Source organism: Mucilaginibacter sp. CAU 1740 (assembly GCF_039839285.1).
In the GTDB taxonomy this organism is placed as follows: Bacteria; Bacteroidota; Bacteroidia; order Sphingobacteriales; family Sphingobacteriaceae; genus Mucilaginibacter.
In genome coordinates this window covers 1-56,863 of the sequence record NZ_JBDOQS010000018.1, presented here as the reverse complement: position 1 = coordinate 56,863, position 56,863 = coordinate 1, and the positions used below count along the sequence as shown (strand labels likewise).

At 41.8% G+C, this 56,863-nt stretch carries 61 protein-coding genes (1 of these 61 cut by a window edge); 39 read left to right on the top strand and 22 right to left on the bottom strand.

All coding sequences use genetic code 11. From position 1 onward, the window contains the following. The 3 genes from AAFN85_RS29200 to AAFN85_RS29190 form a co-directional block, all read right to left on the bottom strand. Window positions 1-2,139, bottom strand: partial view of a tetratricopeptide repeat protein gene (locus AAFN85_RS29200; protein WP_347531508.1) — the 5' portion only. 96 nt of this gene lie to the left of the window's left edge; only the first 2,139 of its 2,235 coding nucleotides appear in the window; its start codon is at window positions 2,137-2,139; the stop codon falls past the left edge of the window. A 206-nt stretch (window positions 2,140-2,345) separates the two neighbouring features. Next, complete coding sequence (locus AAFN85_RS29195) at window positions 2,346-2,576, bottom strand: hypothetical protein (protein ID WP_347531507.1); 231 nt, start codon at window positions 2,574-2,576, stop codon at window positions 2,346-2,348. Between the two features lie 274 nt (window positions 2,577-2,850). Continuing rightward, window positions 2,851-3,183, bottom strand: coding sequence for a YnfA family protein (locus AAFN85_RS29190; protein ID WP_347531506.1), 333 nt, complete (start codon window positions 3,181-3,183; stop codon window positions 2,851-2,853). Between the two features lie 102 nt (window positions 3,184-3,285). Between AAFN85_RS29190 and AAFN85_RS29185 the strand changes: the two genes are divergently transcribed. The 7 genes from AAFN85_RS29185 (at window position 3,286) to AAFN85_RS29155 (ending at window position 7,422) form a co-directional block, all read left to right on the top strand. Beyond that, a complete protein-coding gene (locus AAFN85_RS29185) occupies window positions 3,286-4,008 on the top strand; it encodes a hypothetical protein (protein WP_347531505.1) in 723 nt (240 codons plus the stop codon). 79 nt (window positions 4,009-4,087) lie between these two features. Then, the gene (locus AAFN85_RS29180) at window positions 4,088-4,678 is read left to right on the top strand and encodes a TetR/AcrR family transcriptional regulator (protein ID WP_347531504.1); all 591 of its coding nucleotides are present in this window, start codon (window positions 4,088-4,090) and stop codon (window positions 4,676-4,678) included. 3 nt (window positions 4,679-4,681) lie between these two features. Continuing rightward, window positions 4,682-5,071 carry a VOC family protein gene (locus tag AAFN85_RS29175; RefSeq protein WP_347531503.1) on the top strand — a complete coding sequence of 130 codons (390 nt, stop codon included), beginning with the start codon at window positions 4,682-4,684 and terminating at the stop codon, window positions 5,069-5,071. Window positions 5,072-5,100: 29 nt separating this feature from the next. Next, complete coding sequence (locus tag AAFN85_RS29170) at window positions 5,101-5,382, top strand: YciI family protein (protein WP_347531502.1); 282 nt, start codon at window positions 5,101-5,103, stop codon at window positions 5,380-5,382. 94 nt (window positions 5,383-5,476) lie between these two features. Further along, a complete protein-coding gene (locus AAFN85_RS29165; protein WP_347531501.1) occupies window positions 5,477-5,692 on the top strand; it encodes a hypothetical protein in 216 nt (71 codons plus the stop codon). Between the two features lie 627 nt (window positions 5,693-6,319). Further along, a complete protein-coding gene (locus AAFN85_RS29160) occupies window positions 6,320-6,967 on the top strand; it encodes a hypothetical protein (protein WP_347531500.1) in 648 nt (215 codons plus the stop codon). A gap of 83 nt (window positions 6,968-7,050) precedes the next feature. Continuing rightward, window positions 7,051-7,422 (top strand): DMT family protein, encoded by a 372-nt coding sequence (locus tag AAFN85_RS29155; protein WP_347531499.1) that lies wholly within the window; start codon window positions 7,051-7,053, stop codon window positions 7,420-7,422. Window positions 7,423-7,463: 41 nt separating this feature from the next. On the opposite strand, the gene AAFN85_RS29150 is transcribed toward AAFN85_RS29155, so the two are convergent. After that, window positions 7,464-8,570, bottom strand: coding sequence for a Gfo/Idh/MocA family oxidoreductase (locus tag AAFN85_RS29150; protein WP_347531498.1), 1,107 nt, complete (start codon window positions 8,568-8,570; stop codon window positions 7,464-7,466). A 187-nt stretch (window positions 8,571-8,757) separates the two neighbouring features. Between AAFN85_RS29150 and AAFN85_RS29145 the strand changes: the two genes are divergently transcribed. Further along, window positions 8,758-9,156 (top strand): GNAT family N-acetyltransferase, encoded by a 399-nt coding sequence (locus AAFN85_RS29145; protein WP_347531497.1) that lies wholly within the window; start codon window positions 8,758-8,760, stop codon window positions 9,154-9,156. A 43-nt stretch (window positions 9,157-9,199) separates the two neighbouring features. Here the strand turns inward: AAFN85_RS29145 and AAFN85_RS29140 are convergent, their stop codons facing one another. Together AAFN85_RS29140 and AAFN85_RS29135 are read right to left on the bottom strand one after the other, a co-directional pair. Further along, the gene (locus tag AAFN85_RS29140) at window positions 9,200-9,865 is read right to left on the bottom strand and encodes a hypothetical protein (RefSeq protein WP_347531496.1); all 666 of its coding nucleotides are present in this window, start codon (window positions 9,863-9,865) and stop codon (window positions 9,200-9,202) included. A gap of 283 nt (window positions 9,866-10,148) precedes the next feature. Further along, a complete protein-coding gene (locus AAFN85_RS29135) occupies window positions 10,149-10,967 on the bottom strand; it encodes an N-acetylmuramoyl-L-alanine amidase (protein ID WP_347531495.1) in 819 nt (272 codons plus the stop codon). A 220-nt stretch (window positions 10,968-11,187) separates the two neighbouring features. Between AAFN85_RS29135 and AAFN85_RS29130 the strand changes: the two genes are divergently transcribed. Together AAFN85_RS29130 and AAFN85_RS29125 are read left to right on the top strand one after the other, a co-directional pair. Next, entirely contained in the window at window positions 11,188-12,009 is an 822-nt protein-coding gene (locus tag AAFN85_RS29130; RefSeq protein ID WP_347531494.1) for an alpha/beta hydrolase, read from the top strand. 563 nt (window positions 12,010-12,572) lie between these two features. Beyond that, a complete protein-coding gene (locus AAFN85_RS29125; protein ID WP_347531493.1) occupies window positions 12,573-13,148 on the top strand; it encodes a YceI family protein in 576 nt (191 codons plus the stop codon). A gap of 90 nt (window positions 13,149-13,238) precedes the next feature. Here AAFN85_RS29125 and AAFN85_RS29120 read toward each other — a convergent pair whose 3' ends face one another. Together AAFN85_RS29120 and AAFN85_RS29115 are read right to left on the bottom strand one after the other, a co-directional pair. Then, window positions 13,239-13,448 carry a hypothetical protein gene (locus tag AAFN85_RS29120; RefSeq protein WP_347531492.1) on the bottom strand — a complete coding sequence of 70 codons (210 nt, stop codon included), beginning with the start codon at window positions 13,446-13,448 and terminating at the stop codon, window positions 13,239-13,241. A gap of 166 nt (window positions 13,449-13,614) precedes the next feature. Further along, window positions 13,615-14,007, bottom strand: coding sequence for a hypothetical protein (locus tag AAFN85_RS29115; RefSeq protein WP_347531491.1), 393 nt, complete (start codon window positions 14,005-14,007; stop codon window positions 13,615-13,617). 155 nt (window positions 14,008-14,162) lie between these two features. On the opposite strand from AAFN85_RS29115, the gene AAFN85_RS29110 reads away from it, so the two are divergent. Then, window positions 14,163-15,413 (top strand): DUF2130 domain-containing protein, encoded by a 1,251-nt coding sequence (locus AAFN85_RS29110; RefSeq protein WP_347531490.1) that lies wholly within the window; start codon window positions 14,163-14,165, stop codon window positions 15,411-15,413. A gap of 112 nt (window positions 15,414-15,525) precedes the next feature. On the opposite strand, the gene AAFN85_RS29105 is transcribed toward AAFN85_RS29110, so the two are convergent. Further along, window positions 15,526-17,085, bottom strand: a complete 1,560-nt coding sequence (locus AAFN85_RS29105) for a PAS domain-containing protein (RefSeq protein WP_347531489.1) — start codon at window positions 17,083-17,085, stop codon at window positions 15,526-15,528. A gap of 294 nt (window positions 17,086-17,379) precedes the next feature. On the opposite strand from AAFN85_RS29105, the gene AAFN85_RS29100 reads away from it, so the two are divergent. After that, complete coding sequence (locus tag AAFN85_RS29100; RefSeq protein WP_347531488.1) at window positions 17,380-18,297, top strand: ChbG/HpnK family deacetylase; 918 nt, start codon at window positions 17,380-17,382, stop codon at window positions 18,295-18,297. Window positions 18,298-18,302: 5 nt separating this feature from the next. On the opposite strand, the gene AAFN85_RS29095 is transcribed toward AAFN85_RS29100, so the two are convergent. Further along, window positions 18,303-18,512: a hypothetical protein gene (locus AAFN85_RS29095; RefSeq protein ID WP_347531487.1), complete on the bottom strand. Its 210-nt coding sequence runs from the start codon at window positions 18,510-18,512 to the stop codon at window positions 18,303-18,305. A gap of 176 nt (window positions 18,513-18,688) precedes the next feature. Here AAFN85_RS29095 and AAFN85_RS29090 point away from each other — a divergent pair, with 176 nt between their 5' ends. Further along, a complete protein-coding gene (locus AAFN85_RS29090) occupies window positions 18,689-19,696 on the top strand; it encodes an ABC transporter ATP-binding protein (protein ID WP_347531486.1) in 1,008 nt (335 codons plus the stop codon). A gap of 369 nt (window positions 19,697-20,065) precedes the next feature. Here the strand turns inward: AAFN85_RS29090 and AAFN85_RS29085 are convergent, their stop codons facing one another. After that, a complete protein-coding gene (locus tag AAFN85_RS29085; protein ID WP_347531485.1) occupies window positions 20,066-21,028 on the bottom strand; it encodes an EamA family transporter in 963 nt (320 codons plus the stop codon). Window positions 21,029-21,035: 7 nt separating this feature from the next. Continuing rightward, window positions 21,036-21,515 (bottom strand): Lrp/AsnC family transcriptional regulator, encoded by a 480-nt coding sequence (locus tag AAFN85_RS29080; protein ID WP_347531484.1) that lies wholly within the window; start codon window positions 21,513-21,515, stop codon window positions 21,036-21,038. A 251-nt stretch (window positions 21,516-21,766) separates the two neighbouring features. Here AAFN85_RS29080 and AAFN85_RS29075 point away from each other — a divergent pair, with 251 nt between their 5' ends. The 3 genes from AAFN85_RS29075 to AAFN85_RS29065 all read left to right on the top strand — a co-directional run bounded on the left by AAFN85_RS29075 (window position 21,767) and on the right by AAFN85_RS29065 (window position 23,037). Then, window positions 21,767-22,327 carry an RNA polymerase sigma factor gene (locus AAFN85_RS29075; protein WP_347531483.1) on the top strand — a complete coding sequence of 187 codons (561 nt, stop codon included), beginning with the start codon at window positions 21,767-21,769 and terminating at the stop codon, window positions 22,325-22,327. Between the two features lie 21 nt (window positions 22,328-22,348). Further along, complete coding sequence (locus tag AAFN85_RS29070; protein ID WP_347531482.1) at window positions 22,349-22,759, top strand: hypothetical protein; 411 nt, start codon at window positions 22,349-22,351, stop codon at window positions 22,757-22,759. Window positions 22,760-22,821: 62 nt separating this feature from the next. Further along, complete coding sequence (locus AAFN85_RS29065) at window positions 22,822-23,037, top strand: hypothetical protein (protein WP_347531481.1); 216 nt, start codon at window positions 22,822-22,824, stop codon at window positions 23,035-23,037. Window positions 23,038-23,454: 417 nt separating this feature from the next. Here AAFN85_RS29065 and AAFN85_RS29060 read toward each other — a convergent pair whose 3' ends face one another. Beyond that, the gene (locus tag AAFN85_RS29060) at window positions 23,455-23,913 is read right to left on the bottom strand and encodes a VOC family protein (RefSeq protein WP_347531480.1); all 459 of its coding nucleotides are present in this window, start codon (window positions 23,911-23,913) and stop codon (window positions 23,455-23,457) included. A 442-nt stretch (window positions 23,914-24,355) separates the two neighbouring features. Here AAFN85_RS29060 and AAFN85_RS29055 point away from each other — a divergent pair, with 442 nt between their 5' ends. Both AAFN85_RS29055 and AAFN85_RS29050 read left to right on the top strand, forming a co-directional pair. Next, complete coding sequence (locus AAFN85_RS29055; protein ID WP_347531479.1) at window positions 24,356-25,015, top strand: Pr6Pr family membrane protein; 660 nt, start codon at window positions 24,356-24,358, stop codon at window positions 25,013-25,015. Window positions 25,016-25,155: 140 nt separating this feature from the next. Then, entirely contained in the window at window positions 25,156-25,302 is a 147-nt protein-coding gene (locus tag AAFN85_RS29050; RefSeq protein ID WP_347531478.1) for a hypothetical protein, read from the top strand. Between the two features lie 90 nt (window positions 25,303-25,392). Here the strand turns inward: AAFN85_RS29050 and AAFN85_RS29045 are convergent, their stop codons facing one another. Further along, a complete protein-coding gene (locus tag AAFN85_RS29045) occupies window positions 25,393-25,593 on the bottom strand; it encodes a hypothetical protein (RefSeq protein ID WP_347531477.1) in 201 nt (66 codons plus the stop codon). Between the two features lie 110 nt (window positions 25,594-25,703). Further along, window positions 25,704-26,564, bottom strand: a complete 861-nt coding sequence (locus AAFN85_RS29040; RefSeq protein ID WP_347531476.1) for a glycoside hydrolase family 16 protein — start codon at window positions 26,562-26,564, stop codon at window positions 25,704-25,706. A gap of 338 nt (window positions 26,565-26,902) precedes the next feature. Between AAFN85_RS29040 and AAFN85_RS29035 the strand changes: the two genes are divergently transcribed. The 3 genes from AAFN85_RS29035 to AAFN85_RS29025 all read left to right on the top strand — a co-directional run bounded on the left by AAFN85_RS29035 (window position 26,903) and on the right by AAFN85_RS29025 (window position 32,297). Then, window positions 26,903-28,174: a metallophosphoesterase gene (locus AAFN85_RS29035; RefSeq protein ID WP_347531475.1), complete on the top strand. Its 1,272-nt coding sequence runs from the start codon at window positions 26,903-26,905 to the stop codon at window positions 28,172-28,174. 48 nt (window positions 28,175-28,222) lie between these two features. Then, window positions 28,223-28,444 carry a hypothetical protein gene (locus AAFN85_RS29030; RefSeq protein ID WP_347531474.1) on the top strand — a complete coding sequence of 74 codons (222 nt, stop codon included), beginning with the start codon at window positions 28,223-28,225 and terminating at the stop codon, window positions 28,442-28,444. A gap of 1,006 nt (window positions 28,445-29,450) precedes the next feature. Further along, on the top strand, window positions 29,451-32,297 hold the full coding sequence (locus AAFN85_RS29025) for a hypothetical protein (protein WP_347531473.1): 2,847 nt from the start codon (window positions 29,451-29,453) through the stop codon (window positions 32,295-32,297). On the opposite strand, the gene AAFN85_RS29020 is transcribed toward AAFN85_RS29025, so the two are convergent. From AAFN85_RS29020 to AAFN85_RS29005, 4 genes are all read right to left on the bottom strand, one after another. Then, on the bottom strand, window positions 32,294-33,094 hold the full coding sequence (locus tag AAFN85_RS29020; RefSeq protein WP_347531472.1) for a hypothetical protein: 801 nt from the start codon (window positions 33,092-33,094) through the stop codon (window positions 32,294-32,296). The genes AAFN85_RS29025 and AAFN85_RS29020 overlap by 4 nt on opposite strands. Before the next feature lie 2 nt (window positions 33,095-33,096). After that, the gene (locus AAFN85_RS29015) at window positions 33,097-33,867 is read right to left on the bottom strand and encodes a copper homeostasis protein CutC (RefSeq protein ID WP_347531471.1); all 771 of its coding nucleotides are present in this window, start codon (window positions 33,865-33,867) and stop codon (window positions 33,097-33,099) included. Window positions 33,868-33,949: 82 nt separating this feature from the next. Then, window positions 33,950-34,963 (bottom strand): N(4)-(beta-N-acetylglucosaminyl)-L-asparaginase, encoded by a 1,014-nt coding sequence (locus tag AAFN85_RS29010; RefSeq protein ID WP_347531470.1) that lies wholly within the window; start codon window positions 34,961-34,963, stop codon window positions 33,950-33,952. Between the two features lie 106 nt (window positions 34,964-35,069). Next, entirely contained in the window at window positions 35,070-35,510 is a 441-nt protein-coding gene (locus AAFN85_RS29005) for a DUF2007 domain-containing protein (RefSeq protein ID WP_347531469.1), read from the bottom strand. A gap of 54 nt (window positions 35,511-35,564) precedes the next feature. Here AAFN85_RS29005 and AAFN85_RS29000 point away from each other — a divergent pair, with 54 nt between their 5' ends. The 4 genes from AAFN85_RS29000 (at window position 35,565) to AAFN85_RS28985 (ending at window position 38,053) form a co-directional block, all read left to right on the top strand. Then, window positions 35,565-36,512: a YafY family protein gene (locus tag AAFN85_RS29000; RefSeq protein WP_347531468.1), complete on the top strand. Its 948-nt coding sequence runs from the start codon at window positions 35,565-35,567 to the stop codon at window positions 36,510-36,512. 125 nt (window positions 36,513-36,637) lie between these two features. Then, complete coding sequence (locus AAFN85_RS28995) at window positions 36,638-37,093, top strand: EVE domain-containing protein (protein ID WP_347531467.1); 456 nt, start codon at window positions 36,638-36,640, stop codon at window positions 37,091-37,093. Beyond that, a complete protein-coding gene (locus AAFN85_RS28990; RefSeq protein WP_347531466.1) occupies window positions 37,081-37,503 on the top strand; it encodes an SRPBCC family protein in 423 nt (140 codons plus the stop codon). The genes AAFN85_RS28995 and AAFN85_RS28990 overlap by 13 nt, the downstream gene beginning before the upstream one ends. A gap of 94 nt (window positions 37,504-37,597) precedes the next feature. Further along, window positions 37,598-38,053 carry a GyrI-like domain-containing protein gene (locus AAFN85_RS28985; protein WP_347531465.1) on the top strand — a complete coding sequence of 152 codons (456 nt, stop codon included), beginning with the start codon at window positions 37,598-37,600 and terminating at the stop codon, window positions 38,051-38,053. 110 nt (window positions 38,054-38,163) lie between these two features. Here the strand turns inward: AAFN85_RS28985 and AAFN85_RS28980 are convergent, their stop codons facing one another. Together AAFN85_RS28980 and AAFN85_RS28975 are read right to left on the bottom strand one after the other, a co-directional pair. Beyond that, window positions 38,164-39,498, bottom strand: coding sequence for a dihydroorotase (locus AAFN85_RS28980; RefSeq protein ID WP_347531464.1), 1,335 nt, complete (start codon window positions 39,496-39,498; stop codon window positions 38,164-38,166). Window positions 39,499-39,602: 104 nt separating this feature from the next. Next, a complete protein-coding gene (locus AAFN85_RS28975; protein WP_347531463.1) occupies window positions 39,603-40,019 on the bottom strand; it encodes a helix-turn-helix domain-containing protein in 417 nt (138 codons plus the stop codon). Window positions 40,020-40,100: 81 nt separating this feature from the next. On the opposite strand from AAFN85_RS28975, the gene AAFN85_RS28970 reads away from it, so the two are divergent. From AAFN85_RS28970 to AAFN85_RS28930, 9 genes are all read left to right on the top strand, one after another. Beyond that, window positions 40,101-40,985 carry an NAD(P)H-binding protein gene (locus AAFN85_RS28970; protein ID WP_347531462.1) on the top strand — a complete coding sequence of 295 codons (885 nt, stop codon included), beginning with the start codon at window positions 40,101-40,103 and terminating at the stop codon, window positions 40,983-40,985. Between the two features lie 241 nt (window positions 40,986-41,226). Continuing rightward, complete coding sequence (locus tag AAFN85_RS28965) at window positions 41,227-42,582, top strand: DEAD/DEAH box helicase (RefSeq protein ID WP_347531461.1); 1,356 nt, start codon at window positions 41,227-41,229, stop codon at window positions 42,580-42,582. Window positions 42,583-42,590: 8 nt separating this feature from the next. Next, a complete protein-coding gene (locus tag AAFN85_RS28960) occupies window positions 42,591-42,857 on the top strand; it encodes a hypothetical protein (protein WP_347531460.1) in 267 nt (88 codons plus the stop codon). 8 nt (window positions 42,858-42,865) lie between these two features. Beyond that, window positions 42,866-43,198 (top strand): gliding motility protein GldC, encoded by a 333-nt coding sequence (gene gldC, locus AAFN85_RS28955; protein WP_347531459.1) that lies wholly within the window; start codon window positions 42,866-42,868, stop codon window positions 43,196-43,198. A 9-nt stretch (window positions 43,199-43,207) separates the two neighbouring features. After that, entirely contained in the window at window positions 43,208-43,645 is a 438-nt protein-coding gene (locus tag AAFN85_RS28950; RefSeq protein WP_347531458.1) for a hypothetical protein, read from the top strand. An 87-nt stretch (window positions 43,646-43,732) separates the two neighbouring features. Then, a complete protein-coding gene (locus AAFN85_RS28945; RefSeq protein WP_347531457.1) occupies window positions 43,733-47,188 on the top strand; it encodes a response regulator in 3,456 nt (1,151 codons plus the stop codon). Window positions 47,189-47,190: 2 nt separating this feature from the next. After that, entirely contained in the window at window positions 47,191-48,021 is an 831-nt protein-coding gene (locus AAFN85_RS28940) for a protein-glutamate O-methyltransferase CheR (RefSeq protein WP_347531456.1), read from the top strand. Then, window positions 48,011-48,598: a chemotaxis protein CheB gene (locus AAFN85_RS28935; protein ID WP_347531455.1), complete on the top strand. Its 588-nt coding sequence runs from the start codon at window positions 48,011-48,013 to the stop codon at window positions 48,596-48,598. The genes AAFN85_RS28940 and AAFN85_RS28935 overlap by 11 nt, the downstream gene beginning before the upstream one ends. Before the next feature lie 24 nt (window positions 48,599-48,622). Then, window positions 48,623-50,551: a response regulator gene (locus tag AAFN85_RS28930; protein ID WP_347531454.1), complete on the top strand. Its 1,929-nt coding sequence runs from the start codon at window positions 48,623-48,625 to the stop codon at window positions 50,549-50,551. Window positions 50,552-50,888: 337 nt separating this feature from the next. Here the strand turns inward: AAFN85_RS28930 and AAFN85_RS28925 are convergent, their stop codons facing one another. Further along, entirely contained in the window at window positions 50,889-51,374 is a 486-nt protein-coding gene (locus AAFN85_RS28925) for a methylated-DNA--[protein]-cysteine S-methyltransferase (RefSeq protein WP_347531453.1), read from the bottom strand. Between the two features lie 96 nt (window positions 51,375-51,470). Between AAFN85_RS28925 and AAFN85_RS28920 the strand changes: the two genes are divergently transcribed. The 5 genes from AAFN85_RS28920 (at window position 51,471) to AAFN85_RS28900 (ending at window position 56,553) form a co-directional block, all read left to right on the top strand. Further along, window positions 51,471-52,154, top strand: a complete 684-nt coding sequence (locus AAFN85_RS28920) for a heme exporter protein CcmB (protein ID WP_347531452.1) — start codon at window positions 51,471-51,473, stop codon at window positions 52,152-52,154. A gap of 258 nt (window positions 52,155-52,412) precedes the next feature. After that, window positions 52,413-53,654, top strand: a complete 1,242-nt coding sequence (locus AAFN85_RS28915; protein ID WP_347531451.1) for a hypothetical protein — start codon at window positions 52,413-52,415, stop codon at window positions 53,652-53,654. 11 nt (window positions 53,655-53,665) lie between these two features. After that, window positions 53,666-54,091 (top strand): Rieske (2Fe-2S) protein, encoded by a 426-nt coding sequence (locus tag AAFN85_RS28910; protein ID WP_347531450.1) that lies wholly within the window; start codon window positions 53,666-53,668, stop codon window positions 54,089-54,091. Between the two features lie 9 nt (window positions 54,092-54,100). Continuing rightward, entirely contained in the window at window positions 54,101-55,171 is a 1,071-nt protein-coding gene (locus tag AAFN85_RS28905) for an imelysin family protein (protein ID WP_347531449.1), read from the top strand. Between the two features lie 8 nt (window positions 55,172-55,179). Further along, a complete protein-coding gene (locus AAFN85_RS28900) occupies window positions 55,180-56,553 on the top strand; it encodes a di-heme oxidoredictase family protein (protein ID WP_347531448.1) in 1,374 nt (457 codons plus the stop codon). Window positions 56,554-56,863: the final 310 nt, after the last annotated feature.

Sequence of the window (56,863 nt, the reverse complement as noted above, 5' to 3'; positions counted from 1 at the left end):
AATAGCTTTCGCTATTCCTCGCTGTAAATAAGCCCTGCTGTTTTTTAAATCAATACTAATAGCGGTATTGCAGTCGATAATAGCGCCGTTAGGATCTTTAAGGTTGATTTTTGCTACGGCCCGGTCAACTAATATATCGGCATTATTCGGCTCGAGTTTTAGCGCTGCTGCAAAATCATCTTTTACGCCCTGGGCATCATTAAGATTGCCTTTTGCAATGCCGCTGTGTGCGTATGCTTTTACATTTTTATCATTCATGTAAGTGGCATTATGATAATCGTCGGCCGCGCCGGCGTAATCTTTTGTGGCCAGCTTAACGTCTCCTCTTATTAAAAATGTTTCATCGGTTGAGTAAATGGAAACCGCGTGGTCAAGATCAGTAAGCGCTCCTTTGTAATCCTTAAGCTTCGCTTTTACAAAACCCCTGGTTTGCCAAACTACGGCTGTAGAATCTGAAAGGGAATCAAGTTTAAGCGCTGTGGTCAGGTCCAGTATTGCTCCATTATTATCATCGATAGTAGTTTTCGCAATGGCGCGTTTTAAAAGTATAGTAATGTTTTTAGGATCTTTAGTGGCTCCAGTGTTGTAATCAACCAACGCGCCCTTTGTATCTCCTGCTGCTGCGCGCGCTTCGCCACGGTGAAGGTAAAAGTTGGCATTGGCCGGATTTAAGGCTATAGCAGTTGTAAATAACTGAACGCCATTATTGGTGTATTTATAAAAGTTATTGATCTTCCCTAAGCGTAAATATCCTGTTTGTTGCTGAGGGGAGAGGCTTATTAGTTTCTCAAGGTCTTTCACTGCACCGACGTAATCGCCCATTTTATTTTTTTCGATAGCGCGGTTCAGAAAGGCATAAGTATAAGCAGGATTAATAGCGATAGCTTTGCTGTAATCATTCATAGCTGCGGTTGGCACGCCAAGGTCGCGGTAGGCATCGCCACGGGCCAGGTAAGCCTCGTCGCTTTTACTGTTTAGAGAAATGGCTTTGGTCAGATCGGCAATTACACCGGCGGTATCTTTCATTGCCATTTTTGCCTTGCTGAGGCTGATATATGCGCTTATGCTGTTTGGGTTTAGTTGGATAGCTGTATCGGCATCAAGTTTGGCGCCCATATTATCGCCTAAAACCAGTTTCGAAAATGAGCGACTTTGGTAGGTATCTCCGTTTTTATCTCCAAGCGCTATAGCTTTATTAAAATCATCAAGTGCTCCCTGGTTATCTTTTTGGTCGCTTTTTATAATGCCCCGGTAAACGTACAGGTTGGCGTTGTTAGGGAACTGACCAATGGTTTTGTTAAAATAATCCAGCGCCCCTTTACTATCGCCCATGCTGTTTTGCGCGTTGGCCATATACAGTAAAAGGTTTTTAATATTGGGGTTAATTGCTGCGGCTTTTTTATAATCTTCAACGGCCCCTTTATAATCATTTAGTTTGGCCTTTATGTTCGCCTTGTAAAAATAAGCCTCAGCATTATTAGGGTTAAGGGCAACTGAAGCATTGTAATCGGCAATAGCGCCGTTGTAATCATTTATGTTGGCCTTGGTGCCTGCCATGTACTGATAAATTTCGGCGCTGCGGGGGCTTAATTTTATAGCTGCATTATAATCGGCAATGGCCTCTTTAAAATCGCCTTTATTGTTTTTTGCAAGCCCGCGGTATTTATATAGGTCGGCATCATTGGGGGTAAATTGCAGAGCGGTAGTAAAGTCGGCTATGGCACCGGCGTAATCGTTCATATTGCTTTTTGCATTGCCCCTGTAATGGTACATATCGGCTGTTTTTGGGCCGATGGCAATAGCGTGGTCAAAATCTTTAATTGCTGTTTGAAAATCTTGTACAGCGGCTTCGGCATTTGCTTTATAAAGGTAAGCGTTCGCCAGATCGGGTTTAAGGGCTAATGCCCGGTTGTAATCGGCAATGGCAGCTTTGTAATCTTTGATATTGCCATAGGCATTTGCCCGGTAATAAAACGCCTCGGCATTTTTATTATTTAACTCAATGGCCTGGCTAAAATCTTGTATGGCGCCTTTATAGTCGCGGGCATTAGCTTTCGCGTTGCCATTTTGAATATAGCTGCCTGCCGTTTGGGCAAAGGAATACAGCGGTAAGAAAAGTAAAAGCAGAATTTTTTTCATGAACCCAATAGTGGTTTACCAAATATCAACAAAAAAACCAATATTGATATAGCAAACAACGTACCGCGGTAAAAGCTACTTAAACAGATAAGGAATACCTGGAAAGATGGGGATAGTTGGGGTGTAGAAGCCACAGAAAAGGCAAGTATATTTAGCGTTATCAATTATTGGAGCTAAATATGCTTGTCTTAAAAATCAAATAACGATCACGAAAATGATGCTTCGTTGGTGCCATCGCTTGCACTTTGATTGCGCCTTTTATTATAGAAAATAGCGGCAGTGCAAAACGAGATACAAACTATTAAAACCAGCTCAATTATCATGTGACTTACAGGTACACGCCCGGCATTATTTGATAATAATACACCTGCATCCGGAAGGATGAGCCCAAAAAGTGGGAAGCAAAAGAACATTCTCAATATTATTAATTTTTCCATAATTATTAACATTTAGTATGATAATACTAAGATACTGTTTATTTCTTTATAATTTAAATAAAATTTAAAACTAAATGCACAACACCGAAATTTACAATAGGTTTTAGGTTATTCCCGCAGTGTTTAAAGTTTTAGTTAAAGCAAAGCCTGAACAAAGGGTTGGAAAAATTGTTTGTTCGAAAAAAAATTTTTTATAATATGGATTAAGAAGATGTAGAATTGATGCAAATTATATTACTGACAGGAATAGTAATTAAGACGGAAGAAGATTGCGCTATTTGCCTCTGGGGGTAAAAATAATGATGCACGCACCTATCATTGCTATAATAGCACCTATAACATCGTACTTGTCGGGTTTAAAACCGTCAACTTTCCAGGCCCAAACCAAAGCCATAAATATGAAAATGCCGCCGTAGGCGGCGTAAACCCGGCCAAAACCCGCGCTTTGCCAGGTAGCAACAACGCCATACAGTGTCAGTATAATGCCTCCGGCTATGCTATACCATAACGGTTTATCTGATTTTAGCCAAAGCCAGATCAAATACCCGCCGCCAATTTCGCAAAGCCCCGCCAGGATAAAAACTGCAAATGATTTAATAATGTTCATGTGGTTAAAATAGCTGTTTATTACCAATAATTGTTTTAGCTGTTCACATAGATTTTTAGTTATTTTGGTCGACAGAAAAACCTCAGATCTTATACAACATCAATGGAGTCATTACAATTTAAACTCGACATTCTTCAATACCCTGCATTACAAAAAAAAGCAATTATTAGGTCGACATCTTTAGTAGCCGTTTTGTTAATAGTGATTTCGTTTTATATGTTACAGGATATCACCAAAAGCGATTTGATGATCTGGAGCATATATATAGTTTTTATGATAGCGCTGTTTGCATTTTCAATATTCAGAGGATTAAAAAAACGGAAAAAGTTGTACGAGAGTTACATGATTATCATAAGCGAACAGGGTATTAAGAGGATACAGGATAAGTTAAATGATCTGTATATTTCTGCGGATCAAATTACCTCCATCGAAAAGAAAACCAACGGCAATTTTATAATTAAAGGGATCAGTAATAATCCCTTCGAAAAAATAAGTATCCCAAAACAAATTGAAAACTATCAAAAAGTAGAGGAGCTTTTAACTGTAATAAAACCTATCACATTAAACGTAAAGACCAGCTTGTATGAAAAATATGGTCTCCTTGTTTCAATTGCTATAGCAATGCCGTTATTAGGCGTTTATGTACTTGATAATAAAATAGCTGTAAGCGTGTGTGCCGCTGTTTCTGTAACCGGCCTTATTTATAGCTTTTTCAGTATCCTTAAGTATCGTACTGCTGTGAAAGGATCAAACCGCGGCGTGTGGACATTGCTCATCGTTTTGATCAGCGTAATAATTGCTACCTATTTCAAACTCATAGCCTGATTTTTTTGACCGTAAATTGATAAAGCAAATCAATTTGTGTTTTTAAATAAACGAACGCTCACTTATATTTGTTGCCAATATGCGACCACGCGACGAATATAAAGAACAACAGATCCGCCAAAAGGGGATAGAGATGATAGTAAAGGAAGGCCTGGATGGCTTTGGCATTAATAAATTGGCCAAAGCTGCCGGTGTATCACCTGCTACCATTTATATCTATTACAAGGATAAGGAGGAGCTGATCACCCGGCTTTGTATTGATGTGGCAGATAAAATGATGGGTTTTAGCCTTCAAAACTTTTCGCCCCAAATGGATTTTGCCGAGGGCCTTAAAGTGCAATGGGATAACCGGCTCAACTACTTTCTGCAGCACCCGCTCGATATGGAATTTATTGAGATAATGCGCTACACCAATTTTTATGAAAAGGTAAGCCAGATGCTCACTAATAATTTCGGTGCCATACTTGGGCAATTTATGCGCAATGCCGAAGAAAAAGGCCAGCTTGTTCCCTTGCCTTTTGAAGTTTACTGGTCGGTTGCTTATGCCCCTTTGTATCAGCTTATAAAATTCCATATGCAGGGCAACAGCTATATAAACAGCAGCTTTACGTTGGATGATAAGCTGATGGATAAAACATTGAAATTGGTATTAAAAGCCTTAAAGCCATAAATTATGTCTACCACAACCGTAAAACTTAACCATATTAATTTAACCGTTACCGATGTAGGTGCGAGCGCTGCTTTTTTTGAGCTTTACTTCAATTTTAAAACCATTGATGTTAAAGGCAATAATATGATGGCCATACTGGAAGGGGCAGATGGCTTTATTTTGGTATTGATGGCCGACACTTTTAATCGTGATGGAAATAATGTTTACCCCGGCGCGTTTCACATCGGCTTTTTGGTTGATACGCATAACGCGGTAACCGAGGTTTACGAACGCCTTAATGCCGGTGGTTTTGCAGCCGGGCAGGCTCCCGGTAGCTTACGCGGCGGCTTCGGTTTTTATTTTACCGCACCTGGTAATATCCTTACGGAGGTTACCTGTTTATCTAAAAATTAAATTTAACTATAAAAACAAACATAAAACCTATGGTACACGCATCAGCTTATAAAGATCCGCATCATGTGATGCTGTTTTTTGAAGAAAATAGCAATACCGTGCAGTCGCACCAATGTTTATCGCAAAGGGCCAATTATTATGAAAACCTTAAAAATAATGGTAAAGTAGTAATGAGCGGCAGCTTCTGGAACCAGGATAAAAATTTCATAATAGTTTATGTATCAAACGATGTTGAGCTGGAACAGATCATTGAAAACGACCCGGCCATACAACAAAACGTGCTTGAACTGGTAAGGGCAATGCCTTTTTAACAGCGTATTTCTACGCAATTTAATGGGTTAAAATACGGGTTAAATTACGCTTGCACATCTGTGTTATACATGATAGTTTTGTGTAAACAGCGTTATGGAACCTTTTGTACTGCAAGTTGACAAACGATCATATAAAGTTATCCCCTCGGTTAACCAAAGTACATTTAGTGTAATTAACTATGCATCGTTTTATACCATTACCCGATTAACTAAAGGTTATTGGGAAATAGTTGAACATCGTTTCGGCGATCATCTTATTCCGCTCCAGGAGATAGGCCGTTCTATCGAAGAATATTGTAAGCTTTCGTAATTATCCGGTTAGCAGGATAAGGCTTCACTGCAAGCTGTTTTCAAACATAATTATTAACTTTTTTGATAGTTTTTATTGCTTTATAAATAAAATCTATCTTTTTATTCCTGAAAGTTGTATATTGCGGTGCCTAACCGCTAATAGTATGGAGAAATTAATAGTTTTCAGAATATTTGCCGCTTTTCCTTTGTTTGGATTGTTACTTCCGGATGTTTCTACCGCTTTAATAGGGTCATATCATGTAATACCCACAGTTCATATTTATATTGAATGCTTTTTACTTGTTTGCATAGCGGCTTGCACTTTGCGCATAGCTTATCTCAATAAATTAAATAACACATCTGGCATTTAACTATTACCACTCGTTTATTTTAAAACCCGGATATTACTTATAAACCTATATAATAGTTTAGTACCCCGTAACCTACTGCCCGGTTAAGAGCCGGGTTTTTTGTTGCTGCTATTGGAAACGGAAATTACTTTACACACTTGCTTGTGTTGTTTTTTTTATATTTTTACGGGTAAATGAACCCTAATCACAATTACTTAAACTATAAAGGCAAGGTGTATCCCTATATCTTTAAAAAATCCAAACTTTTTCGCGCTCTTCTTTTAATAATTATTGTAATGTGCTGTTTTGATACGGCTATAGCGCAGCACAGATCAAACAGGGCTTTAACTTATGGCGGTGGCGGTAGTGGCGCTGTTAACTTTACCGATGGTTGGGCTATAGGCGTTGGCGCGGCGTATGATGTGCCCCGTGGTAGCATTCAGGATTTTTACAAAGCTGCCCCAAACTTTAATCTCAGTGTTTATCATTTTATGGATAACTGGACAACATCTGTTAGTTTGGGCTATCATGCCTATCAACCTAAAGATGCTTTGATAGCGATAACTGACGATGACGATAACCTATTAGGCTCATACAGGCTTTCCAAGTTTTCGGTTTATTCCCTTTATGCCAGCGAGGTTTACAATTTTGATGTTTCTGATAATTTCAGGGTGTTTGCAGGTGCTAATGCAGGTGCTTATTACATTCATCAGAACGCGTGGGCTTATGATGCTGATGGGAACGAAGCAGGGGGAAGCAGTGCAAGCGTACAAACACTTTACCTTGCACCTAAAGTTGGTATAATATTTCCGTTAAGTAGCAGCGTAGGGCTGAGCCTTGAGGGTAAGTATAATTTCTTCACGCCGAGCGGTTATCATGATGTTAATGATGTAACGGTTTATAAATCGTATTCGTTGGGGGCGCAGTTTGTATTTAAGTTTTAATTGCTCCACATCCGAACAAAATAAGGGCGACTGCGTTTTTTATCGTGATTTGCTGATTTTGGCAAATAGCAATAACGCTTTTAATGAGAGGTTTACGCACTATCGGTTTCCTGTTTATATCCAATACCTTCATGACTTTTGCATGGTATGGCCATCTTAAGTTTAAAGAATATGATTGGGGGCGCAACCTTAGCCTCATAGCTATTATACTCATTAGCTGGGGACTGGCATTTTTTGAATACCTGTTCCAGGTGCCGGCCAACGAGGGCGGCTTTAAAGAAAACGGCGGCCCATTCTCGCTTGTTGAGCTTAAAACTATTCAGGAAGCTATTACGCTAACCGTTTTTATGATATTTACCACCGTACTTTTTAAAAACGAAAAGCTGGGCTGGAACCACCTGGTAGGTTTTGGTTTGATAGTACTGGCGGTGTTTGTGATATTTAAAAAATGGTAATCAAAAAGCTGCTTGTATAAGCGGCTTTTTGATTGAACCTATCAGCCTATCTTTTCCCATTTACCGCTGTCAAGGCTACGATAAATGGCATCAACAACAAGCATATCTTTTAAGCCCTCCTCACCGGGTACGCGGCTTTGTTTGTTTTGTATAACGCATAAAGCAAAATCATCCATTTGCGCGGCTTGCTGGGTTATTTGCGGAAATTGCATGGGTGTGCCATTTACTTTCCCATCAATACCTCCATATCCAAAGGCCGGGCCAAGTTCAAAGTTTCCTTTTTCTGCTTCGGCTTTAAGATAGCTCCAATCGTGGTTATAGCTTGATTTGCCTGTTACTTTTTGTCGTCCGGGAAATTGTAGTTCCCAAAAAACAGTTTCATCAACTTCTTTGAACAACTCGGGTTTGGTTTTTTCCTGGGTGGCTTTAACGGCTATTGGTTCTTGCCCCAGCGTATATCTCGATCCCTGGATGGAGTAGATCCCCATATCCATCAATCCGCCGCCACCAGCCAGTGCTTTTTTTAATCGCCAGGCGTTAGGGTCGCCGCCGTAGGTAAAGCCATTACCGGTATCAATGCTTTTTACCTTGCCGTAAACTTGCTTTTGACCAAGGCGCATCAATTCGATGGTATGCGGTTCGAAATGCAGCCGGTAACCTATAGATAATAACCGGTTGGCCTTTTTGCAGGCAGCTATCATGGCCTTGCAGTCCTCAGCATTTAAAGCCATCGGTTTTTCGCATATCACATGTTTGCCGGCTTGTGCTGCCCTTATGGTGTATTCTTTATGCATGCTCACAGGCAGTACCACGTACACAATATCGATATCCGGATTTTTAGCTATCTCATCAAAATTTTGATAGTTATAGATGTTTTTTTCGGGGATGTTATATTTTTTAGCCCAATCTGCGGCTTTTGCAGGTGTGCCGGTTACAATACCTGCCAGGTAGCAATTTTTAGTTTGCTGCAAAGCCGGCGCAAGCTGCCCGCCAGAATAGTACCCCAGGCCAACTAACGCTATGCCCAATTTTTTGGCCGGTTTTGCCGCTGCCAGTTGCGCGAGCGCGGGGCTTAGCGCCAGCGCCCCAATACCTAATGATGCATTACGGATAAAATCTCTGCGCGATGTTTTTTGTACAGGTGCCATAGTTGGGATGGTAAAATGTTTGATTATGATTGGTTTACTTATAAAGGTACAAGTTTATAAATAGGATTGTTTGTAAAAGATGCGTACTTTAAATTGCAGAGCCTTTGGACTATCCACTTTTTTAATTCTGGAGCATATCAAAAATATCGCCCTAAACTATTTTTGACGATAGATCAATCAACACAACATGAATATAACTTACCAAACCGGCACCATACCATCGGCACAACAAATTATTGAACTATATGATTCGGCCGGTTTAAAACGGCCAACGCATGATGCGGAACGCATTGCTAAAATGTATCAAAATTCAAACCTGGTAGTAACCGCCTGGGACGGCGAAAAACTGGTAGGCGTATCCCGCGCCCTTACTGATTATTGCTACAGCTGCTACCTTTCGGATCTGGCTGTTACTAAAGATTATCAAAAAGAGGGGGTAGGCAAAAAATTGGTTCAGTTAACCAAAGATGCTATAGGCGATGAAACCATGCTACTACTACTTTCGGCACCTGCAGCAATGGAATATTATCCTAAAATAGGGATGGAAACGGTGCATAACGGTTTTATCATACACCGGGTTAAATAAATAATTAAGGCAGAAGATTGCTTCTGCCTTAATTTAATGCTATTTACTTACCTCCAAATACATAGAAAACAGAAATCGCTAAACCGTTGTTAACGAAACTTGCGTTGAAATTATCTCCATCACCTGATTTTGTCGAACCATCTTTTTGTACAGAGTGTTGATAATTAACATTAGCAAGTGAAGCAGAGAAACCAAGTTTTTTGGTAGGGTAAAAAACAAGATCGGCATTGGCTCCTGCTAAATAATTATTTGAGTTGGCTGGGCCACTTGGCTGAATTCCCTCATTTATTATTTGATTATGATAGCGGAAATAGCCTAAATAAGGTCCGGCGCGCAGGCCCAGTTTATCGGCAAACATAAAATACTTTCTTAAAAAAATATTTGCACCATATTGTTTCATAATCTGGTTATTGCCAGTAAGCTCTGGAGTTGTGTACTTGGTGTCAAATTTGTTATAGGCAAAATATGGGCTTATTCCAATGTCCAGCTTATCTGCAATAAAATAACTGTACACAGGGCCAAAGGAATAATTGGTTGATTTCGTATTAATGTCATACGAACTAAGCCCTGGCGCCGCACCGGCTGTTGTTGATTGCTGATGCGAAAATTGAAGATTGAGGCCCAACGTTTGAGAGCCTTTTTCGGTTTGGGCTTTTGAAATTTGATAAGCCAATAAAAATGCAGGGATTAAAACAAGGATTTTTTTCATTTGTGTTTTGGTTTTGTTGAGCCCTTGAAACGGCAAAACACAAAGCATATTTTGTCAAAATCTGTTTTAAATGATAAATAAAAAATAAATTTTTATTCGATGGAAATCAGGTAATATGAACGATAGTTTGACGTTATTGAAGTTTTATTTAAGCCTTTTATAAAATAAATAACACAATAAGTACAATTTAATAAATAGGCTGTCGTTCAATCTTTTGCTTGATTAATACCTTTTTTAATAGCTATAATAATACGAGATATTAAAAGCCCGACCCAACCGCGGATTAATTGCCCTCCAAATTGTTTTTGTATTGCTTAAGCGCGTTAATAATTGATCGTACAATTTCATTTTGACCGCTGGCCGAGTTTAGGTACTCTTCATCGGCCGGGTTGTTGATAAAACCCGTTTCAACCAAAACAGCGGGCATGCCGCTTTGGGCAAGTACAAGCACACCCTGTTCTTTCACGCCAAGGCTATGGCGGCCGTTAGCTTTACGAAACTGGTAGTCAACCAGATCGCCAAACTGGATACTTTGCTTGCGGTATTTTTGCTGAAAGGCGTTTAGTACTATAGTGTTCAGGGCTGCATCATCGCCATAGCCGTTATATTTTTCCTTGTAGTCCTTTTCAATAAATATCGAAGCGTTTTCGCGCAAAGCCTCGCGCTGCTCCTGGCTGCGGTGAAAACCGTACACTAAAAGTAACGTTCCGCGCGATGTACCTTTATGTTGAGGTGATGAGTTACAGTGAATGGAGATAAACAGGTTGCCATGGTTATCATTAGCAATATCGGCGCGTTTATGTAATTCAACAAAAACATCTGTGCTGCGGGTCATCACTACCTTAACATTGCCCAGCTCATCGTTTATAGCATCGCGCAGCCTTTTGGCAATGCTGAGGGATACATTTTTTTCTTTAGAATACGCCCCATGCGATCCCGGATCTTTACCACCATGCCCGGCATCAATGATCACGGTTTTAAACCTGAAATGGTTTGAAGTTGAACTATTTTGTTGCGCAAAACAATACGCGTTGGTAAGCAGGCAGATAGAAAAACAAAGTAGTAAGGGTATCTTATTGTTTTTAAGGTGGGTAGCAGGCATCGAATAATTTTGTATGCGGTTTTATAAACAATTCATTCTATAATAGTTATAGTTATGATATTGTTTTACGCAGATAGTTTAAAAGTGTTTTTATTTAAGCGCGCAAATATACTACATGTTTGATTTACAGTGATGTTTAAAAATGAATGTATAAACAGGGGAGTTTTACGGTGTTCACATTATCTGTGTATATTTAAAAAACTTAAAATCCAAGCCAATTATGATGCTGAAAAGAATGTTTTTATTGATGCTGATATGCCAGGCATTAGTAGCCTGCAGCCAACAAAAAGGGATAATTTATGGTGATAACCCCGCGGCAGGTAAATATTATAATGTGCGCGGCGTAAAACTTTATACCGAGGTATATGGCACAGGTAAGCCCCTTTTAATGATTCACGGAAATGGGGGGAGTATCAATGCCTTCGAAAAAAATATCCCATACTTTGCCAAAAAATATAAAGTGATTGCTGTTGATAGCCGCGCGCATGGCAAATCAACAGATGGGCGAGATTCACTTACATTCGAGATGATGGCAGATGATTTTGCGGCGTTGCTTGATGTTATGCATATCGATTCGGCTTATGTAATTGGCTGGAGCGATGGTGGCATTAATGCCCTGGTTATGGCCATGCGCCATCCCGAAAAAGTAAAAGCGCTGGCATCAACGGGAGCTAACCTCTGGCCTGATTCTACCGCGCTGATTCCTTCGTTATGGAAAGATATGGAGAAGGAGTATGCTGATAAGAAGGATAGTAAATTCGTGACTGATAAAGAGAAAAACGACCGCAAGGTTTTTATGCTTGATTATAAAGAGCCCAATATTAAGCTTTCGGCTTTAAGCTCAATAAAATGCCCCTCGCTCATCATTGCGGGCGATCATGATCTGATTGTTACTACGCATACCGTTCAAATAGCCGAGAATATCAGAGGTGCTTATCTCTGGATCCTGCCCGATTCTGGCCACGGTACCCTGGTTGAACACGCCGACGAGTTTAATAAAAAGGTTGATGACTTTTTTTCGGGGCAATTTCATAAAAGATGAGGTAATCCGAAAAACAGATAGCCGGGCATTAAACCCGGCTATCTCACATAATTACTTCGATTTAAAAAATCTCAATTATAATAAAATAACACGCGTGTTTGTTTTAGGTTTTAAAAAAATAACATCCGGCTCTTTTTTATTACTTCAGATAATAATCATCAAAACCTCTCGTTTTTAAAACATACTAACTCATTAGCTTACCTGCGGCTTTACTGTTTTAAACAATAGTAATATGAAACCCGAAAACCAAAAGTTGCTGGTAGATATTCTTTTAACTATCTCGTTTGTATTAATAATAGCGCTTGCTGTGATCATGGTTTTTCAACCGGATATTTCTATGAACTAATATCATATCAGGCTAACTCTTTTCATATCAAGTGCAACCCTTGCTCAAATTAGGGTTGAAATTTTTGATGACTTAAAAATTCCCAGTAAAATAGTAGTATATTGTCATCCGATTTTAATAAAGTAGATGTTTAAACATTTATTTTTTTGAAGTATCGATCATTTATCTACTTTTGAGCCATAAATCAAAAACAAAAAAGAAATAAAAAATTAAAACAATGAAAAAGATTCTTATCCTGTTAGCCGCAGCATTTACTTACACAGCAGCATCAGCACAAACTACCTGGACTGTAGACAAAGCACACTCAAACGTTAAATTTACCGTAACCCACTTATTGGTATCTGACGTTGACGGTATCTTCAAAAACTACGATGCAACCATCACTGCTGCAAAACCTGATTTTAGCGATGCTAAATTCCAGATCAGCATTCAAACTGCTTCTGTAAGCACTGATAACGATAACCGCGACAAACACCTTTCAAGCCCTGATTTTTTTGATGTAGCTGCTTTCCCAACCATTACTTTTACAAGCACTGGTATCACTAAAACATCAGATAAACACTACAAACTTACCGGTAACTTAACTTTACACGGTGTTACTAAACCAGCTTCGTTTGATTTATGGTACCGTGGTACTATCCAAAACCCAATGAGCAAAGCTGATGATGCTGGTTTCCAGTTAACCGGTGTTATCAAACGTTCTGATTTTAACTTTGGTTCAAAATTCGGTAACGCTGTAGTAAGCGACGAAGTAGCCATCAAAGCTAACGGCGAATTTGGCAAAGCCAAATAATTAAGGAAATATATATAAGCATAAAGCGGCCCGGATAACCCGGACCGCTTTTGTTTTTATAGTGAAAGGGTGTAGGGAATGGTCTTTTATTTATGAATGCTGGTATTGCACCTGCTGTTTTTTTAAGTAACGGATAATCAAAGTGCAGGTAATGATCATGGCGATAAGCGCTGCACCTGTTATGATGTGGAAAAAAGGCAATTTAAAATCGCGATTGATCATTGCTTCGGTAACATCGGGTATGATGATGGCAATTAAAGGCAAGCACGAAAACAACCTTAGTAAGCTAAGCTTTTTCATAATAATGATAAGTGGTGGGAGCAGTAATTTGCTACATCCAAATATGCAGCGTTATTTTGTAGCCTGAAATACCCGGTATAAGGTATTTTTACCCTGTGCAGGAATAAGTAAATGAGGAAGTTAAAAGAAGATTGCCTGGAAATAGGCCTCGAAAAGAGTGGTGAATTTATCTTGATAGCAACTGTTTAAGTACATTAAACCATAACTGGTTTTTGGCACCAAACAGGGTGTGGTCAATAATTAAGTAAAGCGTTATAAGGTCATCTTTAATGCGGTAGCGCAACCTTAGCGGCTGCCAAAACATACCGGCGTTGCGTACCATGCTACGTTTATAAAACTCATCAAAGCCCAAATATATTTGTTCTAAGCTATCTAGGGGGATATGCTCGTAGCTATCGCCATCAAGCACAATGCTTTTAGGGGTGAGGATGATCTCGCCGTTATAATGATGTGTAGGCGGTGTAAAAGCGAACAGGGCACCGGCCTCGTTAGCCAATCCAAGCGTAGCCAGATCATAATCATGGCTCCACATTACCTTACCTATCCTCAATATCTGCATTTTATAAACTTCGGTATTTAAAACGGCATTTGCAATAAATTGTTATCATCATAGTTTCATTTTGTTACAATAATGTTAACCTGTATCAGAGTGAAGCCCTAAACCCGAAAATTCCTATCTTTGATAAGCCGGATTTTTTCGGTTTTTAATAATATATGGCTACAGAAGTTAAGTGCCCAAGTTGTGGTTATGGTTTTCCGATAGAAGAGGTAATGGCCGAGGAGTATAAAAAAGAACTCCGGGTTAAAATGATGGAGTACACCCGCCAAAAGGAAGAGGAATACAAGAAAAAAGATGAGGAGTTTTTAAGCAAAGAGCGTCAGCAACAGGCGGCTTTTGAGCAAAGGCTTAGTAATGAGAAAAAACAGCTACAGCAAACACTTGAAGATAACCTGCGCAAAACAATAAGCGAGGATTTTGAAAACCAGTTGGTGCTGCTAAAAAATTCTGCTACCGAAACCGAAGAGAAACTAAAGCAATCCCGCCAAAAAGAGCTGGATTTTATGCAGCGTGAAAATCAGCTGAAACAAAAGGAAGAGGAGATGGAATTGGCTATGCAACGTAAGTTACACGAACAGCGCAATGAGCTAACCGACCAGATCCGTAAGCAGGAAGCTGAGCGCCATAGCATAAAAGATACCGAATACCAGTTAAAAGTTAAAGAGCTTGAAAAACAGCTTGACGATCAGAAAAAACTGGCCGATGAGATGAAGCGCAAAGCCGAGCAAGGCTCTATGCAATTACAAGGCGAAGCCCAGGAACTTATTTTGGAAGAATTGTTACGCAACTATTTCCCTTTCGATGTGATCAGCGAGGTAGGGAAGGGGGTACGCGGTGCCGATTGTGTGCAAACTGTGCGCAACCAGTTTGGGCAGGAATGCGGCCGCATTATTTACGAAAGTAAGCGTACCAATGCCTTCTCGATGGATTGGATCGAAAAGCTGAAAAAGGATATGCGTAGTATGGGTGTTGATGTAGCCGTAATAGTTACCCAATGCTACCCCAAAGGCATGGATTGCTTTGGCGAACGCGATGGTGTGTGGATCTGCAGTTTTGATGAGGTAAAGGCTGTATCCTACATCTTACGCGATGGGGTAATGAAACTATCAAACCTGGCCAAATCGCAGGATAATAAAGGCGATAAAATGCATCTGTTGTATGATTACCTTACCAGCACAGAGTTTTCTGAACAATGGAAAGCCATCCGCGAGGGTTACATGAGCATGCGCCAATCCATCCAGCGCGAACGTGATGCCATGGAAAAACTCTGGAAGGCCCGCGAAAAACAACTGGATAAAGTATTATTAAGTGCCGCCCATATCAGGGGCAGCATTGAAGGTATAGCGGGTAATGATACCATACAGCTTAACCTTACCGACGATGACGACGCGTTGTTATTAGAGTAAATATCTTTGTGAAATACTTCTGAAGCCTATGGCTTCAGAAGTATTTCACCTTTCACCTTTCACCTTTCACCTTTCACCTTTCACCTTTCACCTTTCACCTTTCACCTTTCACCTATTCAGATTTCTGAATGATTTCCCTTATTACCTGGTCGAGTTCTTGGGCGGATGCGGTTATTAGTTTTGCCAGTTCAGCATTTTCTTCCTGTTCATCAAGTTGGTTTTCCAACAAATCGGCCAGTCCCATTATGCGCGCTACGGGGGTGCGCACTATGTGTGCCTGTGTCCAGGCTATTTCCTTTAGCTGAATGTTTTGCTTTTCGATAGCGCTCACGTATGTTTTTAATTGGGTAATATCACGCTCAATCGAGATCCAATGCGTTATATGGCCGTTGCTATCCTTAACCGGAGATATCGATTTGCTGCTCCAATAAGTTTCTCCGCTTTTTTTATAGTTTATCAGTTCAACTTCAAATGATGTGTTGCGCTCAAATGTGTTAAATAGTTCGCTATGGTTTGCCAGGGGATAGTTAAAGCCCCAGAGCAAGTCGGTAGATAAGCCTATCACCTCTTTTTGCTCAAAACCGGTAATGTGTGTAAAAGCCTCATTTACATAAACAATTTTGCGCTGCTGATCATTACTTGCACCGGCTTCAACAATTACAACCGCCTCGGTAGCATACTTTAATGCCGATTCGGTAAGTTTTAGCCATTGCTCCTCTTGTTTTTGGCGGGTAATATCCTGCATAGCGCCAATCATCCTGATAGGCTTTCCGTCATTATTTCGTACAATAATGGCCCGGTCAAATACATGTTTGTAAGTACCATCGGCACATAAAAATCGATAGCTGAGTTGCAGGTGGATACCATGGTTTTCAAAGGCCCAGCTAAGCTGGTGGTTAACAGTTTCCCTGTCGTCGGGATGAAGTTTATCTATCCACCAGGTTTGCGCCTCGGTTACAGTGTTAAGGGTGTAGCCAAAAATGAGGTTTATACCATAGTTGTATAAGATGGTGTTATTGATCAGGTCCCAATCCCAAATAGTATCGTTAGTAGCATCGGCAACAATTTCATAGCGATCATTACTCTGTTGTAAGCCATTAAATAGTTTAGGCAGCAGTATAGCTATTACCGCGCTTAAAATGATAAGGTTTGATGAAACTGCTATCCACGATCCTAATGTGTATTGTGTACTGATGCCGTTTTTAAGCAAGTTAAAATGGATGCAAATAGCCACAACAACACTTATCCCAATATTCATGTAAACGGTACAGAAGGGATGTTCGCCATGAAAAACAAGCAGACAAAAAATGGTGAGCGATAACAGGTAGATCATCCCCGGGCCATACCATCCTAAATAAAACAATAAAACTATAGCCAGCAGGTAAAGCAAGCCAATAAGCCACGATTTGCGCGCTGTGATACTAATACCGGGGACTAAAGCTGCAGCGGCTATAGCAAAAAACACAAACACGTCAAAACCGGCAAGTACATATAAACCGCTTATAACACTCATGTAAACACCAGGTATAAGCGCTAAAACAAAAAAGGGGAATAAATAAGTCATCATGGTGGCAAACAACTTATTACTCCAATAAGGTAAACCATGAAGTTGTTCGTTGTTGCCCGAGCAGTTTTTATTTATAGTAGCTTTATAAGCTCGCCAAACGCGCATTAGTTTTTCATTATGCTTTGAAGTTTAAATTGTATTGCTTTTAGCGTATGCCTCAATGCATATGATAAGGTAGGTAGCATTAATTTGGTAGATGATTAACGCTCTAAGATATAAATAAACATACAGGTTGTAAAGATGGCCGCGACATTATGTAACAATATGCTGTGATGTTTACTTTTTATATCCTTATTAGCGCTCATTATAAGATATTTACGATTGAAAAAAACTGACCATATAAACGCCAAATTTAGCTGTTTTAAGTAACTAAAACGGTTTATCCTATATATAAATGCCATGAGAAAGATATTCGCACATTTTATTATCTTGATAATGATAGCTTGTGCAGGCAAGTTATCGGCTCAGCAAAACAACAACTTACCCAAATTACTGATCAGGCTTGATGATATCGGCATGAACCATTCTGTTAATATGGCGATGTTAAAAGCAGCGAAGACGGGCATGCCACTTTCAGCATCTGTACAATTTGCCTGCCCCTGGTACCAGGAAGCTGTAGAGATCTTAAAGCAATATCCAAATGTTAGTGTAGGCGTACATTTAACCCTAACCTCCGAATGGAAAAACTATCGCTGGGGCCCGGTTACTGGTCGCACTGCGGTGCCAAGCCTGGTAGATTCGAACGGTTACTTCCCACAGTCAACCAGGGCATTCGGCAAAAACGCTTATAAAGTAAGCGAAATAGAAACCGAACTATCGGCACAAATTGAAAGGGCGATAGGGTCGGGATTGAAGATAACGTATATCGATCCGCATATGGGTATTATGCTTTCAACCCCCGAATTGCGCGCGCTTACCGAAAAGCTTGCCCATAAATATCATCTGGCTATATCACCCCTAAGCAGCGTAACCTACTTTGGCGAAACTTATAAAGAAATGTGGGGCGAACCTATAGCCACTAAAAAGGATGCGTTTTTAAATTACATCAGCAAATTAAATCCTGATAAACCTAACTTGATGGTGTTGCATACCGCTACGCCAAGCCCCGAAATGGATGTGCTGGTAGATATGAACAGCAACATGATGAACTCGAAAGATGGCAAGCCGCTAACCAGTATCCACCGCCAAACCGAGCTAAACGCCTTGCTCTCGCCCGAGTTTGCAGCTATGATCAATAAGAAATTTCAGTTAATCAATTATCAGCAGCTATTAGCCGGTAAAGATATCAGCGTGCTAAAAGCTGTTGATGATAAATAGCGCCGTTATTTTTTTGAAGTAGCAACTATCACTATGCCACCTAAAACCAGCACGCCGCCTAAATAAGGTGGCCAGTTAACGCTTTTTTCTCTATCGGCCGATACCTGGATTGGGCCGGCATCAATGATCTTTTCCTTTTTAGTGTAGGTGAAGCCGGTCCAGATGAGCATAACTGCGCCTACTATAATTAATATTATCCCTAAAAGCTTGTTCATGGCAGGTTGTATTGGTTTACTAACATTAATAAAGTTTAAGCGCAATTGTTTTTTGAGGATGTTAATTAGTGTGTTGGTAGATTAAATTTTTTTGCTTTTAACTTTTTTATAGATTAGAAGTCCCTAACGGAAATTAGAAATAACGCTTAGTAGCCTCTATAATTAAATAACACTGCATGACTGACGACCTGATATTGGAAACCATCTCCGTCACCAAAAACTTTTTTGGCGATAAATCTTCAGGCGTTAATAACATCACCATATTTATTCCCAAAAGTAAAATAACGGCTATAGTGGGCGAAAGCGGTAGCGGGAAAACTACTTTGCTCAACCTGATGTACGGCACGTTGGAACCTGATCATGGTGATGTGTTTTTCAAGGAGGAAAGGGTTTTAAGTAGAGACAAAGGCATTCAGCACGCGCATAAAGCTATGCGTATGGTGGCGCAACACAATACCGATCTTGATCCGCGAACTTCGGTATGGGATACCATAAACGAAGGCCTATCTCCCGAAGATCAAAGCCAATCCATACAACGGGTTACCGAGGCTTTACATCTGCTCAATATTTACGATTTGCGGGAAATGCCATTTGGTAAACTAAGCGGTGGTGAAAAGCAGCGTGTAACCATTGCCAAAGCGTTAATAAGTCGCCCCGAGGTATTACTGTTAGATGAGCCTTTTAACCAGGTAGATGCTACTTACCGCGAAGGGTTGCAGCATGATATCCGATATATAGTACAAACATGGGGCGTAACGGTAGTCCTGGTATCGCACGATCCGGCCGAGATCTTATCAATGGCCGATGAGTTGATCGTGTTGAAAGAAGGAGAGATAGTGGAGAACGGAAGCCCCGAAGAACTTTACCACTCGCCCAAACTAATGTACACTGCGCAGATATTGGCCAGCTGCACCCGCTTAACATCGGCGCAGGCAAAAACCTGCGGTATAAAAAGTAAGCGCAGTGTAGTAGTTATTTATGCCGAGCATGTGAAGATCAGCACACTCGGCAGTAAATGGCTGGTGAAAATGGTATTGTTTAAAGGTTTTTTTGAGGAATTGATTGTTGAGAAAGAAGGCATCACTTTAAGGGTGCTTAATCACGATAGAAAGAAATACCCGGTGGGGAGTAAGATCAGTATCAGCATCAGCAAGTATTTTGAGTTTGGGAAGTGGGAGAATTGAGGAAAATGAGAAAAACAAAATTGCAAGCCGAAAATTCATTTGTTATCTCATCAATCTCTGCTGACAATGTCGAAGCTGAAGAGGAACGAGATAGGCCATCATATAACCCGGAATTTGTTAATAAAATATTGCGGAGTAGGGAAGATATTAAAAACGGTAAGGGAGTGAAGATTGATGTCGAAAATCTATGGAAATAGAATAAATCGCTGTCCGAAGTCTCTGACTTCGGACGACTATGCGTGGAGTTTGCAACTCCCTAAAGCAAAAAGAAAATGATAACTAAGCCTGGAGTTACAAACTCCAGGCTTAGTCAATTCGAAGTCGGAGACTTCGAACAGCTTTTTTTAATATTACGGGTTAAGAGAAATCTTATTCAGCCACTGCCACCTTCTCATCAACTTCCTTCGCCTTTCTATACTTTGAAAGATTGATCAGCAATACACTTCCCAAAATCACAAACAAGCCCACTACCTGTATCAAACTAACGTGCTCCCCCGCAAAAATTACCCCAAGCAACACCGCAATCACCGGGTTAACATATGCATAAGTACCCACCTGTGTAGCCGACCTAACCTGCAATAACCACACATAAGCACTAAACGCGGCTATCGATCCAAATACTATCAAATAGGCTAAAGCATACCAGCTTTGAGCAGGTATAGCATCCCAATGAACAGCTTGCGTTTCGTTAGTTAAAAAGCTTGCGGGAATAAAGAATGCCCCGGCAGCGAGCATTTGCCAGGCTGTGTTTACGGTTCCGGATCCTTTGTTATTATAATGCTTTGAATACAGCGAACCCGACGCCCAGCCCAATGTTCCGAAAACCAATAGTAGCATCCCCGCTAATTTTGATGGACCGGCGGATGTTCCGACCATGCTTTCAATCTGTTCGCTAAAAAGGAGTATCACGCCTACAAAACCAATTAATAAACCGGCAATAGTGCTTTTACTTCTGAAGTTGGTTCCCCAGTTTGGTTTATCTAATAGCACAAACCAAATTGGCGGCGAGGTCACCATAATAGCCACCATAGCACTTGGCAAAGTTTGTTCTACCCAAATCACTACTCCATTACCTATTACCAACAATAAAAATCCGCTTACCGCTGCGTGCAGTATGTTTCGCGGCACGAAGATCTTTTCGCCCTTAATAGCACACCAGATCATTAATAGCAGCCCTGCCGTAAAAAAGCGGAGCGCGCCTAATAGCAGTGGTGGAAAACCGGCCACGGCTATCTTAATAAAAAAGTAGGTGGAGCCCCATACAATATAAACAGTAGCGAAGGCTAAAACAACCAATAAGGGGGATGCGGATTTTTTTACGGCAGGTGTCATGATGTAATTATTTTTCGGGTATAACCAATTGTTGTTGTTCTTTCACGGTTTCGAGCACTATGGTGGTGCGGGTGCTCAAAATATTGGGGATCTTGCTGAAATAGGTACGGATCAGGCTCATGAGTGATGCCGAATCGTAAGTACGTACCTTAACAAGATAGCAGTCGTCGCCGGCAATACAATGTACCTCCTGCACTTCCGGTATTTTAGCCAGTTCGCGGGATGTTGCTTCGCTTCCGGGGCCATCGGCAGCTTTCATAAAAATAAAGGCCACCAATTTTTGTTGCAGGGCCACCGGGTTTATGCGGGTGGTATATTGTTGGATCACGTTTTTTTGTTCCAGTTTTTTTACGCGCTCCAATATGCCGGAGGGTGCCATGCCAAGCTCGCGGGCCAGGTCGGCATTGGAGATCCGGGCGTTTTCCTGCATTAGGCGGAGGATGTGCAGGTCGGTTTTATCTAAAATGATTTCTTGCTCGTTGATCATACAGTAATATTCGATATTAAATGAATTAAATTCAAGTATTTTTATTTAAAATGAATTTAATTCGACAAAAGTGTATTTATGGTGTTTAAACATCGTTTTGGTTGACTATTGTTTTTCAACTAATGATATTGGTATCTATAGTGAAGGATGGCTTTTTTCAGGCTGATAGAAATTTTTTAAAAAAAATTAAAATGTTTTAAAACCATAATCGTCTTTATCTTTAAACGGATAAGAAATTGACAACAGCGATAATGCCCCAGGACAAAAACAGCCACATCATACAAACTATTGCTGCGTATGGTAAAAGCCTGTTGGGATTTATTCGCCGGAGGGTAAAAAACGATGCCGACGCCGAAGATATACTACAGGATGTTTGGTACCAGTTTAGCGCCGTTATCAACTCTGAACCGATTGAACAAACCAGCGCCTGGCTATACCGGGTGGCCCGGAATAAAATAACTGACAAGCATAAAAAAAAGAAGGAAACCCTGATTGATGATATGCTGGGCGATAGTGAAGATTATGACGATGAAGCACCGGACTTTAAAGCCATACTCCTCACCGAAGCCACTACTCCCGAAACCGAGTATTTGCGCAACCTTTTTTGGGAGCAGTTATTTTTTGCGCTGGATGAGTTACCCGACGAACAAAAGCAAGTATTTATTTGGCATGAACTGGAAGATATCCCCTTCGAAGAAATTGCCAAACGTACCGGTGTAAATACAAACACACTGGTATCGCGTAAGCGCTACGCGGTACTACACCTGCGTAAAAGGCTTGCCCAACTCTACCTCGAAATTTCAGAATATTAAAAAATTAAGACATTATATAACATGAAACCATTTTTTTATAAAAGGCGATTCATTTTTATCCCACTTGGGATAATTGCCTGCCTTGCTGTGGTCAGCTTTGCTGTGATGCAGCTTTGGAACTGCTTACTACCCGATATATTACACGTTACCACCATTACTTACTGGCAGGCCATGGGCATATTTGTTTTGTGCAAATTGCTGTTTGGCTTTGGTAAAGGAGGCCCTAAAGGCGGCGGAGGTGGTGCCCCATGGATGCGAGGCCGTATGGCCGAGCGTTTTAAAAACATGAGCCCGGAAGATCGTGAAAAATTCCGTGCCCAATGGGAAGATCGCATGTGCGGATGGAAAGGCCGTGGTGCAGGCAGGTTCGGTCGCGATTGGGACGATTTCAGAAACGGCCCTGTAAACGAAGAAAAAAAGGCCGAAGAATAAATAGCTTTTTGCTGTCCGCCTTAAGTTTTCAGCTAATTACTTACCCCGAAAAATAACATAATATGGATGTGCTGGTATTTGCAACAAGCGTAACCCAAAAACGGCAGGTGAGCCGGGTTCAAAATTTACTAACCAAAGAACCCGCTATAGCCCAATGGAACTTTGATCTGGACGATTGCGATAACATTTTACGCATCGAAGCCAGCGATGTTTCGCCCCGTTACATTGAAAGCTTGCTGCAAAAAGCCGGTATCCGGTGCCAGGAGTTGGAGTATTAAACAAACTGATAAAAAATCGTCATGCTGAATTTATTTCACTGTTGTCCGGGGAAAGATTTTTCAAAAAGTTTTACCGGACAGCCGGTATCGAAATAGCTGCGATATTATACACTAAAAACTTTTTGAAACACTACAACGCAACCATAAACGGTCTAACCGCAGGAAAAGCTTAGTTTCGATTAAATTTTTACCGGACAGCCGGATTTTAAAAAGAGATTCAATAATTTAAAAACACAGGGGGCTTGCATTTAAAACAGCATAAAAAAAGGCCTTTTTGAGGCCTTAAAAAAGGTTTTTAGATAGGAAACGAAAGTTCCCCGGACAACAGTGAAACAAGTTCAGCATGACGATTGATTTTTAGGCAGGCGTTTCAAGCCCCACCCAAATTTTTTAGTTTTTGATTGTTTAGCGGCCTGGCTATTTTTTAGCCGGGCTGTTTATTTCAATCCAATACCCATCCGGATCCTGAAAATATAATTGCAACACACCATCGCCCCTAAAAGTAGGCTCTTTGCTATCACCTTTCCAATTACCGTACGGGATATTCATAGCTTCCAGGTTTTTAGCAAATTCTTTTACAGATGAAACAGTGAAGCAAAGGTGTACGCCCTTAACTTGTTTTTCGTTCCGCTCAGCTTGTATTACATGCAGTTTAACATTGTTGCCAAGGCTGTACCATTGGTGTACGGTATCGGCAAAGGGGTTATCCACCTTTTTCAGGTGTAATACTTTGGTATAAAATTCGGTGCTTTTTTTAAGGTTGCTGGTGGTGATGGCAATATGATCAACTACGGGTACAAGGTCTGTTCCGGTTTGTGCGTGGCTTACCAGTGGCATTATGCCACAGGCCATCAGCATTAATAAAAAGGTTTTCATGTATAATTGGTTGTTTTAATAGCCTAAATATATAGGTTTAAAATAGCCGTTTACGCTAACAAACAAATAAATTACACAAAAGGCTTAATGAAATGCCATATCAGCTTTGCCATGCGTACTGCAATCGTACTCATTGTTGTGATCGTTCCAATCGCTTATGTCAATTAATCCCGCGCGGGTTTTGTAATGGCTCTCGCTATTGGGGCATTTAATTACATACCCCATATCATCTGCCAAAGCAATCACAGGGCGGGCACCGCAGATTTTGCAAGTTCTGCAGTAAATGGATCGTGGTACATTTACATATCCCCTCATAACTCAATTTACGTTACATTAATAAATTCAGTTGCCTTATAATTAGTGGTTTATTCATGCCGTTTATAATACTTGCATTTTTAGTGTATTTTATATTAGCTTTAAAAGCAATAACCTATCTACACTTATGAATAAACATCAATCAAACAATATTACGGCTAAGCTTAAGCTATTATTGCTAATCTCTACTGTTAGTATTATATGGTTTGCTTTAATATTGCAAATAGCCATTGCCATCCCGGTACACCTTGCACAAGGCCGAAGCCTTGGCGGTACTTTAGTTTTGCTTTTTAGTTATTTTACTATTTTAATAAACTTACTCGCAGCCATTAGCTTGAGTGTTATTGTGTTAAAGCCAAAAAGTAATGGGGCTGTTTACTTTTTGCAAAGTCATGTGTTTGCCGGCATAACACTTTATATTACCATTGTTGGTTTAACCTATAACCTGGTTTTACGGCAACTTTGGCAACCGGTTGGATTATTTAAACTGGCCGACGAACTGCTACACTCTGTAGATCCGTTGTTGTTTGTTATTTGCTGGCTATTGTTTGCACCAAAAACCGTATTAAAATGGAAACAGGCTTTAAACTGGTTATGGGTGCCATTTATTTATTCAGTTTATATTTTTATACGTGGTGCTATAAGCCATTTGTATCCTTACCCTTTTATGGATATTGATAAATTTGGGATACAGCAGGTTATTATTAATTCGGGCTTTATGCTTATTGCTTTTTTAGTGATAGGTTTATTATTAGTTTGGATAAACAATATAATAGCTAAACGTTAGATAGCTTTGTTATGTTTCGCTTTTATTGATTAAATATTTATAAATGTAACATTGATATTACTGCTTGGTTGATACATGGTTTCGGCATGATAAATGAATAATGTGTTTTATATATCTATTTAAAACATAAATTATTTGTTATGAAAACCACCGTTTCACGCTCAATTGCTTTGCTGGTTTTAGCAGCCATGGGCTTTACAAGCTGTTCTACCGAATACCGCGAGCGCCGCAGGCATCGCCACGAAGAAAGAGTTCGCGTACACGAACGTGTAATTATCCAAAACTAAATACACATACCATAAACAAAATAGGCCATGCTGATAAAGCATGGCCTGTTTTGTTTATGGCGATTTAAACCGGATCTATTTACCTGAAGCTTAATCGTTCCAGAGGTGGCGGTGTGTGAAATTGCCGTCCAGTTTAGTTCTTATATAGATATCGTCTTTATGTACAATGCAATCGCCTGCATGTATGTCGTCTTCGGATGTTACTTTAATAATAGTACCTGAGATTTGCTCAACTATGCTGGATAGCGTGAGGATCTCCGTATCGGGGATTTGAACGGTTAATATTGCCATGGGTAGATGATGTTTTATTGATAATTCAAAAATATGGCAATAAAAATTGACTTGTGTTTTATGAAAGTAAAATTTAAATAACCTTTATTTTACAAATGTTGTAAACAATATTAATTCCCGGTTTTAGTTACCAATACCCAATCTACATAGGTTTTAGCATCCCCGGCTTTTATTTTATTCACCGTACTTTCGGATAGCCCATGGTATGGTTTGGTAACTTTATTTACTCCACCAGGGTAGCCTCCGCCTAAAGCGAAATTGAGGATGATGAACTTTTTGTTATCAAAAGCCCAGCGCCCATATTTTTCAACCATAGCTTTGGTAACGGTATAGGTAACTTTGCCATCAACCTTAAAAACAAGGCTCTCTCGCGACCAATCAACCGTGTAAACATGCCATTGCGTAACATCAATACCTGCAGGGAAAGATACCCGTTTTGCCAATGGGGTATTCCCGAAATAATTGGGGCCGTGCAATGCATGGCTCACCCAGCTCGAATCGCCTACGGTTTCCATAATATCTATCTCGCCGCAATCGGGCCATTTGCCGTTGCCTAATGCCCAAAACGCAGGCCATAATCCGGCACCGGCAGCCATTTTCATCCTGGCCGAGGCGCTGCCGTAAGTAAACTCCATTTTAGCACGGGTATTGATACGGCCGGATATAAAATCATATTTCCGTTGTTCTTTGCTGGTAAAGCCGGGTTGATATAAAGCTTTTAACACCAATGCTCCGTTTACGGCACCTTCTGCTTTGCCATCAACCATATAAATTGTCGCTGCTGAATCAACATAAGCTTGCTGTTCATCATTCACGGTATGGCCGGTTATTTCAACGTTCCATTTGCTTCTGTCGAGGGCCGGTTTGCTGAAATCTTCAAAGAAAACGGTATCTGTTTTGGTTTGCTTTTGGGCGATGGCACTAAGCGTGGTTAGCAGACTTGCCGATAAAAGCAGGTATTTTAATTTCATTTTTTTAGGTTGATTTGAGGTGAATGGCTAAAAGTAGATAATACTTGTAAGGTATGGCTGATTGAGATCATAATTTTACAAAAGCAGCACGCGCATTTACTCACCCCGACATCGCTGCGCTTGTCACCCTCTCTGCGCTGCGTGCAAAGAGGGGGAAGAATATTTGTGTTTGTTTTTTTGAAACTTTTCTTAACCCTCTTTGCGCGCAGCGCAGAGAGGGTGGTCCAGCGAAGCGTAGACCGGGTGAGTAAACTCTGCGGCTATTAATTGAAAAATTACCTCCGGATGCCTACTACATAACACCTACTTCATTAAATTGCAGGCTTATACAATTCAATATGCATAACGGTGGCTTTTTTAAGGTTTTTCTCATCGCTTCGGCAATAAGTTTACTGCTTGATTGGTATGTACATTCGGGGCTGAAAACTTTAACTGCCGATTGGTCGTCAAACCTGTGGCGCAATGTTGTTTTATGGGGATATCTGCTTATCGCGGTGGGGATAACCGTTACGTTCATAATTGGATTAGGAGCATTTAGTACCGCTAAGGGGATGCGCCCATTTCATGAGTGGACCTTGAGCTTGTTCCTTACTTTCGTGGTTACCAAAGTTGTATTTGTTTTAGTGCTGTTTTTGGGAGATATAACCAGGTTTTTTATCGGTTTGTTTAACCTCATCGGCCGTTCAGAAAAAAGCAATGGCGCATCCGCTTTCCCTGGCAGGCGAAAGTTTATTAGCGAGATAGCGGTTTTGTTAGCAGCAGTGCCCTTTACATCATTTTTTTATGCCATGTTTAAAGGCAAGTACGATTATAAAGTACATCGAACTACTTTATATTTTGAAGACCTGCCCGACGCCTTCGACGGCTTTACCATCACCCAGCTTTCAGATATCCACTCGGGAAGTTTTGATAATACAGAAGCCATGCAGCGCGGTATAGACCTTGCCAAAGCCCAAAAAAGTGACCTGTTTGTATTTACCGGCGACCTGGTAAATAATGCTGCTTCCGAAATAGAGCCTTACATAGATAGGTTCGGGCAGATCAAAGCCCCATTCGGTCAGTTCTCCATTTTAGGCAACCACGATTATGGCGATTACATTCAATGGGATAGTGAGCAGGAAAAAGCAGCCAATCTGGAAAAGCTCAAACAACATCATAAAGAATTAGGCTATCACTTAATGTTAGATGAAAATGTAACCCTTGAAAAAGGAGGACAGAAAATTTCATTGATAGGGATCCAAAACTGGGGGCGAGGTTTTATCCAGATAGGAGATCTGAAAAAAGCCTTGCGCGGAGTACCGGAAGATGCCTTTAAAATATTGCTTTCACACGATCCTACCCATTGGGAAGAGCAGGTACGCTATAATCCTACAACCATCCATCTAACCCTATCCGGTCATACTCATGGAGCGCAGTTCGGTGTAGAAACTGCCGGTTTCAGGTGGAGTCCCGTACAATATCGTTATCTTGATTGGGCTGGACTGATCAATGAGAAAAACAGATATCTGTATGTGAACCGGGGTTTTGGCTTCCTCGCGTTTTCGGGCAGGTTAGGCATTTGGCCGGAAGTTACCGTGATCGAACTAAAAAAGAAAACATCCCTCGGTTAGTCAAGCTGTTTTATTGTTGGCAGGGTTTTTATGCGATAAATATAAAGCATGAAAACTATGGCAACTCATATTAAACGAATAGGAAAAAACGATCGCCAGGCACAGTCTCAACATACCAATGCCTGGGAAGTGATGAGACCCTTTGTTCATTTTGGCATCAAGGCGACTGCTGCCATCGCGCATACTTTGATTTGGATAGTTAAACATATTCCTAAGCCCGATAACCAACGGCAGGAAAAATCCCGAAATAATAAAATTATTAAAATATAGTGTAAGCGAAGCGCATGGAATTGAATGTGATAGTTTTTTCAAACAGATATACATACAGCGTAATCGCGCAAAAACGAATAGTTAACTTTTGAATTGAAAAATATTTTTTAAAAAAACTTGGCGCAGTGGCGCTGATTTTATTAAAATGAATAAGATGTATATGGCTGTCGCTGTTATAACGTTCTAATTAGTAAACTAAATGAGTTAGTTAATATTTTTTCTATATTGAGAATTTTAATCTATTTATAGGGTGTTGAAAGTCAGTTAATTAGAATTGTTTTAAATCTGATTATAGATTATCGTTAATTTGGTTTAAGCTATTTAATATTATTAAATTAATTGAAACAATAAGCGATTTTCGCTGTAGTTCATTTTGTTCAGTCCCTCGTGACGGAATTTTAATTAATAGGTAGGGGAAGGCAGCGAGTGTTTTCCCCTTAATTTTTACCTCCGGGTTACAACTTATTGGTTTAAGTTACGTTAACAACCATACTATTACTATTAATTAAATTTCCGACGGGTTGACTTGAATTAGTCATCCCGTTTTTTGCCTTAATTACATCTAGGCTTTTTATTCGTTACTTTTTAGCGAGACCAATGCAGTTTCTTGTGCTGATAGAAATTTAAATTCATTAATGTAGATTGATACCGTGAAAACACGGTTTGTAAATACCGTGTTTTCACGGATTGTGAGTTGATTTTATTATGCCGAAATTTAGGCATTGATTAAAACTACTAAAACAAAGACGCTATATAATTGGGGATCTGATATGTGCTGAAGCTTACGCGATAGCAAAAAAACTTTGTGGAAAGATCGTTCAATATATTAATCAGAAACGGACTTCGGCTTTAACTGAAGTCCCGATTAAAAATATAACCTATCTAAACCCTTCACTTTTTTAACGTTGTTGCACCCGTCAGTCCTTGGCGGGTGTTTTTTTTTGCCCGTTTTTATTAACATTTTAGGCGTTGTTAAAAAGGCGATTTGTGCTTACTTTCACCCTCAATGAAGCATCTGTCTACCGGTTACCTATCGTTTAAAAAATTAATGCTCCCGGCGTTGCTGCTCACGGCCACGCTATCAAAAGCCCAAACATTTGGCGGCAACCCGCCATCAATAAAATGGCGACAGGTGAATACGCCCGCAGCCCGTGTAATATTTCCGGCTGGGCTTGATTCGGTAGGCTTAAATGTTGCTAATATCATCGGGCAGATGAATAATCGGGTTCGTCCTACAATCGGCTTTAAGCAAAGGCAGATCAGCGTGGTGCTTCAAAATCAAACCACTATAAATAATGGCTATGTTGGTTTGGCACCATTTAGAAGTGAGTTTTACTTAACGCCCGATCAAAATAGCTTTGAACTGGGTAGCTTACCATGGCCGCAACAATTGGCTATCCACGAGTTTAGGCACGTACAGCAGTACAATAATTTCAACGTGGGCCTTTCCCGCGTATTGAGTTTTATTTTTGGCGAGGGTGGGCAGGCCTTGGGCAATGACCTGGCCATACCAAACTGGCTTTTTGAGGGCGACGCGGTATTTAACGAAACCCTGGTGAGCGAACAGGGCAGGGGACGGTTGCCTTACTTTTTTAACAGCTATCGCGCCTTATGGGCTGCCGATAAAAAATACAGCTACATGAAGCTGCGCAATGGCTCGTACCGCGATTTTATTCCCGATCACTACCCGCTTGGTTACATGATGGTAGCCTACGGTCGTGAAAAGTATGGCGACCAGGTCTGGAAAAATATAACGCACGATGCGGCCGCGTATCGTGGTGGGTTTTATCCGTTTCAATGGGCTGTAAAAAAATATACAGGCGAAAGCTTCAGGGATTTTTCTGCAGATGCGTTCAACCATTTTAAGCAGCAATTTATTGAGGATAATAAGCAGTCGGTTGCCGATCGTAAAAGGCATTTCGATGCCAATCGCCAATATCCTGCCTTTGTGGATGATAGCACGCTCATCTACATGAAAAATACCTATGATAATTTACCAGCCTTTGTGTTAAAAAAAGGCGACACGGAAACTAAAATAAGCACCCGTTCCAGTTCACTCGATTCCTATTTTGATTATGAGCAGGGTAAAGTTATATATGCCAGCTATCGTCCTGATCTGCGCTGGGGATACCGTAACTACAGCGAATTGATGCTGCTTGATATTAAAACAGGGCAGGAGCACCGTATTACATCCAAGGCTAAATACTTTGCCCCGGCTTTTAACAACAATGCAGATAAGATAGTAGCGGTGCAAGTTGACCCTTCTGGCGCAAGTACGCTTCATATTTTAGATACTGCGGGTAACGTGAAGCAGGTTGTGCCAAACCCGGATAAGTTGTTTTATACCTACCCAAAGTTTTATGGGGAGGATAAACTGATCTCGGCCACTCGCAACAGTGCAGGTAAAATGGCGCTTACCTTGATTGATATCGGTACAGGTAAAGCCGAAAACTTAACCACCTTAAGCTACCGCCCTATAGGTTTTATCAACCTGAAAAATAAAGCGCTTTATTACACCCAAACCGATGGCACAAACGATCGTCTATTTGTGATGAACCTCGATACTAAAAAGGTTTTTGAAATGTTGCCTACAGCGCACGATAATGGCATTGGCTACTATCAGCCTGCCGTAAGCGATAACCAAATGACAATGGCTTGGGTTGGTTTTACTGCCGATGGCTACCAAATTAACAAGGCCAGCAAAGAGGAGTTGAAATGGATTGACGCAGGCGAACAATACGCCCGTTACCTGCCAACTTTAGGGATTACCGCTTTGCAGAAAGATTCGGCAGCGCATATGTTGGATAATGTAACTGATAAGCCATTGCCTATCACTAAATACTCTAAAGCGCATGGGCTGTTTAACTTTCACAGTATCATCCCCAATATCAGCGATCCTAATTATTCGTTTGCTATCACCGGCGAGAACGTACTGAACACCTTCCAATCCGAACTTTCGTTTGATTATAACACCAACGAAGGGTATAAGCAATTCGGCTTTGATGCTATTTACGGTGCGCTGTTCCCATACATTTCGGCTGGCGCTGATTATACCTTGGATAGGCGCAGGTTTTTTAAAGGCCAGTACGTTTACTGGAACGAAACTGCTGTGCATGGCGGTTTAAGGGTCCCGCTTAACTTTAGCGAGGGTAAACACTCAACTGGTTTAACCTTTGGCAGCGATTTGTATTTTAACAGTATCAACTTTCAAAACCCATATAAAAGTAGCTTCGCTGATAGATCATACAGCTACCTGAACAATTATATCAGCTTCAGCAACCAAAGCCAGCAGGCTCAGAAAAATATCTACCCACGTTTTGCTCAAAGCATCGGCGTAACATATAAATCGGCCATTTCGGGTTCGGGTGCTACGCAGTTGCTTACAACGGGCTCATTCTATTTCCCCGGATTGTTTGTGAACCACAACTTTGTGATCAGTCTGGCGCATCAGCAAAAAGGGAAAGATAATGTGATCAGTTTCTCTAATGATTTTCCTTTCTCTAAGGGTTATACCGCGGAGAACCTGGATAATATGAATAAGGTAGGTTTAACTTATCATTTGCCCCTTGCGTATCCTGATGCCGGCTTTGGTAACCTGTTTTACATTATGCGTTTACGGGCTGCCCTGTTTTTTGATTATACCCATGCCAACGCCACCAACTTTTTTCCCGATGGCAGTAGCTTTAAGCAAAATTTCAGATCGGCAGGCGGTACCTTATATTTTGATACTAAATTCTTTAATCAGAATAGCATCACCTTTGGCATCAGGTATAGCAGGCTTTTGGATGAAGACTTTTTTGGTGGGACAGGAAGAAATAGGATAGAGTTGGTGTTGCCTGTTACGTTTTTTTAGTTGGATGTGGTATCCCTGATAGGGCCGTTTGTTGGAAAGATCCCAGCAAAGCATCCCCGGCATTCATTGAGAAAAGTTTTTCGGTTTGCCAGATAGGTAAGTATACGCTGGTCAGTTTTGGAAATTTTGAGCCCGCGCCTTTTTAGCTGTCTGTAGCCATAAAGGGCATAAGCCTGTGTTTCACTGCATACACTAACAAGCATTGCCCGCAATTTTGCAACGTCCCTGCGTTTTACAAGGCTATCAATACTCCTTGCCTCTTCCGATTCAGGAGCAGCATCACCGCAGTATAAACTATATCGTTCGTGAGCGTTTAAATCATTTTTGAGATCAGTAATAGTTTTTGTTGATGCATAAAACGAGTTTCGTAATTTTAGATATCGCAAAACCCTTGTTGTATCTATCTTAGGATGATTTCGACGTATGTTGGCTTCCTCATCGTATTTTAAATACATGGCAATCCCAACTCTGCCATACATTACCGAACTGAAGCATACGGTATCGTTGTGCGTTAGCAAAATGAGATGGTAATCGTAAGTGCCGTTAAGGGTTACGCTTATTAATTGCTGGGTATATCCAAAGCCTACATCCCGGTTGTAGTTAAGTTTTATCGAACTGTTAACAGGTTCGCGGGTTTTCTTGATGCTATCAGCTCGTTGGTACAGCCGCGCAGCGGATTTTTCCTGGTTTGCTATTGCTTCAAATTTAAGATAAAATGCCCTATCAAGGTTTTGGCAATGCCCGTGTTGGGCTATCAGTAAAAGCAAAATAAATATTGTGCCCTTTATGGTTTTCATTTTTAATTATTCGCCAACCTGATCAATTCCTTAACCCTATCAACCCCCGTTACGTCAATACTATATTCATCACCCGCTTCGGCTCCCATCATAATGTGTTCGTTATGATATTTCATTTGGCTTGCTACCCTAACGCGTGCAGATGAATGCACTTCGGTAGCGCCGGTGTAATGAACCAGATCGGCTACGTTGGTTTCACTTACACCGCTGCCGGGCATAATGCTCAATCGGCCATCGGCTTGTTCAATGAGGCGGTGCAGGTTGCTGGCTCCTTCAATAGCAGTGCTTTTTCCGCCGGAAGTAAGGATGCGTTCACAACCCATTTCAATGATCTGCTCAAGGGCTTTATGCTGATCTGCACACATATCAAATGCCCTGTGAAAAGTGACGCCGAGGCCCCATTGGCGGGCGAGGCGAACCATTTCGGTACAGCGTTCTATATCGATGCTGCCATCTTCTTTCAGGATACCAATTACAACGCCATCGCAACCCGCATCTATACAATAACGGATATCGGCCATCATGAGTTGGTATTCCATGTCATTGTACAAGAAATCACCGCCTCGGGGGCGGATGAGTACGTAAAGCTTAATATGGAGCAGGCTGCGCGCCATTAATATGGTACCGTGCGAGGGCGTAGTACCACCATCCTTTAAATTTTCGCAAAGCTCAACGCGCACCGCGCCGCCTTCCTGGGCCGCCAGTGCCGATGTAACTGAATTTGCGCAAACTTCGAGCGATACCGATTGCATTTTATTTGAATTTTTGATCATGGCTAATAGTTCATTGCCGAGGCAGCCATTAGCTGCGCCGAATGTTTTTACTATGAACCATCAACCATGATCCATGAATTGCTTATTTATAATAACTTTTACCAGGTATTAATAAATCCTGCTGTTGCGCGTTGCAAACGGCATATGAAAAGCCGCTTTGTATCGCGTAAGCACCATATTCTCCTTTTTTGTTGATGGCTAAAAAGCCCACTTGGATCTTTTTGGCAATCTCCGGTTTCTTTTTGATGATGCGGTTCACTGCTTCTTTGCAGGCATCTTCTGGAGATAGGCCCTGCCTCATCAGTTCAACTACTAAAAAGCTACCCACGTTACGGATCACCTCTTCGCCCACACCTGTTGATGTTGCGCCGCCAACTTCATTATCTACATAAAGGCCTGCACCAATAATAGGGCTGTCGCCAACACGGCCATGTAGTTTAAATGCCATGCCACTGGTGGTACATCCGCCCGAGATATTGCCTTTAGCATCTATCGCTAGCATGCCAATAGTATCGTGATTGTATTTACTGCCGGGTTTACCTGCTCCGTTTTCGATGTTCATTACCGGGCTATATTGAGCTTTCTTTAACCATTCCTTCCAGATCTTTTCTGTTTCGGGGGTTAACAGTTTTTCTTTTTTCATGCCCTGCTCAACCGCAAATTGGGTGGCGCCTTCGCCAACTAACATTACGTGCGGGGTTTTTTCCATCACCATGCGGGCTACCGAAATAGGGTGGGCTATATCTTCCATGGCAGCTACAGAACCGCAGTTGCCAAACTCATCCATAATACACGAATCGAGGGTTACGTGACCATCACGATCGGGTAAACCAGTGCGGCCTACGGTATGGTTGGTGATATCTTCTGCTTCGGGGATGCGGGCACCGGTTTCGATAGCATCCAGCGCGCGGCCGCCTGCCGATAATACTTTCCAGGCACCTTTATTAGCGATGATGCCAAAATCCCAGGTGGAGATCACTATCGGGTAACCGCCTTCGGCTGGTGGGGTAATAGTTTTTGCTATAGTTGATTTAGAAAGCGCTGCAAGTGAAGCACCTGCGGCTGATAATTTGATGAACTTACGGCGATTGTACATAGTGCTAATATATAAAAAACAGTCGTAAGTCTTAAGTTCGAAGTCGGGAGTCTTAAGTCAGCTGCTTTAAGCGACAAGTAGAGGTTTTGACTTAGAACTTCAACGGCTATTCAAAATCGCGCTGGCAGTTAAAACAGTGCCAGGCCTTGCGGCTGTAAAAGGGAAATATCATCATCAAAAACGATACGATGGCAGTAAGCCAATGCACCCGTTTTTCTGTAGCAGAACCGTAGCGCACGTTGGTCGATCCGCAGTAGGGGCAGATCACGGCGTTAAGCGTTTCATCGTCAATTTCTATATGGTCCTGATCGTGCAGGTCGCCTTCGGCGGCTAAAATTTCGCGGCAGCGTTCCAGGTCGCGTTCAAATATTTTTAGTTTGATGCCACCTACCGCCTGGTTATACAGTGGGTTGGAGCCGATAGTATTTTCATCTGCTATAAAACATGGAATGCCATAGCCCTCCAGTTTGGTTCGGATAATGTGGGCCAGCATAACATCATAATAGGTTTCAAACGTTATGATCTTTTCTTCGGGTTGAGCAGCCATATTGTAGATAAATATTGATCAAAGGTAAATTGTTTTTTATTTAATTTCGACGCCATGAACCGCATCGACCGTATATCAGCCATTTTAATTCAATTGCAATCGCGCAGAGTTGTTAAGGCCGGCGATATTGCCGAGCGGTTCAACATCAGTTTGCGCACTGTTTACCGCGATATTAAAACGCTTGAGGAAGCGGGTATCCCGTTGATAGGCGAGGCTGGTGTTGGCTACTCCATTATGGATGGTTACCGCCTGCCTCCGGTAATGTTTACCCGCGAAGAAGCCACCGCTTTTTTAACCGCCGAAAAGTTTGTTGAAAAGCTTACCGATACCTCCACCATGGCGCAATATCAATCGGCCATGTTTAAGGTGAGGGCTATCCTCAAATCGCACGAAAAGGATGCTTTGGAAAACCTTGACGGCAGCATTGAGGTACTGAAAAGTCATCGCCAAAAAAAGGCTGATAACGCCGATCATATCCAAACTATTCTGGATGCAATCATTTACAAAAAAGTAATTTGTTTGGATTATTTTGCCTTCCATTCGCAGCAGGATACCAAGCGCGATGTGGAGCCAGTTGGTGTATTTTATCTCGATAGTTTCTGGCATCTTATAGGCTATTGCAGGTTGCGTAATGACTACCGCGATTTCAGGCTCGACAGGATCAAAAAACTGGTAGTAACCGATAATAGTTATGTAGGCAGCAACCACCCTACACTTAAAGACTATATAGCCAAAGCCGTTAAAGAAAAACACCTGGAGCAGGTAGTAATAAGGATTGATAAGGAGGCGCACAATTACCTTGATCATCAAAAATATTACAGCGGTTTTGTATCCGAAAAAACAATAGGCAATAAGATAGAAATGACCTTCCTGACAATCTCTCTCGAGGGATTCGCGCGTTGGTACATGACCTTTGCCGATTATGCTGAGATCGTCCAACCCGACTCATTGTTGCAGCGCATCCGCGAGATCACCACGGCTATCACTCAAAAACTAAAATAATTTTTCTTCCTTTTTTCCTACTGACATAGGGCTGTCACCAGCCGGTTGTTACTTTGTTTCATGATAAGCAGGGCAGGGTTTTTATTAGCCTGATGTTTTTGCTGATCGGTTAAAATCTTACCCTTATGAAACATTGGATAATAGTAGTATCAAAAGATCATATCAGCCGCGGCATTTCAGGCGGATTTATCCAGGCCAATCATGGCAAACTTGCACCCCTTAAACGGATGGCCGTTGGTGATTGGGTTGCTGTATATTCTCCTAAACAAAAAATGAATGGCGAAGAGCCATTACAAGCCTTTACAGCCATTGGCCAGGTGCGCGATGAGGATATCTACCAAAAGCATATGGCTATTGATTTTACGCCTTACCGCCGTAACATAAATTACTACGAATGTGCCGAAGCGCCTATCGCCCCGCTCATAGATGAACTTGATTTTATCGGCAACAAAAAAGCATGGGGCTACAACTTCAGGTTCGGCTTTTTCGAAATTCCCGGCGCGGATTTTGAGAAGATAAAAGAGCAAATGATCACCGCTAAACAACCACTACTAAATAAAGCTACATTATGGAAAAACTAACAGTAAACGTACAGGTGAAATTTAAAGCACCGAAAGCGAAAGTTTGGCAAGGCCTTACTGATCCTGCTTTGGTAAAACAGTATTTTTTCGGCACCGATCTCAAATCGAGCTGGAGGGTAGGGGAGCCTATTGTGTTCAGTGGTGAGTGGGATGGTAAGATGTATGAAGACCATGGAACCATACTTGATATCGACCCCGGAAGCTTTGTAAAATATGATTACTGGAGCAGCATGAGCGGTACCGATGATAAGCCAGAAAACTACGCCAACATCACTTATAACCTCACCGAAAATAACGACGAAACAGAGCTTACCGTAACCCAGGATAACGTGAAAAACGAAGAGGCCAAAACTCACTCTGAGCAAAATTGGAAAGGCCTTTTTGAAGAATTGAGAAAATTGATAGAATAAAAATAAATTTTAAACTGATAGTTTATATAAAGCTAATAAATTATTGGTTAAAAATTGTTTATAAAGTGATATAACAAATAGTAATACCCCATATATGGATAAAGTGACAATAAAAGGCTTCTATTTAATTGGCATTTCGGTGCGCACCACAAACCAAAATGGACAAGCCATGAAAGACATTGGTGGACTATGGAACTGGTTTATGAGCGAAGATATCTTACAACAAATAGTGAACCGTCTGAGCGATGATATTTATTGTGTTTATACCGATTATGAAAGCGATAAAGATGGCTATTACACCACAGTTTTAGGATGCCGCGTAGCTACAAAAGATAACATCCCCGAAGGTTTAATTTGCATTACAATACCACCCGGAGATTACAACAGGTACGTTGCCAAAGGTGCCTTACCGCAAGCCGTTGGCGAAACCTGGCAACAGATATGGACAAGTGATATTGATAGGAAATACCTGGCGGATTTTGATGTGTATGGCGAAAGATCGCAGAGGCAGGATGGCGGGGAAGTGGAAGTTTTTGTTGGGGTGAATTAAGAATTTGTCTGAATCAGAATTTACAGAATTATAGGATTTTCAGAATAGAATGTTTAAATGCGATAGTATTCTGTTAATTCTCAAATTCTGTAAATTCTGATTCAGACATTCTATCTGCTAAAACTTAACCTATCCCCACTCTTCCCTTCAATCAATTTCCCACCAGCATAAGCCAAATTTCCCGATACAAACGTATGCGTTACTTGCGAACGGAAGGTGTTTCCTTCAAACGGACTCCAGTTACATTTGTATAAAATATTGTTCTTATTTACGTTCCAAGGTTTGTTCAAATTAACCAAAACAAGGTCGGCCCAATAACCCTCTCGGATGTAACCGCGCTTTTCAATTTGAAACAGGATAGCAACGTTGTGCGCCATCTTTTCTACTATCTGTTCAAGCGTTATTTTTCCATGGTGATAAAGCTCCAACATGGCTGGTAAGGCGTGTTGAACTAATGGTCCTCCGGATGGGGCTTGCAGGTATGGTTGCTCTTTTTCTTCGATGGTGTGTGGAGCGTGATCTGTTGCAATAACGTCAATACGTCCATCTAAAACAGCTTTTAAAATTCCATCCCTGTCGGCTTCGGTTTTAACGGCCGGGTTCCATTTTATGTAGTTGCCTTTGGTTTCATAATCCGCATCGGTAAACCATAGGTGATGGATGCAGGCTTCGGCGGTAATGCGTTTATCTTTTAGTGGGATAGTGTTATCAAAAAGATGTGTTTCCCTTTCTGTAGAGATGTGCAAAATATGCAGGCGGGTATTGTGTTTTTTTGCCAGTTCTATCGCCATTGATGATGATAGGTAACAAGCCTCTGCGCTCCTGATCTTGGGATGTAAACGTACCGGGATATTATCACCGAGCAGTTGCTTGTAGTGCGCCAGGTTGCCCTTGATTGTAGCCTCATCTTCGCAATGTGTAGCGATCAAAGTTGGCGCTTGTGCGAACAATTTTTCGAGTGTGTTTGGGTCATCAACCAACATGTTCCCGGTAGATGATCCCATGAATACTTTGATCCCGCAAACTCTGCTGATATCGGTACGCAAAACCTCATCCAAATTGTTATTTGATGCCCCCATAAAGAAGGAATAATTAGCCAACGAACTGCGCGATGCGATCTGGTATTTATCCTCTAAAAGTTCCTGCGTTAAGGTGTTGGGAACGGTGTTCGGCATCTCCATAAATGAGGTGATACCACCGGCAACTGCCGCGCGAGATTCGGTGTAGATATCGGCTTTATAAGTTAAACCCGGCTCACGAAAATGCACCTGGTCGTCAATGCAACCGGGGAGTAAATGTAAGCCTTCTGCGTTGATAATTTCATCAGCTTGAGTATCGATTTGGCTGTCAATTTTATCTATCAAACCATCTTTTATCAATACATCGGCAACGTATTGCCTGTTCTCATTTACTATAGTGGCTGCTTTTATTAGGATTGTAGACATGGATTTTGATTTCGGATTTGAGATGTTCGATTTCGGATTTATTACTAACAGGTTAAACTTACGAAGTTTTTAAAACTTCGTAAGTTTCTGCCATGCGTGGAAAATTACATTTCAGCAAATGTTTCTTCAGTAGGGAAGTCGCCCAGGCTTCTATAAATAGGGAAGCCGTTCGCCTCACTATCCGACACTGCCCATTTCGACATCGCGTACATCACCGGTCTTAATGCCATGCCCGTTTCGCTTAAACGGTAAGTGACATATGGCGGCACTACAGGTTTGGCTTCTCTTATCACAATGCCATCGGCCTCCAGTTGTTTCAAGTGCTGGATCAACACTTTTTCGGTTATGCCGCTTACCGATTTCCTGATCTCGCTGTAACGCTTGCTTCCCGTTAGCAGGTGAAAAAGGATGATGGGTTTCCAATAACCACCTATGCGTTCCATTACATAGGTTACGGGGCACGCGGTGAAGGCCGCCTGTTTATTTTCCTGTATGGTTGAGCTTTCTTTTATCGCTGTCATGATGATACATACTTTGGGGTAAGTACTTGTAAAAAAGTAAGTACAAAAATACCTTTGCTTTCAATAAAAACAAAACACATTATGAAAATTATAGTAACCGGTTCAACCGGAAATATCAGCAAACCATTAACACAAAAATTAGTAACCGCAGGTCATGATGTAACCGTGATCAGTAGTAATGCGGATAAAACAGCCGAGATCGAAGGCCTTGGTGCCAAAGCTGCCATTGGCTCATTAGCCGATGCTGATTTCTTAACAACCACTTTTACCGGTGCCGATGCGCTTTACGCTATGGTACCGCCAAACTTTGCTACAGAAAGTTTACGAGTTTATCAAAATGAAACAGGTAAAAATTACGCTGAAGCCATCAAGCGTTCGGGTATTAAAAAAGTAGTTGCTTTAAGCAGTATCGGCGCGCATTTGGATAGTGGCACCGGCCCGATAAAAGGGATTCACGATGTTGAAGGTATTTTAGGCGAACTGGAAGGCGTGGCTGTTAAATTTATCCGCGCATCGTTTTTCTTCACCAATTTTTACCACGATATCCCGGTTATAAAATACAAGGGTGTTATCGGTTCAAATTATCCTGCTGATGCAAGATTGGTTATGGTTCACCCTGCCGATATCGCCGATGCCATTACCGAAGAATTGCAAAGCGACTTAACCGGTAAAAGCATCCGCTACGTAATAAGCGATGTGGCAACAACCAGCCAGGTAGCAGCAACTTTGGGCGAAGCCATAGGTATCCCTACATTACCTTGGGCCGAACTTACCGACGAGCAATTGGAAGGCGCGCTATTACAAGCCGGCGTTCCCGCCGAAATGACCCGCAACTATGTTGAAATGGGTACGGCTGTACGCAGCGCCAAGCTTTGGGAGCACTATGATGAAGTTAAACCAACCATAACAGGTAAAATTAAGTTGAAGGATTTTGCTAATGAGTTTGCGGTGGCTTATAATGCGTAAACATCCTAATAATATGTAAAATATGTCATTGCGAGGAGGGACGACGAAGCAACCGCACGGAGGCATAGCCGCCCTGTATCGCTGCTCTGTATAGCATGCGGTTGCCACGCTGCGCTCGCAATGACATGTTTTAGACTTTACCTCTTGCTTCTTTACTCTTGACTTCCTGCTTCTCATTTCCTGACACCGCCGTGTTTTCCGCCCATTGTTCCTACTTCAACAAAAAGCCTATCTTTGCGGCATGGCAGTATCCTTTGATGATTTTAAATTTAACCGGCAAATTCTTAACGCTATAGCCGATGCCGGTTATACCGAAGCTACGCCTATCCAGCAAAAAGCTATTCCGCCAATATTGAATGGGCAGGATGTAATGGGCATTGCGCAAACCGGCACCGGTAAAACAGCTGCTTATTCGCTGCCTATTATCATGAAACTGAAATACGCCCAGGGCGAGCATGCCCGCGCATTGATCATTTCGCCCACCCGCGAACTGGCCATGCAGATTGAGGAAAACATCAAAACCTTTGCTACTTATACCGATTTGCGGGTTGTGTTGCTTTACGGTGGTCTTGGTCCTAAAACCCAAATTGAGGAGATCAAAAAAGGGGCTGATATTATTGTAGCCACTCCGGGCAGGTTCATGGATATTTATCTTGCCGGGCATATCGTTACTAAAACACTGCAGGTATTGGTGTTGGACGAGGCCGATAAAATGATGGATATGGGCTTTATGCCCCAGATAAACCGGATATTGGAAGTTGTACCTGTAAAAAGGCAAAACCTGCTTTTTTCGGCTACCATGAGCGATAAGATCCATGAACTGTCGGCAAATTTCCTGGAGTTTCCAACTGTTATCGAGGTTACACCACAGGCCACACCGGCACAAACAGTTAACCAGCATTTGTATCATGTGCCCAATATCAAAACCAAAATTAACCTGCTTAAAAAGCTTTTGGATAATGAGGGGGAGATAACCAAGCTCATCGTATTCTGCAAAACCCGGTCGGTGGCCGAGGATGTTTTCAAATTCCTCACCCGCAAGTTTGGCGAAGATGAAGTGAAAGTACTGCACGCCAACAAAGGGCAAAATACCCGCATCAACTCTATCAATTCATTTAAAAATGATGATGTGAAAATATTGGTGGCTACGGATGTGGCTTCGCGTGGTATTGATGTGAGCGATGTGAGCCATGTGATCAATTTTGATGTTCCGGTAGTTATTGAGGATTATGTGCACAGGATTGGTCGTACAGGCAGGGCATTACAATCGGGCGAGGCTATCACTTTTGCCACACCATCCGAAGAATACTATATCCGTAAAATAGAGAAACTCATCAAACAAACCATCCAGGTAGATAATATCCCGGACGATGTGTTTATTGAAGAAACCCCTTACGAAGAGCGCCAGGATCAGGCCCGTGAAATTGATATGCAGAAGCGCAAAGAAGATCCCGACTTTAAAGGAGCCTTCCACGAAAAGAAAACCATGAATCAGCGCAAAAAATTTGATGCCAATAAGGATAAGGCCAAATATGGTTCAAAAGCAGCAAGGCATGGTTCGGGCAGCAAATCATCCAAAGGCAAAAAACGTCACTAAACCCATCAATGAAATTCAGATTTACCCCTTTAAACTTATTTACCGCTTTTTTGGTAGCCGTGGCTGCCTACGTTTTTATTAATGGGGCCAGCATTGCAGGCAAACCATTGGAGCATTGGGGCGGAACCATCGGCTGGATCTTCCTGCTGTTTGCTTTTGTGGTGTTTGTGATCGATATCATGTTCCGCAATTTTTTTGTAGAAACTAAAAGGATCTGGATGGTGGAGAGTTTCTTCATTGTGCTGGTCATCGTTATATTCTTACTTGTTAAATAAATTTTGAAATGAAAACCGCTGAAATAAAGCTTACCGTTACCCTTGATGATAACAACGTTCCTGAACATATCCTTTGGGAATCAACCGACTCGGCCAACAAAGAAGCCCTGCCTGTAAAATCAATAATGCTCGCTCTTTGGGACCAAAGCTATCAAAACACCTTACGTATTGATCTTTGGACTAAAGATATGCCGGTTGACGAAATGAAACGCTTTTTCTACGAAACCCTGCAAACCATGGGCGATAGCTTTTTACGCGCTACCGGCGAAAAAAACATCGTTGAAGACCTGCGCGACTACTGCGCCCACTTTGCCGATAAAATGGAGATCACTCAAAAATAATAACCTAATATGCGCCTTAGCTCAATTTTTTCATTTGTAGGCTTTGCCCTGCTTTTTGCGGCAACCTATTGCCCCTTGCTGCGGGTATTTCACGTAACCAGCTGGAATATCTATAAACTGAACCAGCCTTATGGCCTGGTACTTTTATTGGTAGCCGTTATTGGTATAGTTGTATCGTTCCTTAATCAGGCAAAAGTTATGAGGGCTGCGGCCTGGCTTGCCCTTGTGTTGGTAGTGCTGCTGTTAGTTGCTGCAATTTTTAAAGTAAATTCTACATTTAGCTTTATACCATTTAAAGGCATTGGCAAGTTTTTAACCAATCAGCTTAAGTTTCAATGGGGATGGTACGTAATGTTTGCCGGACCTATTTTAGCTGTGATTGGTGCAATGAGCAGTAAACCAAAGATTTTTATTCCTGCCGCTACAGATACTGCAGACGCGAATTAATACTCCCGATATGTTTTAATTAGCTGTAATGTTTACATTACAGCTTTTTTTTGAACATATTTGTAAGCATAATAATACAAACACCTAATGTTAAAGTTCACCTTTCGCCAGCAGGTTTTAGCCGGTTTTGCTGTTTCCATTCTCCTTGTGTTTATCGTAGGTATATTATCCTACAATAGCCTGGTTAAATTTGAGGAGGATAATAAATGGGTTGATCATACCCAAAAGGTAATCCATACCTCAACCAATCTATTACAGGAGATGATAGATGCCGAAACCGGAATGCGCGGTTATGGAGCTACCAATAAAAAGGTGTTTCTTGATCCGTACAATGCGGCCCTTCCAAAAATAACTGATGATCTGGCTTCTTTAAAGGAGATGATACAGGATAATCCTGTACAGGTAAAACGCGTTGATTCGATCAATAAGCTGGTTAAGGAGCAATTGGCTATCATGAAAACCAATGTGGAAACCCGCGAAACATTGGGGTTGGATTACATGGTGCAGCGTAACATGTTCTTGAACGGTAAGGAAAATATGGATCAGATCCGTATGCTTATCGATCATATGATCAATTCTGAAAGCCGTCTGCTTTCCAACCGAAAAGAGAGTTCGGCAGAGGCATCGACTTTTGCTAAGATCGTTATTGCCTGTGGTTCGTTGATATTTTTGCTGATCATCCTTTGGCTGTTTTATTATATCCAAAAAACGTTTGATATTCAAAAGAGGATTGAAGAGGAGATTCGCGTTACCAATACCGAGCTTGAAAAGGTACTGGCTGATAACGAGGCTAAAAACTGGCTGCTTACCGGTATCAGTCAGCTTAACGAAAAAATGCAGGGTCAGCAGGTTGAAAAAGAACTGGCCAATAATATCATATCCGAAGTTTGTAACTATACAGGAGCCGCGGCAGGTACTTTTTACCTGTACAATGAAGCTACCAACAAGCTGGAACTTTACGCATCGTTTGCTTTCCATAACCCCGATTTTATCAAGAAATCGGTACAGCTTGCCGAAGGTTGGATTGGTCAGGTAGCAAAAGATGGCAAGGCTGCGGTTATTAAAGGCAAATTCAATGATAAACTTGAGTTATCATCGTCAATAATTAAAACTGAACTGGCCGAATCATTCATTGTTCCTTTCTTCTTTGATAAAAAGCTGAAAGGTATTATGGAGGTTGCCTTTGAAGGTGGACTGGCAGATAACGATAAAGGATACATCGCTGCTATTACCGATCTGGTAGGCATAGCAGTAAATACCTCGCAGGCCCGCACCATTATGCACGACTTGTACGAGGAAACTCAACAACAGGCCGAAGAACTGGAAGCGCAACAGGAAGAACTGCGTGTTACCAATGAAGAACTGGTTCAAAAAACCGAAGAGCTCCAGGCTTCAGAAGAAGAACTGCGCGTACAACAGGAAGAACTGCGTACTACCAATGCCGAACTGGAAGAAAAAGCCAGTTTGCTGGAAGAAAAGAACCAGGCCATTGAAGAGGCCCGTCGTGCTATCGACATTAAAGTGCAGGAATTGGAAACTACCGGTAAATACAAGTCGGAGTTTTTAGCCAATATGAGCCATGAGTTGCGTACCCCGCTTAACAGTATCCTGGTATTGGCCCGCATCCTGAAAGATAATAAACCGCTTAACCTATCCGAAGATCAGATCAAATACGCCAGCGTTATTTTCAACGCAGGTAACGACCTGTTAACGCTCATTAATGATATCCTTGACCTTTCAAAAATTGAATCGGGCAAGTTGGATATGCAGAACGAGGATATTAAGGTTACAGATATTGTAAACGACATGGAAATGTTGTTTGCCGAGGTTGCCGGTAATAAACATATTAACTATACTACAGCTATAAGTAAAGAGCTACCTCAAACCATATTTACTGATAAGGTGCGCCTGGAGCAGGTAGTTAAAAACTTATTAAGTAACGCCTTTAAGTTTACGCCAGAGAATGGATCGATCTCCATTAATGTTAAACCTGGCGTAGCACCTAAAACCATCAGCTTTGCTATAAAAGATTCGGGCATTGGTATCCCTGCCGATAAGCAGCGTGTGATATTCGAGGCCTTCCAACAAGCCGATGGCTCAACCAGTCGTAAATATGGAGGTACCGGTTTAGGTTTATCAATTAGCCGCGAGCTGGCTTACCTGTTAGGTGGTAGCATAACCCTGAGCAGCGAGCCGGGCATTGGCAGCGAGTTTACGCTTACTGTACCTTTTGAGGCTAAAATAGTTCCGCAGGCTGAGGAGATTTTGCCAACTGCCGAAACCTTTAAACCGGTTGCCGAAATTTTACCAGTTGTAAAACTTGCACCACGCGAACCAGGCCGCGAACCGTTGGTAGTTATTGTAGAGGATGATAAAAACTTTGCCAACATATTGCAGGATTATGCCCGCGATCATGGTTACAAATCGATCATGGTATATGAAGGTACCCGCGCGGTTGAAACCATTAAAGAAGCCAAACCAGATGCTGTAGTATTAGATATTATGCTGCCAGGAAAAGATGGCTGGCAAATTTTGAAGGAGTTGAAAAACGACGAAGAAACCATGCATATCCCGGTACACCTCATGTCGGCCGGAGATGCGGCGGCAAATCGCGTACGTCGCGAAGGAGCTATCAACTTCCTTAAAAAGCCTATCAATACCGAAACGCTGGATAAGCTTTTTGCCGATATCATGGTACAAAGTGGCACCAAGTTTAAGCAGATATTATTGGTTGAAGATCACAAGGCCCAAAGCCAGGCTTTGAAAGAACTGATGCAAAACCAGGGCATTACCGTTGATCAGGCTTTTGACGGCGAATCGGCTTTCCGGATGTTGCACGAAAATGAGTACCAGTGCGTGATCCTTGATCTGAACCTGCCTGATATTTCGGGCCTGGATCTTTTAGACAAGATCAAAGAAGTGGAACGCTTTTTGCCACTACCGGTAATTGTTAATACGGCTATGGAGCTGGATAAAACATCAGTTAACAGGCTGATGCAATATGCCAACGCTATGGTGGTTAAAACAAATAAATCGTCAGACAGGCTGATTGATGAAGTAAACCTATTCCTTAACAAAATAAGTGAAACCTCAATACCGCCGGCACAGGTAGCCTCTGCATCTGCCGCGCCGGCCAAACCAAAAATGGTAACTAAAAGTAAAGATGCTATTAAAGGCAAAAAAGTACTGATTGTTGATGATGATATGCGTAATATCTTCGCACTGAGTAGTGCCCTGCAAAGTTATGATCTTAATGTAGAGATAGCCAACGATGGCGAAGAAGCATTGACCAAACTGGAAGAGATCAGGGATATTGACATCGTACTGATGGATATCATGATGCCTAAAATGGATGGCTATGAGGCTACAAGGCAGATCCGCAAGCAAAACAAATGGGCTAAGTTGCCCGTAATAGCATTAACAGCTAAAGCAATGAAGGATGACCGCGAAAAATGTATAGCGGCAGGAGCAAACGATTACATCACTAAACCTGTTGATATGGACAGGCTGATATCGCTGATGCAATTGTGGCTTGAAAGTTAATTATGGATACAGCGCAGGGACTTATATCGCAGGCACAGGTTTTTGAACTTATTGATATTGTAAAAAAAGTTCATGGCTTCGACTTTGCGGGTTATACTAAAGCATCGTTAAAACGGCGGCTTACCCGGATCATGCTGCTCAACAAGTTTGAATTTTATGATCTGAAGCACGTACTGATCAATGATGCCGACTTTTTTCAGAATTTTTTAGAAGAGATCACGGTTAACGTTACCGAAATGTTCCGCGATCCTTCGTTTTATAAAGCGGTGAACGCGCAGGTAGTACCTTACCTTTCTACTTATCAGCACGCTAAGATCTGGAGCGCGGGCTGTTCAACAGGCGAGGAAGTTTACTCGATGGCTATTTTGATGAAGGAGGCCGGTTTGGGTAAAAAATCTTTCATCTACGGTACCGACATCAATACCGAGGTATTAAGGGAAGCCCGTAAGGGTATTTACAGCCTTCGCAACATAAAAAGTTATGCCGAAAACTATCAGTACACAGGCTTAAAAGGATCGATAACAGATCATTTTACCATTTTGTATGATGCCGCTTCCATACATAACGAGTTAAAGCAAAATACGCTGTTTTCGGTACATAACCTGGTATCTGATAACGTATTCAATGAGTTCCAGATGATAAGCTGCCGCAACGTTTTTATTTATTTCGAAACGTTTTTGCAGGAACGCATTTTGGAACTGTTTTATAAAAGTCTTTGCCCGCTTGGTTATCTGTGCCTTGGTAGTAAGGAAACTATCCGGTCGGATGCTTTTAAAAGCAGGTTTAAAGTGATCAATCAAAAAGAAAACATCTATCAAAAAGTTGGCACCTGATAAAAATTTACTGGAGAGATGGCGTGCCGCTGAAATATTGTTATTCGGCGGATCGGCAGGCTCGTTTAAAATTTTATTCAGGATAGTTAAAGATCTTTCCGAAACCTTTGGCAAAGCGGTTATTTTGGTTATTCACCGCAAAAAGAATTTTTTTAGCGAAATAGAAAAACTGTTTGCCGAAAACAGCCGTATGTATATGCGCGAAATTGAGGATAAGGATATTCTTAAAAAGAATACCATGTATATTGCACCGGCAAATTATCACACCCTTATTGAAGAGGGGGGATATTTTAGTCTTGATGTGTCGGAGGCAGTGTGGTATTCAAAACCATCAATAGATGTAACGTTTGAGAGCGCCGCCGAAGTTTACGGCAGTAAGTGTGTGGCTATACTACTTTCGGGCGCTAATCAGGATGGCGCGAATGGCATGTTGAAGATTCGCGAAAGTGGCGGACTTACTATAGCGCAGGCACCCGAAGATGCAGAAATGCCCGAAATGCCGCGATCCGCAATAAATAATGGCGGCGCGGAATACGTGTTAACACAAGATGAGATTTTTAAACTATTGCTTTCATAATCAACATAATTACCCCAATATTACATGACCCCTGTTAATATTCTTATTGTTGATGATAGAGAAGAGAATATAATTGCGCTCGAGGCCTTGCTGAAGCGCGACGATATTAAAATGTATTCTACTACATCGCCAAACGAGGCCCTGAAAATTGCCTGGGAAACTAGCATAGCTATTGCCCTGGTAGATGTTCAAATGCCCGAAATGGATGGCTTTGAGCTGGTTGAGATGCTTAAATCAAACCCGCGCACTAAAGATATCCTGGTGATTTTTGTTACCGCCATATCTAAAGAAGCCAAGTACGCTGTAAAAGGCCTGGGCACCGGCGCGGTAGATTACCTTTACAAGCCGCTGGATCCATATATAACATCGGCCAAAGTTGATTCGTTTGTGCAATTGGCCCGTAACCAGGCCGATGTACGCCAAAAAAACGAAGAGCTTCAAAATTATGCCCTCGTGGTAAAAAACTCTGCCGATATCATCAGTTCAGTTGATGCGCAAAGCTTGCGGATCATCGATATCAACCCTACGGTTGAAAAAATAATGGGTTTCAAAGCAGCCGAGTTGATTGACAAAAGCATTGTTGATCTGGCTATTGAAGAGCATAGGTCTGGTTTCAGAAAAAAGCTTGGTGAGATCATTAAGGATAACCTGAGCTTTGCCATTTTTGAATTTAAGTTCGAAACATTTGATAAGCGCACAATTTGGGTAGAGTGTCGTGCCGCCTACCGCAACAAGGTGATCTTTATCAATATCAGTGATATTTCACCTCAAAAAAGCTACCAGGAGCAGCTCATCAAATCAAAAGAGAACGCCGAGTATAGCAAAAAGGTAAAAGAAACTTTCCTGGCCAACATGAGCCATGAACTGCGTACACCTGTAAACGGCATTATTGGCATTACCTCACTTTTACGCAAAACCGGGCTTAACGAGCAGCAATTAGGTATGCTCGATCTGCTGGATACCTCGTCTAAATCATTATTAGGGGTTATTAATGATGTGCTTGATATTTCGAAGATAGAGGCTGGTAAATTCAGCATCATCCGTGCGGCAAGCAATGTTTATGATATTGTAAAATCGGTATTTAACCTGCTTAAGTTTAAAGCCGACGAAAACAACATCGAGTTTTTGCTGGAGATAGAAGAAGAGGTGCCGCAATACCTGATGATAGATTCATTGCGCCTTAACCAGATCTTGATGAACCTGCTGAGTAATGCCCTCAAGTTTACCGAGAGGGGATATGTAAAGCTGAAGATCACGGTACTGCAAAAACACAACGACAAAGTTAAGATCAAATTTAGCGTAGAGGATACCGGTATTGGTATTCCATCGGATAGGCTGAACAGGATCTTTGATTCGTTTGAGCAGGCTGAAGATGATACTTCAAATAAATACGGCGGTACAGGTTTAGGTCTTACCATCGTTAAAAAACTGGCCGAACTTAAAGGTGGCGAACTTACGGTAAGCAGCCAGGTAGGCAGGGGAAGCACTTTTAACTTTACCAACTGGTACACCATGGCCGTTAAACCTAAAGAGAAAATAACAGCAAAGAGCGATAAAACACTTCCGCCGTTCAATAATGTAAGGGTGCTGGTGGCCGAAGATAACATGGTGAACCAGTTTATGCTCTCCAAAATATTAAAGGATTGGAATGTAGAGGTTGAAATGGTTGATAATGGCCGTAAAGTGATAGATAAGCTAACGGATAGAAGCTATGATATCATTTTAATGGATACCCACATGCCCGAGATGAACGGCTACCAGGCAGCTAAAACGATAAGGGTTGATTTTGAAGAACCTAAAAGGAGTATCCCGATCATTTCGCTTTCGGCAGCAAGTTATGATCATGAGCAGCAGGAAGCAATTTCGGCCGGGATGAATGATGTGCTATCGAAACCGTTTATGCCATATCAACTGCACGAAAAAATGTCGAGGTTACTGAAGGTTGATGCCTGAGTATTTGGGCGGTAAAAAATAATGTTTCCCCGAAGCTGTTTTAAAACGATTAGATAACTGCTATATCCCCGCGTCATTACAAGGAACGAAGCAATCCCATACTTTACAGGACGGATTTGCATAGCTTCTCTGCCTCTTGTGGATCCATGACAAGTAAAAAAACGTTGTCATCCTGAGCGATAGCGAAGGATCTTCTTCAACAAGCATGGCCGCTATACAGGGCGAAGAAGATGCTTCGTACCTCAGCATGACAAAGGGGCAAATGTCATATTTCCTTCATAGGCCTTGATTTTATTCCTCGCAATGACGGCTCCGATATGTAGATTGCTTATAAGCCCTAAAAATCCAGCTTAGTTTGCCCAACGCCCATTACTTTAGCTTCGTGCTCCAATAACCATTTTTTACGCCAGATACCGCCTGCGTAACCGGTAAGGCTACCGTTCGCACCAATAACCCTATGGCAAGGTACCACAACCCACAAGTGATTACGCCCGTTTGCAGCAGCGATTGCCCTTATGGCCAATGGATTATTCATTTGGTTTGATTGCTGGGTATAGGTAATAGTTGCTCCGTACGGAATCTTCGTTAACTCATCCCAAACTTCCTGTTGAAAATCGCTACCGGTTTGCTTAATGGGAAAAGTGAACTCTTTTCTTTCGCCCACGAAATATTCATTTAGCTGATCGATAGCCGATTGCAGCAAAGAAGTAGGAGCTGGCTCAATCTCATATTCCTCATCGCGAATGGAAATGGATGCTATATAGCCTTCCTCCTCAATAATGCGGGCAATGCCAACCGGGGTTTTGAAATAAGCTGTGGGCATGTTCAATTGCTGTGTTAACGTCAAAATTAAGCTAATTTTATTAGCCCGTCAACTCAGGGTTCTGTTCACTCATGGTTAATGATTACATTTGCGGCCATGAAACTTGTTAACGAAACCTGGTACCTGCTAAAAAAAGAGATCTTACTGGAGTGGCGGGCAAAATATGCTTTTAATGGCGTTTTGCTGTACGTGGTTTCAACGGTTTTTGTATGCTATATCTCGCTTAACCTAAATCCCGGTTTTGCCAAAAGTGAAGGCTACCCAATAGTTTGGAACGTACTGTTCTGGATCATTATGCTGTTTGCATCGGTAAATGCCATCGCCAAAAGTTTTATGCAGGAAAGCAAGAATCGCCTGCTCTATTATTATTCCATTGCCAGTCCGCAGGCCATTATCATGTCCAAAACCATTTATAATGTGTTGTTGATGGGCTTGCTGAGTGTACTGGCTTTAATAGTTTACCTTGTGTTCTTCCCGAATACGCTTGGCGATCCTTTATATTACTTTCTGGCTGTATTACTCGGTAGTGTTAGTTTCTCGACAGTGTTTACCATGATCTCGGCCATTGCCTCAAAAGCAGGCAATAACGGCACACTGATGGCTATCTTAAGTTTTCCTGTTATCATCCCTGTAATATTGGTGCTCATCAAGCTAAGCAAAAGCGCTATGGACGGTGTTGACAGGAGTTTCTTTTATGGCAACATAGGTGTTTTGTGCGCTATTAATGCCATCGTTATTGCTACCGCCCTGTTACTTTTTCCTTTTTTGTGGCGGGATTAAGTCGGCGGTTTTCGCGCGCCGATTTTGAAGAAATTCTGAGTTTTTCTCTCGTTTTCTAATTCTTTTTTAATTTTTGATTGGTAAAAATCTCGCTACGCTATTGGATTAATATCAGCTTAAATAGAGCTATTTAAGCTTTTTTGCTAATTCCAACTGTCAAATTTTGCGTCAAAACTCACAATAAGTTCTAATTTGTTTTTAATTTGGATTAAGTCTAAATTAGTAGTTATTTTTGTCGCCGACTTAACAAAACAGCCGATGCATGCTAAAACCCTTACTTTAGTAATTTTCTCATTTTTTGTTTCGGGCACGGTGCTGGCACAGCAGCCAAATACCTCTACTGCCGAAGATTCATTGAATAACAATACCGTTAAAAGTTCGCTGTTGTCAAATACTACTATTGGTGGTTATGGCAATGCCTTTTATCAGTATAACAAAAACTCAAAAACAGCCAAAGTTGATCTTGAACGCTTTGTATTGTTTGTGGGCCACAAGTTCAGCGATAAGATCTCTTTCTTTTCAGAAACCGAACTGGAAGATGCCAAAGTGAACGGCGGCGAACCGGGCGGCGAGATCACCATTGAGCAGGCTTACCTTAAATTTAACTTAAACCCTAACCAATACATTGTTGGTGGTTTGTTTTTGCCACGCATAGGTATCCTGAATGAAAACCACTTGCCAACTACCTTTAATGGTAACGAGCGTAACTACGTAGAAACCCTCATCATCCCCGCTACATGGCGCGAATTGGGCGTTGGCTTTTACGGCAGGTTAAATAACTTCCCTATCAATTACTCGGTAGGTATTATGAACGGCCTTAGTGCTGGTGGTTTTACACATGGTACGGGCATAATTGATGGCCGCTTTGAAGGCCGTAACGCTACAGGAACAAACCTTGCGGTAACAGGTGCTGTGCAATTTTATCAAAACGGGTTTAAGGCGCAGTTAGCCGGATATTATGGTGGTACTGTAGGCATCAGGAAAACTGAAGCCGATAGCCTTGGCTTAAACTCAGGTACATTTGGTACACCGGTTGCCATGGGCGAGGGTGATATCCAGTACAACGGACAAGGCTTTTCGATAAAAGTATTGGGCACTATCCTTTCTATTAAAGATGCGGACAAGATCAACAGGGCTTATGCCAGCAATACCCCCAAAACGGCTTACGGTGCTTATGCCGAAATTGGTTACGATCTGCTTTATCGTAGTAACTATGGCAAGCTAAATCCGCCTCAACTAATTCTGTTTGTGCGCGATGAAAAGCTCGATCTTAATGCCAGTATCCCATCAAACGGCATTACCGATCAAACCCTCAACAAAAACTTTGTTGTTGCGGGCCTTACTTATTTGCCATTGCGCAATGTGGCAATCAAAGGCGATGTAAGGCTGGCACACAGCGGCGCGCAAAACCCGGCGCTCATCATCAACCCAAGCCCGGTGGCTTTGCCATATCAAACCAATAATACCCTTATTAACCTTGGTATAGGATATTCATTTTAACCTTGATAGTTATGGATAGAAGAGAATTTGTAAAACAATCGTGCTCGTTATGCCTTGCCGCGGGTGCGGGTATGCTGGTTGGCTCGTTATCGGGCTGTGCTACTTTGCCTGTTTATAAGGCAGGCGTTGCCAATAACACGGTAACTGTGCCCGAAACTATATTCGGTACAACTAACTTTCAGCTCATCCAGCCTAAAAACCAATATTACAATATCGGCCTAAAAAAAGAAGCTAATGGTACTTATACCGCTTTGCTGCTGAAATGTACCCACGCCGATAACCAGTTAGTTCCGGTAGGCAATAACGGTTTCAAATGCGATCTGCACGGCAGTACATTCAATAGCGAAGGTCAGGTTACAACAGGCCCGGCCGAGCGTCCGCTTAAAAAGTACCCTACAGAAGTAATATCCAATCAAATCATAATTCATTTAACTTAATTTTTTACCATGAAAAATACCTTACTTGGTCTATCATGCGTGGCTGTACTTGCCCTGAGTAGCTGCGGTAAAGACAAAAACCCTGTACAAGCTACCTCGGTTGACGAGCAAGAAGTAATAACCCAATTTGTTAACGTAGTAGGTAACCCTAATTATGTTGAGATACAAGCTAAAGCTACTGCGTTAGATGCTGCCATAACTGCTTATTTGGCCACCCCAACCGATGATACAAAGCTTGCAGCTGCCCGTGCAGCCTGGAAAGCCGCCCGCCAACCATGGGAGCAGGCCGAAGGTTTCTTGTTTGGGCCGGTTGAAGACGAAGATTATGATCCAACCATGGATAGCTGGCCTTTGAACAGGACCGACGTTGATAAAATATTAACAAGCGGTACTACTTTAACATTTAGCTATGTAGATGGCCTTGATGGATTCTCGAAAGGTTTCCATGGTATTGAGTATATCATTTTTGGCCCGGGTGGCAGAAAAGCTGCTGACATTAACGCGCGCCAAAGAGACTATTTGAAATATGCCAGCCAAAGTTTGCTTGCTACCACTACCGCTTTAAGAGGTAGCTGGTCGGCATCGGGGGGTAATTATGCCGCTCAGATCACTACTGCCGGTAAAGGAAGCACTGCATTTAAAACACGTAAAGACCTGTTTTTAGCGATAGCAAAAGGTATGGCCGATATTTGTGAAGAAGTAGGCACCGGTAAAATGGAAGAGCCTTACGCGGCTAAAGATTCAACTTTGGATGAGTCGTCATATTCGCACAATACCACTACCGATTTTACCAACAACGTAAAAGGTATCCTTAACGTGTATGCAGCAACTTACAACGGTGCTTCGGGTACCGCGAGCCTGAGCGCTTTGGTTGCATCAAAAAATGTTGCCTTAGATGCTAAGATCAAAACACAGGTACAAACAGTATTATCAAACATGGCTTTAATTACGCCAACTTTTGAAGATGCTATTTACCATAACCGCGATAAAATAAAAAATACGCAGGATGCACTGGCTACCCTACAAGCTACACTTGAAGGCGACCTGAAAACATTTATACAAACCAATATTAAGGACTAATTTTTAAGGTGAAGAAGTTAAGCGTAATTGGCGCGCTGGTGCTTGTGGTGCTGTTACTGGCTAAATGCCAGAAAGCGGCCGAGTTTCCGGCAGATAAGTATGATGAGCGATTATCCGGAGGCGATGCTACGGTATTTGATGCCACATCGGGTTCGTTCAGTAATATGTTTCCTACCTTAACAGGGTATGATGCCGCAGTGCATGGTTTTGGCGATGCCGCTTTCAGCAAGATCTTTGTTACCGCGCCGGCGCCGGTTAACCCGGGCTTGGGAGTTATTTTTAACAACAACTCCTGTATATCATGCCATCACAATGATGGTATCGGTTTGCCAACGGCAGGCGAATCTCGTTCGTCACTATTAGTTCGCATCAGCATACCTGGTACTGACGAACATGGTGGTCCGCTGGCAGCGCCGGGTTATGGGCTGCAATTGCAGGATAAAGCCGTTTTTGGTAAAGTGCCAGAGTGTAAGATCAACATCGCTTACGATGATCAAACCTACAGCTTTGCCGATGGGGAAACCTACGCCTTACGCGCGCCGACTTATACGTTAAGCAATCTTTACACTTCGCTATCGGCTGGTTATATGTTATCGCCGCGTTTAGCGCCACCGATGATCGGGTTGGGCTTGATGGAGTCCATTCCGGAAAGTACCATAGTGGCCATGGCCGATCCCGACGATAAGGATGGCGACGGCATCAAAGGCCATCCAAATTACGTTTGGGACGCGGCAACGCAATCGCGCAAGCTGGGCCGCTTTGGCTGGAAAGCTAATACCGCTTCGTTACTTACACAGGTAGCTTCGGCTTATAACCAGGATATCGGGATCACCAACAGAATTTTCCCGGTAGAGAACTCTTTCGGCCAATCGCAATATGATGGTTTGAATGACGATCCTGAACTGGCCGACAGCACGCTGAACGCCGTAAGGTTTTATGCTGCTACATTGGCAGTACCTGCCCGCCGTGATGTTACTGATGCCACGGTAAAAAGGGGAGAGGCGCTGTTTAAACAAGCCAAATGCGAAACCTGTCACCGCCAAACTTTACGTACCGAGGTTAACGTGGCTGTGCCATCGTTATCAAATCAGCTGATACATCCGTACACTGATATGCTGGTGCACAACATGGGTACTGGCCTCGCCGATAACCGCCCTGATTTTCAGGCCAACGGCCAGGAATGGCGTACCGCGCCACTTTGGGGCTTGGGCTTGTACGAAAAGGTTAACAATCCAGGTTTCTTTTTGCACGATGGTCGCGCCCGTACCGTTACCGAAGCCATTATGTGGCATGGCGGCGAAGCCGAGTCATCGAAAGTTTTCTTTAGCAAACTATCAAAAGCTGATAGGGACGCTATGCTGAAGTTTTTAGGAAGCCTGTAAATAGGCTAAAAGCTGAAGGTGTAAGGCTGAAAGCTGATAGCTGATAGCATCAAATTATTAAAAGCGGCGTGGAGTATTTCCATGCCGCTTTTTTTGTCTGAACAGATATATCCAAAATCGTCATTGCGAGGCACGAAGCAATCCCCGATTAGCAGGTCCGTCCTGTATAGTTCGCGATTGCTTCGTGCCTCGCAATTGTAAAGGTTAGATAATTCGGTAACAGAATTAACAAGCAATAAAAAACGTTAATTCAATTATGCGGAACATCAATAATGATCTAACCTTAAAGCGGAATTATCTGAGTAAATAT

Coding starts and splice junctions, on each gene's coding strand:
- AAFN85_RS29195 (WP_347531507.1), bottom strand. CDS start 2,576: ATGGAAAAATTAATAATATTGAGAATGTTCTTTTGCTTCCCACTTTTT.
- AAFN85_RS29190 (WP_347531506.1), bottom strand. CDS start 3,183: ATGAACATTATTAAATCATTTGCAGTTTTTATCCTGGCGGGGCTTTGC.
- AAFN85_RS29185 (WP_347531505.1), top strand. CDS start 3,286: ATGGAGTCATTACAATTTAAACTCGACATTCTTCAATACCCTGCATTA.
- AAFN85_RS29180 (WP_347531504.1), top strand. CDS start 4,088: ATGCGACCACGCGACGAATATAAAGAACAACAGATCCGCCAAAAGGGG.
- AAFN85_RS29175 (WP_347531503.1), top strand. CDS start 4,682: ATGTCTACCACAACCGTAAAACTTAACCATATTAATTTAACCGTTACC.
- AAFN85_RS29170 (WP_347531502.1), top strand. CDS start 5,101: ATGGTACACGCATCAGCTTATAAAGATCCGCATCATGTGATGCTGTTT.
- AAFN85_RS29165 (WP_347531501.1), top strand. CDS start 5,477: ATGGAACCTTTTGTACTGCAAGTTGACAAACGATCATATAAAGTTATC.
- AAFN85_RS29160 (WP_347531500.1), top strand. CDS start 6,320: ATGTGCTGTTTTGATACGGCTATAGCGCAGCACAGATCAAACAGGGCT.
- AAFN85_RS29155 (WP_347531499.1), top strand. CDS start 7,051: ATGAGAGGTTTACGCACTATCGGTTTCCTGTTTATATCCAATACCTTC.
- AAFN85_RS29150 (WP_347531498.1), bottom strand. CDS start 8,570: ATGGCACCTGTACAAAAAACATCGCGCAGAGATTTTATCCGTAATGCA.
- AAFN85_RS29145 (WP_347531497.1), top strand. CDS start 8,758: ATGAATATAACTTACCAAACCGGCACCATACCATCGGCACAACAAATT.
- AAFN85_RS29140 (WP_347531496.1), bottom strand. CDS start 9,865: ATGAAAAAAATCCTTGTTTTAATCCCTGCATTTTTATTGGCTTATCAA.
- AAFN85_RS29135 (WP_347531495.1), bottom strand. CDS start 10,967: ATGCCTGCTACCCACCTTAAAAACAATAAGATACCCTTACTACTTTGT.
- AAFN85_RS29130 (WP_347531494.1), top strand. CDS start 11,188: ATGATGCTGAAAAGAATGTTTTTATTGATGCTGATATGCCAGGCATTA.
- AAFN85_RS29125 (WP_347531493.1), top strand. CDS start 12,573: ATGAAAAAGATTCTTATCCTGTTAGCCGCAGCATTTACTTACACAGCA.
- AAFN85_RS29120 (WP_347531492.1), bottom strand. CDS start 13,448: ATGAAAAAGCTTAGCTTACTAAGGTTGTTTTCGTGCTTGCCTTTAATT.
- AAFN85_RS29115 (WP_347531491.1), bottom strand. CDS start 14,007: ATGCAGATATTGAGGATAGGTAAGGTAATGTGGAGCCATGATTATGAT.
- AAFN85_RS29110 (WP_347531490.1), top strand. CDS start 14,163: ATGGCTACAGAAGTTAAGTGCCCAAGTTGTGGTTATGGTTTTCCGATA.
- AAFN85_RS29105 (WP_347531489.1), bottom strand. CDS start 17,085: ATGCGCGTTTGGCGAGCTTATAAAGCTACTATAAATAAAAACTGCTCG.
- AAFN85_RS29100 (WP_347531488.1), top strand. CDS start 17,380: ATGAGAAAGATATTCGCACATTTTATTATCTTGATAATGATAGCTTGT.
- AAFN85_RS29095 (WP_347531487.1), bottom strand. CDS start 18,512: ATGAACAAGCTTTTAGGGATAATATTAATTATAGTAGGCGCAGTTATG.
- AAFN85_RS29090 (WP_347531486.1), top strand. CDS start 18,689: ATGACTGACGACCTGATATTGGAAACCATCTCCGTCACCAAAAACTTT.
- AAFN85_RS29085 (WP_347531485.1), bottom strand. CDS start 21,028: ATGACACCTGCCGTAAAAAAATCCGCATCCCCCTTATTGGTTGTTTTA.
- AAFN85_RS29080 (WP_347531484.1), bottom strand. CDS start 21,515: ATGATCAACGAGCAAGAAATCATTTTAGATAAAACCGACCTGCACATC.
- AAFN85_RS29075 (WP_347531483.1), top strand. CDS start 21,767: ATGCCCCAGGACAAAAACAGCCACATCATACAAACTATTGCTGCGTAT.
- AAFN85_RS29070 (WP_347531482.1), top strand. CDS start 22,349: ATGAAACCATTTTTTTATAAAAGGCGATTCATTTTTATCCCACTTGGG.
- AAFN85_RS29065 (WP_347531481.1), top strand. CDS start 22,822: ATGGATGTGCTGGTATTTGCAACAAGCGTAACCCAAAAACGGCAGGTG.
- AAFN85_RS29060 (WP_347531480.1), bottom strand. CDS start 23,913: ATGAAAACCTTTTTATTAATGCTGATGGCCTGTGGCATAATGCCACTG.
- AAFN85_RS29055 (WP_347531479.1), top strand. CDS start 24,356: ATGAATAAACATCAATCAAACAATATTACGGCTAAGCTTAAGCTATTA.
- AAFN85_RS29050 (WP_347531478.1), top strand. CDS start 25,156: ATGAAAACCACCGTTTCACGCTCAATTGCTTTGCTGGTTTTAGCAGCC.
- AAFN85_RS29045 (WP_347531477.1), bottom strand. CDS start 25,593: ATGGCAATATTAACCGTTCAAATCCCCGATACGGAGATCCTCACGCTA.
- AAFN85_RS29040 (WP_347531476.1), bottom strand. CDS start 26,564: ATGAAATTAAAATACCTGCTTTTATCGGCAAGTCTGCTAACCACGCTT.
- AAFN85_RS29035 (WP_347531475.1), top strand. CDS start 26,903: ATGCATAACGGTGGCTTTTTTAAGGTTTTTCTCATCGCTTCGGCAATA.
- AAFN85_RS29030 (WP_347531474.1), top strand. CDS start 28,223: ATGAAAACTATGGCAACTCATATTAAACGAATAGGAAAAAACGATCGC.
- AAFN85_RS29025 (WP_347531473.1), top strand. CDS start 29,451: ATGAAGCATCTGTCTACCGGTTACCTATCGTTTAAAAAATTAATGCTC.
- AAFN85_RS29020 (WP_347531472.1), bottom strand. CDS start 33,094: ATGAAAACCATAAAGGGCACAATATTTATTTTGCTTTTACTGATAGCC.
- AAFN85_RS29015 (WP_347531471.1), bottom strand. CDS start 33,867: ATGATCAAAAATTCAAATAAAATGCAATCGGTATCGCTCGAAGTTTGC.
- AAFN85_RS29010 (WP_347531470.1), bottom strand. CDS start 34,963: ATGTACAATCGCCGTAAGTTCATCAAATTATCAGCCGCAGGTGCTTCA.
- AAFN85_RS29005 (WP_347531469.1), bottom strand. CDS start 35,510: ATGGCTGCTCAACCCGAAGAAAAGATCATAACGTTTGAAACCTATTAT.
- AAFN85_RS29000 (WP_347531468.1), top strand. CDS start 35,565: ATGAACCGCATCGACCGTATATCAGCCATTTTAATTCAATTGCAATCG.
- AAFN85_RS28995 (WP_347531467.1), top strand. CDS start 36,638: ATGAAACATTGGATAATAGTAGTATCAAAAGATCATATCAGCCGCGGC.
- AAFN85_RS28990 (WP_347531466.1), top strand. CDS start 37,081: ATGGAAAAACTAACAGTAAACGTACAGGTGAAATTTAAAGCACCGAAA.
- AAFN85_RS28985 (WP_347531465.1), top strand. CDS start 37,598: ATGGATAAAGTGACAATAAAAGGCTTCTATTTAATTGGCATTTCGGTG.
- AAFN85_RS28980 (WP_347531464.1), bottom strand. CDS start 39,498: ATGTCTACAATCCTAATAAAAGCAGCCACTATAGTAAATGAGAACAGG.
- AAFN85_RS28975 (WP_347531463.1), bottom strand. CDS start 40,019: ATGACAGCGATAAAAGAAAGCTCAACCATACAGGAAAATAAACAGGCG.
- AAFN85_RS28970 (WP_347531462.1), top strand. CDS start 40,101: ATGAAAATTATAGTAACCGGTTCAACCGGAAATATCAGCAAACCATTA.
- AAFN85_RS28965 (WP_347531461.1), top strand. CDS start 41,227: ATGGCAGTATCCTTTGATGATTTTAAATTTAACCGGCAAATTCTTAAC.
- AAFN85_RS28960 (WP_347531460.1), top strand. CDS start 42,591: ATGAAATTCAGATTTACCCCTTTAAACTTATTTACCGCTTTTTTGGTA.
- gldC (WP_347531459.1), top strand. CDS start 42,866: ATGAAAACCGCTGAAATAAAGCTTACCGTTACCCTTGATGATAACAAC.
- AAFN85_RS28950 (WP_347531458.1), top strand. CDS start 43,208: ATGCGCCTTAGCTCAATTTTTTCATTTGTAGGCTTTGCCCTGCTTTTT.
- AAFN85_RS28945 (WP_347531457.1), top strand. CDS start 43,733: ATGTTAAAGTTCACCTTTCGCCAGCAGGTTTTAGCCGGTTTTGCTGTT.
- AAFN85_RS28940 (WP_347531456.1), top strand. CDS start 47,191: ATGGATACAGCGCAGGGACTTATATCGCAGGCACAGGTTTTTGAACTT.
- AAFN85_RS28930 (WP_347531454.1), top strand. CDS start 48,623: ATGACCCCTGTTAATATTCTTATTGTTGATGATAGAGAAGAGAATATA.
- AAFN85_RS28925 (WP_347531453.1), bottom strand. CDS start 51,374: ATGCCCACAGCTTATTTCAAAACCCCGGTTGGCATTGCCCGCATTATT.
- AAFN85_RS28920 (WP_347531452.1), top strand. CDS start 51,471: ATGAAACTTGTTAACGAAACCTGGTACCTGCTAAAAAAAGAGATCTTA.
- AAFN85_RS28915 (WP_347531451.1), top strand. CDS start 52,413: ATGCATGCTAAAACCCTTACTTTAGTAATTTTCTCATTTTTTGTTTCG.
- AAFN85_RS28910 (WP_347531450.1), top strand. CDS start 53,666: ATGGATAGAAGAGAATTTGTAAAACAATCGTGCTCGTTATGCCTTGCC.
- AAFN85_RS28905 (WP_347531449.1), top strand. CDS start 54,101: ATGAAAAATACCTTACTTGGTCTATCATGCGTGGCTGTACTTGCCCTG.